Raw genomic sequence first — 54,470 nt, forward strand, 5'->3', positions numbered from 1 at the left:
TCACCGCGTTGGCCGCGCGCGGCACGGTGAACTCCACCCGCTGCCCGGAGGTCAGCTGGACGGCCTGCCGCCCTGACGCCTCCGAGGCGAGCGTGCCCTGGGTGTAGTCAGGCCCGATCTTCGTGCCGTTGGTGGTGGCCGACTCGGCCTCGACCGAGGTGAAGGGCAGGGTGGCCCCCGCGGTCGCGGTCGCGGTCGCGTGCGCGGCGGGTGCCACCGCGACGAGCATCCCGGCGGCGAGGGCGACGACCGCCCCGATGGCCGGCATGCGCCTGACATATCTGACGGTGCTGGTGTGCATGAGCTGTTCCCTTCGTGGTGGGGGTGCTCGGGACAGCGGTGCGCCGCGGCTCAGGCGCCCAGCCAGACCGCGGTGTCCTGCGGCAGCCGGCCCGACTCGTCCAAGGGGCCGCTGGTGAGCAGGAGTTCGGAGTGCGCGGGCAGATCGGCGGGGGTGGCGGAGAAGTTGACCGCGCAGATCGCGCCGCCCGCCCGGGAGAAGGCGAGGACGCCGTCGGGGGCGGGCAGCCAGGTGAGTGGACCGGTGCCGAGGCGGGGGCGCAGGGCGATGGCCTCGCGGTAGAGGGTGAGCATGGAGCCGGGGTCGCGCTCCTGGAGGTCGGCCGCGTACGAAGGCCAGTCGTCCGGCTGCGGCAGCCAGGTCTCGCCCCGGGAGCCGAAGCCCGCGTACGGCATACCGGCGGCCCACGGCAGCGGCACCCGGCAGCCGTCCCGGCCGGGGTCGGCGCCGCCCGAGCGGTGGTACATCGGATCCTGGATGCGCTCGACCGGGATCTCCGCCTCCGGCAGCCCCAACTCCTCCCCCTGGTACAGGTACACCGACCCGGGCAGCGCGAGGGACAGCAGGGCGGCGGCCCGCGCCCTGCGGGTGCCGAGCGCCGGATCGGTCGGGGTGCCGAAGGCCTTGGTGGCGAAGTCGAAGGCGGTGTCCGCGCGGCCGTAGCGGGTGACCGTGCGGGTGATGTCGTGGTTGCACAGCACCCAGGTGGCGGGGGCACCGACCGGGGCGTGTTCGGCGAGGGTGGTGTCGATGGCGGCGCGCAGCCGTCCGGGGTGCCAAGGGCAGGACAGGAAGGAGAAGTTGAAGGCGGTGTGGAGCTCGTCGGGGCGCAGATAGCGGGCGAAGCGCTCGGCGTCGGGGAGCCAGACCTCGCCGACGAAGACACCGCCGTAGGCATCGGCGACGGCGCGCCAGGAGCGGTAGATGTCGTGGAGTTCGTCGCGGTCGACGAACGGGTGCGGCTCCGGGTGGGTGGCGAGGTCCGGGAGGTCCGGGTCCTTGGCGAGCAGGGCCGCGGAGTCGATGCGGACACCGGCGACCCCCCGGTCGAACCAGAAGCGGAGGATGTCCTCATGCTCCTGGCGGACCGCCGGGTGGGCCCAGTTGAGGTCGGGCTGTTCGGGGGTGAACAGGTGCAGGTACCAGTCGCCGTCGGGCAGCCGGGTCCACACCGGTTCGGTGGTGCCGGCGAACTGCGACGGCCAGTCGTTCGGCGGGAGTTCACCATGGGCGCCGCGTCCCGGCCGGAAGTGGAACAGGTCCCGCTCGGGGCTGCCGGGTCCGGCGGCGAGGGCGGCACGGAACCACGGGTGCTGGTCGGACACGTGGTTGGGGACGATGTCGATGAGGGTGCGGATGCCCAGGGAGCGGGCCTCGTCGATGAGTTTCTCCGCCTCGGCGAGGGTGCCGAACGCCGGGTCGATGGCGCGGTAGTCGGCGACGTCGTAGCCGCCGTCCTTCATCGGTGACCGGTACCAGGGGTTGAACCACAGTGCGTCCACGCCGAGTTCGGCCAGGTAGGGCAGCCGGGAGCGGACGCCCGCGAGGTCCCCGGTGCCGTCGCCGTCGCCGTCGGCGAAGCTGCGGACGTAGACCTGGTAGATGACGGCGGAGCGCCACCACGCGTGGTCGCTGAAGGCATGGGTGGGCTGTCCCACTGGGCTTTGCCTCTCTGTAGACGGGCGGTCGGCGGGCTGACGGTCGGCGGGCGGTCGGCGGGCGGGCGGGCGGCGTCAGCCCTTGGTGCTGCCCGCGCTGATCCCGGCGATGATGTGCCGCTGGAAGACGAGGAACAGCGCCACCATGGGGATGCCCGCGATCACCATCGCGGCGAGGAGCACGGTGAGCTGGATGTTCTGCGACAGCTGGACCAGGGCCACGCTGATCGGCTGTTTGTCGGTGTCGGAGAAGACCATCAACGGCCACAGGAAGTCCTGCCAGACGGCGACCAGCGCGAAGATGGACACGACGCCGAGCACCGGGCGGGACATGGGCAGCACGACGGACCACAGGGTGCGCAGCTTCCCGGCGCCGTCGATCTCGGCGGCCTCCAGCACATCGCGGGGCAACTGGTCGAAGAACCGCTTGAGCAGATAGAGGTTGAAGGCGTTGGCGACCGCCGGGAGCCAGATGGCGAGGGGGTCGTTGAGCAGGCTGGTGTGCAGCAGCGGCAGATCGGCGACGGTGAGGTACTTGGGCACCACGAGCGCCTGGGCCGGCACCATGAGGGTGGCGAGGATGCCGCCGAGGATCACCTTGCCGAAGGCCGGCCGCAGCTTGGACAGGGCGTAGGCGGCGGCCGTGCAGAACACCAGCTGGAGGGCCCAGGCACCGGCCGCCTGGACCACGGTGTTCCACAGGTGCTGCGGGAGCTGCATCAGGTCCCAGGCGTCGGCGTAGGCACCGGTGTGCCAGTGCTCCGGTACGAGCGTCGGCGGGGTCCTGGCCACCTCGTCGGGGGACTTCATCGCGCCGGTGACCATCCAGTACACCGGGAAGAGGAAGGCGAGCGCGAAGAGGACGACGACGGCGGTGAACACCGTCCAGTAGATCGCCCTGCCGCGTGGGCGGGCGAGGGTGGCCGGGGAGATCAGGGTGCGGGCGGCGGTCATGCGGTGTCCCCCTCGCTCCGGGTGAGCCGCAGATAGACGGCGGAGAAGGCGCCGAGCAGCAGCAGGAGCATGACGCTGAGGGCGCAGGCGCCGCCGAAGTCGTTGTAGAGGAAGGCGTATTTGTAGATGAGGTAGAGCACGGTGACGGTGGCGCTCTCGGGGCCGCCGCCGGTGATGACGAACGGTTCGGTGAACACCTGCATGGTGGAGATGATCTGAAGGAGCATCAGCATCATGATCACGAAGCGGGTCTGCGGGATCGTGACATGGCGGACGCGCTGGAGGAGGTTCGCGCCGTCGAGTTCGGCGGCCTCGTACAGCTCGCCGGGGATGGACTGGAGGGCGGCCAGATAGATGAGGACGGTGCCGCCCATGTTGGCCCAGGTCGCCACGATCACCAGGGAGACGAGCGCGGTGTCGGTGCCGTTGGACCAGTTGGAGGTGGGCAGGTGGACGAAGCGCAGCGCCTCGTTGGCGAGTCCGGCCCCGGGGTCGTAGAACCACTTCCACAGCAGGGCGCTGACCACCGGCGGGATCATCACCGGGAGGTAGACCACGACCCTGAAGAAGGCCTTGGCGTGCCGGAGTTCATTGAGCACGAGGGCCAGCAGGAAGGGGACGGCGAAGCCGATGAGCAGGGCGAGCAGCGTGAAGAAGAGGGTGTTGCGCCAGGCTGCGGCGAAGTCCGGGTCGTGCCAGACGCGGGTGAAGTTGGCGGTGCCGACCCACTGGGGCGGGGAGCCGGGGGTGTACTTCTGGAAGGCGATCACGACGGCGCGGATCGCCGGGTACCAGGAGAACAGGACGAAGCAGAGCAGGCCGCCGAGGAGGAAGGCGTAGGCGCGGGCCTGGTCGATCAGGCGGCGCCGGCCCCGGTCCCCTGCCGGGGCCGGCGCCTGGACCGGGGGGACGGTGGCCGCCGTCGGCCGCCGCTCGGCCGTCTTCGTCATGGCGGTCAGCTCCGGGCCAGAATGCTGTCGATCTTCCCGGACGCGTCCTTCAGGAGCCCGTCGATGTCGGCGTCCTTCTTGGTGAGGACGGCGGAGACGGTGCCGTCCAGGACGGAGTAGATCTGCTGCGCGTCCGGCGGCTCGATCTTCATCCGGAGCTTGGCGTTGCCGTCGAGGAAGCTCTGGTAGTTCTGCACCGGCACGTTGGCGTTGGCCTTCTTGATCTTCTGGTCCTCGGCGTCGGCGGCGCCGGTGAACAGGCGCGGCTCGGGCAGTCCGACGGGGGCGTTGTTCCGCTTCGCGCGGGCGTAGTCACCGAGGAAGCCCTTGCCCGGGGTCAGGTACATGTGCTCCAGCCACTTGAGACCGGCGCGGATCTGGGCGGGCGAGTCGTGCTTGTTGAACATGTAGCCGTCGCCGCCGATCAGGGTGCCCTGTCCGCCGGGCATGGGGCCGATGGCGATGTCGTCGTAGCTGGCGCCCTTCTCCTTGACGAGGATCGGGATGTTGTCGGGGGCGGCGAGGTACATGCCGAGCTTGCCCGCGCCCATCATCTGCTGCGCGTCGTTGATGACGAGGAGCTGCTTGCTGCCCATGGAGTTGTCCCGCCAGCGCATGTCGTGCAGGTTCTGCAGGACGGCGCGGCCCGCGGGGGTGTCGACGGTCGCCTTCTTGCCGTCGGCGCTGACCACGTCGCCGCCCTGCGAGTACAGCTCGGCGGTGAAGTGCCAGCCGCCCTGGTTCTGGGCGCTGTAGTCGGCGTACCCGACGGTGCCGCCCCCGAGGGCGGCGATCTTCTTGGCGTCGGCGCGGACCTCGTCCCAGGTCGTGGGCGGCTGGTCGGGGTCGAGACCGGCCCGCTGGAACAGGGCGCGGTTGTAGATCAGCCCCATGCTGTATCCGGTGCGCGGTATGCCGTAGACCTTCCCGTTCACCGTGTAGATGTCCCGCAGCTGCTTCTGGAGGGTGCCGTAGCTCTTCAACTCCTTGAGGTACGGCGTGAGATCGGCGGCCTGGTTGATGTCCACGACATGCCCGGCGTCGGTGAAGTACGTGTAGAACACGTCCTCCATCTGGCCACCGGCGAGCTTGGCGTCGAAGGTCTTGGGGTCCTCGCAGGGGAAGGCGTCATGGGTGACGACGTCGATGTCCGGGTTCTGCCGCTCGAAGGAGGCGACGTCCGCGTCGAAGAACTTCCGGTCGGTTCTGGAGCTCTTCGGTGGCTCGCAGTTGACGGTGATGCGTGTCTTGCCGCTCGCCGAACCGCCCTCGCCCGAACCGCAGGCGGTGGCGGCGAGGGCGAGGGAGGAGCAGACGCCGATCGCGACGAAGGTGCGGCGGAACCCGGTGCTTGTCATTCGATGGACCCCTCGGTGGCACTCATGGCGGGAGCTGCGGGCGCGGCACACTCAAGCACCGCCGACAAGGGTCCGCAAGATGTCGCGCGACTTCTGTAATTATTTGACAGCCACGCGGATGTACCGGCCAGGCACCGGGGCCTCAGTCGTGCGGCGCCTGCCCGGTCGATCCGCGCACCACCAGCTCGGGTTCGAACAGAAGCTCCTCGGGGGGTACGGCGGTGCCGCCGATCTGCGCGTTCAGCAGTTCCACGGCCGCGCGCCCCATGGCCTCGATGGGCTGGCGGACGGTGGTGAGCGGGGGCTCGGTGCAGTTCATGAACGCCGAGTCGTCGTAGCCGACGACGGAGATCCGGCCCGGGACGTCGTGGCCCTTGCGCCGGGCGGCCCGGATCGCGCCGAGGGCGAGGGGGTCGCTGGCGCAGATGATGCCGGTGACGCCCCGGTCGATCAGCCGTGCGGCGGCGGCGTGGCCGCCCTCGATGGAGAAGATGGCCCGCGCGACCCGCTCTTCCGGCAGGCCGCCGGTCAGGGCGTGCGCGGCGGCCAGTTTGCGAGCGGAGGGCATGTGGTCGCCGGGGCCGAGCACCAGCCCGATGCGCTCATGACCGAGCGAGGCGAGGTGCCGCCAGGCCTGTTCGACGGCGACCGCGTCGTCACAGGACACGCCCGGAAAGCCGAGGTGCTCGATGGCCGCGTTGACCAGGACGACGGGGATGTTGCGGTCGGCGAGCCGCCGGTAGTGGTCGTGCGGGGCGTCGGCCTGGGCGTAGAGACCACCGGCGAAGACGACGCCGGACACCTGTTGCTGGAGCAGCAGTTCGACGTAGTCCGCCTCCGAGACGCCGCCCTTCGTCTGGGTGCACAGCACAGGGGTGAGCCCGAGCTGGGCGAGCGCACCGCCGATGACCTCGGCGAATGCGGGGAAGATGGGATTCTGCAGCTCCGGCAGCACCAGGCCGACGAGCCGGGCGCGTTCACCGCGCAGCTGGGTGGGCCGCTCGTAGCCCAGGACGTCGAGGGCCGTCAGCACCGCCTGCCGGGTGGCGTCGGAGACCCCGGGCCTGCCGTTGAGCACCCGGCTGACCGTGGCCTCGCTGACTCCGACCTTCTTCGCCACTTCCGCAAGTCGTCGCGTCATGCGCGCAAGAATAGCGCGGCCCACGTAAGTGGCTTGCGTAAAGTTGCAGGAGACTGACGAGGCGCGCGGCGACCGACCGGGGCGGTGGAGCGGGGCCCTGACGGGCGGTCACCAGTTGGCGACGGCTACGGGGTCGACCTCGCAGTGCGCGATCTCCTCGACGCGCCCACTGCCGATGACGGAAACCCGGTAGGTCGTCCTGCCCTTCGCGGGTACCGACACCTGATCGCCCGCGCTTATGACGACGAGGCCGCGCCCGTTCTTGAAGGTCATCTTCACGAAGAAGACAGCCTCGCGTCCGTTCGGGTTCCTGACCTCGACGACCGCGTACGGATCCGCCATGCTCGCGCACCGCACGAGCGCCGCGGTGCCGTTCTTGAGGGGCCGGGGAGTGGCCGAGGGGGACGCCGTAGGGGTGGGCGTAGGGGTGAATGTGTGGGTGGCCGTACGGGTGGGCCGTGGCCGGGACGCGCCACTTCCCGACGGCCCCGACGAACTGTCGTGGTCCTGGCGGGAGTTGCTGCAACCGCCCCCGTCATCTCCGTGCCGGCTCCCCTGAGCATGGCCCGAGGAGAACCCCGTCAGTGCCAGCACGACCATCGCCGACACCGCTGTGACCTTGAGTCCCCGCCCCTGTGTATACATCCGGCCACCCTATCCACAGCCGTCACGGACCCTTCCGGGAGCCGCTCAGCGCGGTACGGCCTCCAGCACGTCGCTCCCCAGCGCCGTCAGATCGGGCAGACTGACGGCGTATCGGACGTATCGGCCCTGCCGTCCGGCCGTGAGCAGTCCCGCGCGACGCAGGACCGCGAGGTGGCGGGAGACTTCCGGGGCCGAGAGCTCCCAGGCGTGGGCCAGTTCACCGGTTCAGCAGTTCGTTCTTCAGGCGCAGGTCGTCGGCGGGTTGGACGGCGACGCCCGCCCAGGCGGCGTCGAAGAAGGCGTCGGCGCACCTACCCCGGCAGCGCCACCGCGCTGGTCGGCGAAGTGCCGTTGATCGCAGGGGTGTTGAGCCGGGATGATGGCGGATCGGCGGAGCGGTGACGGTGTCTCCCCCATGAGGACGCGAGGAGCGGCAGCAATGACAAGGGCTCGTGGAACGGTCTCGGTCGTGGTCGTGGGCATCGCGCTGCTGGCCGCGGGGTGCGGCGGCGGTGACGACACGAAGGCGGCGCCGTCCTCGGCCGACGCGCCGACCGCTGCCGCCGCCACTCCCACCGTCGCGGCGCACCCCGTCGCGACGGCCGCCTACGATCTTCAGGCGTACTGCGCCAAAGGCGGCCCCCGCACGCTTCTGACGGGACAGCCGGCGTACCGGGGCAAGGGGCCGCACCCCGTGCTGCTCGCCACCACGAGCCCGACGCCCCTGTCCGTCAACGAGACCCCGCTCCCCTCACCGGGCGAGACGGCGACCGCCCCGGCCCACGACACGTACCACCCCGATCCGGCGAAGGCGCAGCTGGTCGCCTGCGTCGTCAACACGGGCAAGGGCAAGCCGGTGACGACCTGCCGCTACGCCGACGACTACGTCCGCTCCTTCCGGCAGGGCCGGTACGACGTCACGGTGTACGAGGCGAGGACCGGCCGCAGGCTCGGCACCACGAGGGTGCTGGGCGACGACCGGTTCCAGTGCCTGGCCCAGGAGACGTTCTTGCAGGCGGAGCCCAAGTCGAAGACGGAGTGGCTGGATCCGTCCCTCCCGGCGTTCCGCAAGGCCCTCGCCCCCTGGGTGGACGCGGCGAAGTCGTAGGCACCCGCGCCTGATCGCGGATCTGCCTCGCACACCCGTGACCGACCACGGGACGTGAGCCGACGGGTGCGGGAGGCGCCCCGGTTCACATGCCGTCGTCGCCGTCGGCGAAAGCGGTGCGGGCGGCGCTCAGCAGCCGGGCGCAGCGCCGGGTCATGGCCTCGGCCGACTCGGCGGGGTGGTTGATCCACCAGCGGACCAGCGCGGTGCACAGACCGCGCCACGCGTGGGCGAGGGCGTCGGCGTCGAGCGGGTCGCCGGTCCCGGCGGCGTGCAGCAGCTCGGCGGTGCCGGTCGCGGCGAGGTCGTCGATGGCGTCACGGTAATGGGCCGCGCGGTGGGCGGCTTCGCTGCCGGGTGGCAACGAGGGGTCGTAGAGGACGAACCATGCCTCGCGCTCCCCGTCGAGAGCCGTGAACAGCGCGCGCAGCACACGCAGCGGCGTGCCCGGCGCGCCGCTGTCGTGGTCGGCCATCGCGGCGCGGATCGCGCCGAGCAGCCGGTCGCCGACCGGGGCGAGGCAGGCGAGGTAGAGGTCCTGTTTGCCGCCGAAGTACTGGTGCACGAGCGGCTTGGTGACGCCGACCCGGGCGGCGACGGCGGCCACGGTGGTGGCCTCGTACCCGTGTCGGCCGAACTCCTCGGTGGCCGCGGCCAGGACCTGCCGTTCGCGCGTGGCCCTCGGTACGCCCTTGGTACCGGCCCTGGAGGAGAGCGTTGTCATGGGACCAGATCTTACCCTAGGGTAATTTACCGCTGGGTAAATTCCCGTCCCCCGGACCCCGTTGGAGCGCGCCCATGCCCGCCGCCACGACCGACCCCCACACCTCCCGCACCCGCTCCTGGTGGGGCTGGGGCTATGCCGACGCCCACCCCGACGACGCCGAGTGCGTCGCGACCGGGGCCCTGTTGCCCGGTACCCTCCCCCGCCCGCTGCCGATCCCCGAAGTCGCCGACCTGCCCATCGGCCGCCCCGCCGCGACGCCCCCGGCGTCCCTGGCCCACCTGGTCACGGCCGATCCGGCGGCGCGCGCCGCGCACGCCATGGGCAAGGCGTACCGCGATGTCATCCGGGCCCTGCGCGGCCGGCCCGGCCGGATCCCCGATCTCGTCGCCCGTCCGACCCGCGACCAGGACGTGGCGGACCTGCTGGACTGGGCCGGCGAGCACGGCGTGGCCGTCATCCCCTTCGGCGGCGGCTCCTCGGTGGTCGGCGGTGTGGAGTACCGCGGCGACGCCCATCACGCCGTACTCTCCCTCGACCTGACTTCAATGGGCCGCGTCCTGGAGATCGACACGGCCGCCCGCTCGGCCCGCATCCAGGCCGGGGCCCTCGGCCCGGCGCTGGAGGCTCAGTTGCGGCCGCACGGACTGACCCTGCGCCACTTCCCGCAGAGCTTCGAGTTCTCCACCCTCGGGGGCTGGCTGGCCACCCGGGCGGGCGGCCACTACGCCACCGGCCACACCCACATCGACGACTTCGCGCAGTCCCTGCGGGTGATCACGCCCGCCGGGACCGGCACCTCCTGGCGACTGCCCGCATCCGGCGCCGGGCCATCGCCCGACCGGTTCTTCCTCGGCTCCGAGGGCACGCTCGGCGTCATCACCGAGGCATGGATGCGGCTGCGGGAACGCCCCCGGCACAAGGCCTCCGCGTCCGTGGCCTTCGCCGACTTCCACCGCGCGCTGGAGGCGGTGCGGGCCATCGCCCAGTCCGATCTCGCCCCGGCCAACTGCCGTCTGCTCGACCCGGGCGAGGCCCTGCTGTCCGGCGCCTCCCAGGACGGCTCCGCCGTGCTGGTCCTGGGCTTCGAGTCCGCCACCGCCCCCGTCGACGCCCGCCTCGCGGCCGCCGTGGACCTGGCCCGCGCCCACGGCGGTCGGGGCGCGGCGGCCCCGGCGGACCTTCCGATCTCCCACGGCGGTCGGGGCGCGGCGGCCCCGGCGGACCGCGACGCCCCGCCGGACGCGGCGGTGGGCGCCTGGCGCTCGGCGTTCCTGCGGATGCCCTATCTGCGCGACGGCCTGGCCCGTATGGGCGCCGTCGTCGAGACGTTCGAGACCGCCGCCACCTGGGGCGCGATTCCCGCCCTGATCGACGCCGTCCGCACCGAGGTCGGCGCCGCCGCCGCGCGGGCCACCGGGCACCCGGCCACCATCAACTGCCGCCTCACCCACGTCTATCCCGACGGCGCCGCCCCCTACTTCACCGTGGCCGTCGCCGGCCGGCCCGGCGACGAGGTCGAGGTCTGGGACGACATCAAAGCGGTCGCGGCCGAGGTCCTGCACCGCCATCGCGCCACCATCACCCACCACCACGCCGTCGGCCGCGACCACCGACCCGGCTACGACCGCCAGCGCCCGGACCCCTTCGCGCTGGCGCTGCGCGCCGCCAAGGACGCCCTGGACCCCCACCGCATCCTCAATCCGGGCGTTCTGCTCGACTGACCGGACGGCCTCGGTGTCCACGGGGGTCGGCCCCGCCGGGCATGGCACGACCCGGCAGCCGCCGCCCACGACGGGAGGGTACGAGTGCCACGGCCCGGCCCCCTCACCACCGGCCCTGCGCTTCCTGGTCGACCTGGGCACGGCGCGGCCCGGGCTCCCGCACACCGCGGAGTGACCGGCGATCAGCCCTCGCGCGGCGGGCGTTGATCCGCCGGCAACCGCTTCGTGATCCGGTCGAACAGGTCCGTCAGAGGCTCGCCGATGTCCTGTCCGAACTCGGTGAGTCCGTAGGTGACTTGGGGCGGCGTCGTCGGCTCGACCTCCCGCCAGATCAGCCCGTCGCTGAGGAGCGCCCGCAAGGTCTGGGCGAGCATCTTCTCGCTGATGCCCTGGATGCTGTCACGCAGCTCGTAGAACCGAAGGTCGTTGCTCCGCAAGGAGATCAGCACCCAGATGCCCCACCTGCTGGTGACGTGGTCGACCATGTCGCGCGCAGGGCAGTCGGTGTGAAACACCTCATACCGCTTGCCCACCTCGGCCTGCTTCAGCTGCGCGCCTTCCACCATGTCCGGAGCTTACCTCTGGGTATGTTCTTACGGAAAGTAAGCCCGCCTCCTAGCGTCAACCGCCTTAGCGCACAACGGACTAGGAGCTGAACATGATCGTGGTGACCGGGGCCACCGGAAACGTGGGCCGGACCTTGACGCAGGCCCTGGCCGAGGCGGGCGAGCAGGTGACGGCGGTGTCGCGGCACGCGGCGGCGGTGCCGAGCGGGGTCCGGCACGTAGAGGCCGACCTGGCCCGGCCGCAGGATCTCGCCGCCGTGCTGGACGGGGCGAAGGCGCTGTTCCTCCTGCTCTCCGGGGACCTGCACGCCCCCGAGGCCAGGCCGGCCGACATCATCGACCTGGCCGCGGCGAGCGGGGTCCGCCGGGTCGTCCTGCTGTCCTCGCAGGGCGTGGCGACCAGGCCGCACGGCCCGACGCGGATCGCGATGCGCGCGCTGGAGGACGCGTTGCGGGCGTCCGGCCCGGACTGGGCCGTCCTGCGACCGGGCGGCTTCGCCTCCAACGCCTTCGCCTGGGCGGAGTCCGTACGCACGCAAGGGGTGGTCGCCGCGCCCTTCGGTGACATCGGGGTGCCGGTGGTCGACCCGGCGGACATCGCCGAGGTCGCGGCGGCCTGCCTGCTGGAGGACCGGCACACCGGCGGGATCTTCGAGCTGACCGGGCCCGAGGTGATCACGCCACGTCAGCAGACGGAAGCCCTCGCGACCGCGCTCGGCTCGCCGGTGCGGTTCCACGAACTCACCCGCGCGGAGGCCAGGGCCGCGATGACCCGGTTCGTGCCGCCGGAGCTGGCCGACGACACCCTGGACATCATCGGCGCCCCGAACTCCGCCGAGCTGCGGATCAGTCCGGACGTGGAACGAGTCCTGGGCCGCGCCCCGAGGCCCTTCGGCGACTGGGTCGCCCGTCACGTCGCCGCCTTCCGCTGAGGCAGGGGCCGGGGCACGACGCGGCTGACGCGAACTGGCTCACGGCACCGTCCGCCGACTGAATCCGGCGCCAGGGGATATCCGCAAAGCAGGTCATCCCCTGGGAGGAAGCATGACATTGGTGAAGGCGGGCGTCGTGGTCCTCGACTGCGCCGAACCCGAGAAACTGGCCGTGTTCTACAAGGAGTTCCTGGAGGGGGAGCAGACGGACGCCTCGGCCAACCTCGTGGAGGTCCGCGGCGCCGACGGCATACGGCTGGCGTTCCGCCGTGATGTGAACGCCGTCTCCCCCAGCTGGCCCCGCCCGGAGAACTCCCTCCAGTCCCATCTGGTCTTCCTCGTCCAGGACTTGGACGCGGCCGAGCGGCGGCTGGTGGGGCTCGGCGGCCGACCGATCGAGACGAGGGACCCGGCAGGGCCGTACGAGGAACGCGGCTACACCGACCCGGCCGGTCACTCCTTCACCCTGCGCCTGGTGCCCATCACGGCACCCAAGCAGGGCTGAACCCCGACGCCCGCGCGCTCCCGTACACGCCCCGCGCGCGGGCGACACCGCTGACGGCGCAACGTCGGGTCGTACGAGCCCGAAGCACCGTTGCGAGCACCGCCACGGGAAAAACCCCACCGCACCATCACCCATCGGCGCTATCTTCCCCATGCTCACCCACGCCCGTCATACCGGGCACCGAACCGGGTCATCTTGGGAGGCGCCCTGTGAAGAGGTTCTTCGGACCGGTGAAGATGGCGGAGCCGACGGTCTCCGACGCCGAGTTCGAGCTGTTCGGCGGACCACTGCGCTATGACCTGGGCTGGTCCCAGCACGAGCACGCGGGGCTCGACCTCACCATGATGTCCGCGCTGCGCTCGATGCCCGCACTCGTCGGCGCCACCCTGCGCATGGCGTGGCAGGCCGACCGGCGGGCGCTGCTCGCCGTGGCGGTCGGCGAGATCGGGCAGGGCGTCGCCGCCGCCGTGAGTCTGCTCGCCGTCAACGCGGTCATGCACGCCCTGCTCGCCGGAGACGGCAGCGCCGCCCAGCGCCTGCACGCGCTGTTACCCGGTCTGCTGGCGGCCGCCGCCATCGCCGTCGTCAACTCCGCCCTCTCCGCCTGGTCCACCTCCCGCGCGGGACGCCTGGAACCGAAGGTCGAGCGGATCGCCATCACCCGGTATCTGGCCGCCGCCGTCGGCGTCGAGCTGGAAGCCATCGACGACCCCGACTTCCGGCGGCTCGTCGATGTCGCCGAGCACGGCCCCAGCGCCGCCCGCCGGATGATCGGTGCCTGCGTCGCCGCGCTGAACGGACTCATCTCCCTGGTCACCACCGCCGGTGTGCTCACCGTGCTGCACCCGGTCCTGCTGCCCATGCTGATCCTCATCGCGGCCCCGCGCGGATGGGGCGCCATGCGCGTGGCCCAGGAGCGATACGTATCGGTGATGAGCTGGATCGAGCATGTCCGCGCCGGCCGCCTCATCGGCAATCTACTCACCGAGCGCACCGCCGCCCAGGAGGTCCGCCTGCACGGCGTCGGCGCCTTCCTCCTCAGCCGCTACCAGCGCATGGCCGAGAGCGCCGAGGCGGAACAGGAGCGCCTCGCCGCCGGCAAAGCCCTGACCGAATGGGTCGCCTCCGCGCTGTCGGGCCTGGCCGTGGCCGCCACCTACGGGACCATGTTCTGGCTGATCACGGCCGGTCAGATGAGCCTCGCCCTGGCCGGCACCGCCGTGATCGCGGTGCGGACCGGATCGGCGAGTCTGGGCGCGCTGGTCATGAACGTCAACCAGTTGCACGAGGAATCGCTCTACGTCCGCGACCACGGCCGGTTCCTGACCCAGGCGGCGCGGCGCGTCATCCCCTCGGGCGGCGACCCGGTACCCGAGCGGGTCGAGGAGGTCGTCCTCGACCGCGTCACCTACCGCTACCCCGACCGTGACACGGCCGCCCTGGACCAGGTGTCGCTGACCCTGCCGATGGGCTCGGTCACCGCCGTGGTGGGCGAGAACGGCTCCGGCAAGAGCACGCTGATGAAGATCCTCTCGGGCCTGCTGCTGCCCCAGAGCGGCGCCCTGCGCTGGGGCCGGGCGGACGTCACCGGGCTCGACCGCGCACAGGTCTTCGAACGCGTCTCCCTGCTCACCCAGGACTTCCAGCGCTGGCCGGTGACCGCGGCGATGAACATCCGTCTTGGCCGGCCCGCCCACGCCGTCACTCCGGAGGGCCTGCGAGCATCGGTCGACTACGCCGGCGCGGGCCCCGTCATCGCCAAACTCCCCGACGGCCTGCGCAGCCTGCTGGCCCGTATGTTCCGCGGCGCCATCGAACTGTCCGGCGGCGAATGGCAGAAAGTGGGCCTGGCCCGCACCCACTGGCGCAGCTCGACCGCGCAGGCGGACGGTGTCCTCATCGTCGACGAGCCCACCTCCGCGCTCGACCCCGAGGCCGAGATCGAGGCCTTCGACCGCATCCGCCGCCTCGCCGCCCCGAACCGGGCCGTCGTCCTGGTCACCCATCGCATGTCCGGGGTCCGCCACGCCGACCGCATCTACGTCCTCAACGCGGGGCGCCTCGTCGAACAGGGCACGCACGACGAACTCATCGCCGCACAGGGTCGGTACGCCGCCATGTTCGACGCCCAGGCCGCCCAGTACGCGCCCGCACCCGGCCTCGGCATCCCGGACCCCACCGCACCCACCGTCGCGGACCCCGCGTGACCCGTCCGAGCCCCGCCAGGTCCGTCCGGCCGTACACCTGGACGCGCCGTACGCCCGGACGCGCCGTACGCCCGGACGCGCCGTACGCCCGGTCGGACGTCCCGGCGTGCGCGCCGTACGGGGCGGGCACAGGATTCGGTGGGTGATCCTGCCGACGGCGAAGGGCTGGCTGCCGCGTGAGTGATGCGACGTCCCACGGGTCCACCGGACCACCGCCCGGACACACCGGGCTGCCGAAGTCCGTCGTGGAGCTGCCCCGACAGGTACGGGAAGAACTGACCCGGCGGCTGCGCCGTAACAAGCGGGCCTTCCGCGAGGACGACATCCAGATCGTCGAGGGCCCCCTGCTCCGGCGCGCGGTCGGCGCCTCCGCGCTGGGCAACTGCATGGAGTGGTTCGACTTCGGCATCTACAGCTATCTGGCCGCGATCATCGGCAAGGTGTTCTTCCCGTCGGCCTCGCCGACCGCCCAGCTGATCTCCTCGTTCGCGACGTTCGCCGCCGCCTTCGTGGTGCGACCGCTCGGGGGGCTCGTCTTCGGGCCGCTCGGGGACCGGATCGGCCGGCAGAAGGTGCTGGCCACCACCATGATCATGATGGCTGCCGGTACCTTCTCCATCGGCCTGATCCCCGGCTTCACGACCATCGGCGTCGCGGCTCCGGTGCTGCTGCTGATCGCCCGGATGGTGCAGGGCTTCTCGACCGGGGGCGAGTACGGCGGAGCCTCCACGTTCGTCTCGGAGTACGCGCCGGACCGCCGCCGCGGCTTCCTCTCCAGCTGGCTCGACTTCGGCACCTTCGTCGGCTACGCGCTCGGCTCCGCCCTGGTCACCGTGCTGAACCTGACCCTGAGCGATGCCGCGATGCTCTCCTGGGGCTGGCGGGTGCCGTTCCTGATCGCCGGTCCGCTCGGCGCGATCGGCCTCTACATCCGGCTCAGACTGGAGGAGTCCCCGGCCTTCCAGCAGCAGCTGGACGAGCATGAGAAGAGCCTCGCCCAGGCGTCGGTGGGCGGCGAGTTCAAGGACATCATCGGCAGGCACTGGCGTGAGCTGCTGCTGTGCATGGGCATCGTGCTGCTCTACAACGTCACCAACTACATGGTGACCGGGTTCATGCCCACGTATCTGACCGAGGACCTGCACCACTCCCCCGCCTTCGCCGACCTGCTGGTCCTCATCGGCATGCTGTGGATCGTGCTGCTGATCACGTTCATCGGCCGGCTCAGCGACCGGGTCGGCAGGCGCCCGGTCTACGCCGTGAGCGCCGCCGCCATGATCGTCCTCGCGGTCCCGTCGTTCCTGCTGCTCATGAGCGGGGGGACCTGGCTGCCGCTGCTCGGGATGCTGGTCCTCGCCACCCTGCTGGCGTGCTTCGCGGCGCCCAGCGCGGCCACCCTGCCCGCCCTGTTCCCCACGGCGGTGCGCTATGCCGCCATGGGTATCGGCTTCAACGTCGCGGTGGCCGCGTTCGGGGGCACGACGCCGCTGGTCACCGAGGCGCTGGTCAAGCTCACCGGCGACAATCTGGCGCCCGCCTACTACCTGATGCTCGCCGGCGCCATCGGACTGATCACGGTGCGGTTCCTCCCGGAGACCGCCCAGATGCCGCTGAACGGATCGCGCCCGATGGTCGGCTCCCGGCAGGAGGAACAGGAACTGATCAGCACCTCACAGGACCTGTACCTGTTGGCGGAGGGCGGTCCGCGCGCCGTCTAGGGCCGGTGCGCGCACGCGCCTCGGATTCTCAGGACTGGGGTCGTCTGCCGTGATTGGCGGGGTGGTTGCGGCGCGCCTTCTTCTTGCGGCGTCTCTTCGAGGACATGCGAACCTCCAGGGGTGGAAATACCGGTTCGGCGGAGCACGCGCGAGCGCTGACCGTCAGTCCTCCTCGCGCTCCGTCTCCGCCTGCTCCTCCCGCACATCCCGCCGGTCCTCACGGGTGCGCTCGGCGAGTTCCGCCTCGTCGGGCCGGCGCGGCATACCGCGGCCGTGACCGGTGTCCGGGTCTCCCTCGACCTGCTCGTTGGACTTGTGGTGATGGTGCGACATGGGATCCTCCTCGGACGAGTACCCCGGGGTTGTGCCACGCCCGGACGTGATCGCACGACGGCTCCTGGGCGGCGCGAGGCGGCGATCCACGAGGGCGTTGTTCCGAGGGTCCGTACTCACTGAACCCCGCCGGGCCCGCCGCCGCAAACGGAGGGGAGCGCCGACGCCGTCCCAGGCACCGGGTGCCACCACTCGGCTGCCGGTGCGGTTCATTCGGTCCGGGAGCGCCGCTGCCGCTGGTACTCGTCCCAGTCGGCCGGCGGATACGTCGCCTGGGGGGCGGCGAGGGCCACATCGACCGCGATGGAGATCTCGGCGTCGAAGAAGCCGAGGTCCCGGATCAACTCCATCGCCTGTACGGTCGCTTCGCCGAGCGGACGGGCCATGCGATCCGCACCGGACGGGAAACCCACCGGGTACATCCGCGCCGTCCCGAGCTCGTGCTCGGCCCGCTCGTCCATGCCGAGGGCGGAGAAGCCGGCGGCCAGGGCGACCCGGGTGAGCGCCTGGGACATGGCCCCGGACATGAGCGTGACGCCGTACAGCGTCTGCGTGGGACCGCCGGCCGTGCCGTCCGCGCGCGATGTGCGGTCGCACCGCTGCTCCAGGCGTTTCCGGTCGGCCTCCAGCAGCGCGTGCGCCTCCTCCAGCGCACGGCCGAAACGCGTCAGTTCGGTCAGGTCAAGGGACATCTCGTTTCCTTCCCGTCAACTGCACCGACTCTATGGGTGGTTGCGGTGCGCGCGGGAGCCGTCACGCATAGTCGGCCTGATGTGGTCACCGGGACGCCCGCCCCGGCGCCCGGACCTGTGCGAGATACCGATCGTCGAGCCGCTCCTGGGCGCGGTTCCCAGCCGAGCGAGCGGCCCGTTCGTCTGCCACCCTGAACGTAGCTGACGACGGGCGACGCCGGCCTCCTCCGGAACGGGAGGGTTGCCATGACCACTGCGGGCGCGGGGCGGAGCGGCGACGTACCGGCGGCGCCGCAGGCCAGGATCCTCCTGGACGCCGACGAGACGATCACGGAGTGGAGCCCGGAGGCGGAGCGGCTGCTGGGGCACCGGTCCCAGGAGATGGTGGGCCGGCCGCTGTCGTCGCTCCTCGTCCGACCGGAACCCGCTGAGGGCGCGGGCCCCCCGCACGCCCCGCCGGGCTGCGGCGGCTGCCGGGTACGCCTGCGCGACCGGACCGGGCTGCCCGTGGAGGTCGAATGGTGGATGTGCCCCCACCCGGCCGCCGAGGGCCCGGCGACATGGGCCGTCTTCCTCACCGCCACGCGCGGCGAGTACCCGTGCGAGTTCGACCGGGCGATCCTCGACGCGCTGCTGACCGAGTCGCCGGTCGGGCTGCACGTCCTCGACACCGACCTGCGCCTGATGCGTTTCAACGTCGCCTCGCCGGGGATGCGGGGCGTTCCCGCCGAGGGCGTGGTCGGCAGACCGGCCCGCGAGGTCGCGCCGACCGTGGTGACCGACACGGCCGAGCGGCTGATGCGGGAGGTCCTGAGCACGGGCGAGCCCGTCATCGACTTCGTCCAGCCCGGCTGTCCGCCCGCCGACCCCCACGGCGAACACATGTTCTCCCTGTCGGCCTTCCGGTTGTGCAACCCCGCGGGAGAACCCCTCGGCGTGGCGACCCTGGCCATCGACATCACCGAGCGCCACCGGTACCGGGCCCGTCTCGAACTCCTCAACGACGCCAGCACGCGCATCGGTACGACCCTCGACCTGGCACGTACCGCGGCGGAGCTGGCCGAGACCGCGGTGGGCCGGGTGGCCGACGCCATCAGCGTGGACGTGCTGGACTCCGTGCACCGGGGCGAGGCACCCGAGCCCGGCCCGGTACCCCCCGAAATGACCTTCCGGCGCACCGCGTTCCGCACGACCGGCGCCGCGGGGCTCCAGCCCGCCTACGCCGTCGACGAGAAGGCCTCGTACCGCTTTCCCACCCCGCTCACCCAGTGCCTGGCCGATCTGCGGCCCCGGCTGATCCGCAAGGTCGACGACGGCGAATGGCTGGCGCACGATCAGCTCCGCGCCGACCGGGTGCGCGCCGGGCGGGTGCACTCGATGATGGTCGTGCCGCTGGCCGCGCGCGGGGTCGTGCTCGGCGTGGCCTGCTTCTACCGTTCGGTGACCTCCGCGCCGTTCGACGACGGCGATCTGACCATCGCCGGAGAGCTCGCCGCGTACACCGCCCTGGGCCTGGACAACGCCCGCCGCTACACGCGCGAGCACACCGCCGCCCTCGTCCTCCAGAACAGCCTGCTGCCGGGCCGGCTGCCCGCCCAGAACGCCGTCGAGGCGGCGTTCAGTTATCTGCCGGGGCACGCGGGCGGCCCGTGGTACGACGTCATCCCGCTGTCCGGCGCGCGGACCGCGCTGGTGGTCGGCGACATGGCGGGGCACGGCATGCGCGCCGTGGCCGGCATGGGCCGGCTGCGCGCCGCGATCCACAGCCTGGCCGCCCTGGACCTGGCCCCCGACGAGGTTCTGGCCCACCTGGGCGACCTGATGCTCGAACTCGCCGCGGAGGGCCACCCGGCCACCGCCAACGACCCGCTGGAGGCCCATCCCACCACCGCCACCTGCGCCTACGCGGTGTACGACCCGGTGAACCGGCGGCTGGTCGTGGCCCGTGCCGGACATCCCGCGCCGCTGCTCGCCCTCCCCGACGGGCATGTGGCGCCCGCCGACGCGCCGTCCGGACCGCCGCTGGGCGAAGACGGACAGTCCTTCGAGACCTGGGAGACGGAACTGCCGGAGGGCAGCCTGATCGCCCTCTACACCGAGGGGCTCGTCGGCGGGTCGCCGCCGGACAGCGCGGACGCCGCACGGCTGCGCCGCGTCCTCGCCCAGCAGCACACGTCCGTACGGGAGGCGTGCGACGCGGTGATCTACGCGCAGCTGTCCGGACGGACCGAGGAGAACGTCGTACTCCTCCTCGCCCGGACCCGCGCCCTGCACGACGACCAGGTGGCCTCCTGGACCTTCCCCAGCGATCCGGCGATCGTGGCCACCGCCCGCACCCTGGCCGAACGGCAGCTCGCCAGTTGGGGGCTGTCCGATCTCGTGTTCACGACGGAGATGATCGTCAGCGAGCTGGTCACCAACGCCATCCGGTACGCGCCTGGCACCATCCAGGTACGGCTGATCCGGGACCGCTCGCTGATCTGCGAGGTCACCGACTGCAACAGCGCGGCCCCGCATGTGCGGCACCCCCGGACCACCGACGAAGGCGGCCGCGGACTGCTCCTGGTCGCCCAGCTCACCGACCGCTGGGGCACCCGCCGCACCCGCCGCGGCAAGACCATCTGGACCGAACAGACACTGCCCCCGCCCGAGGCCGGCGCCCCGCCTGCCGCTCCGGACACCGGACAGACCTCCTAGTCGAGCGCGGCGAAGCCCGTGCAGAGCAGGCGGATGCTTCGGGTGAACTTCTCGTCGTCGCCCACCCGAGGGATCAAGTCGCCCATGACCAGGGGGAATCGCTCGCACAGGTCGGCGTACCGCTCGGCGGTGACGGCCGGTTGGGCGGTCGGCTGGTTCTGCTCCTGGAGCACGAAGCCGGTGACATGGCTGAGCAGGGTGTCGGCGGCGATCCCGCAGTGGCCGGTGGGCAGTCCGCCGTCGAGCAGGGTCCGCAGCAGGCGTTCCATCAGGGAGAACGCGCCGGTGCTGAGCATGCCGGGGCTCTCGGCGAGGAGCTGGGCGCCCCCGGGGTGCTCCTTGATCTCCGCGCGCAGGGCGGTGGCCTGGGCCTCGACGCGGTCCTGCCAGCCGGCGGCGGGCGGAAGGGCGGCCAGGGCGTCGGTACCCGCGTCATAGGCGCGGCGGCAGACCCGGTCGGCCATCAGGGCGAGCAGTTCCTCTTTGCCGCGCACGTGGTAGTAGAGGCTGCCGGCGTGGGCGTCGAGGCGGTCGGCGACCTGGCGCATGGACAGGTTCTGATACCCGACCTCGGCGAAGACGGCCATACCCGCGTCGACGATGCGCTCCTTGGTGAGCTTCATGAGTCCACCGTACAGCGTTTTCCAACACCGTTCGAAAGTTGTGTTAGCTTTGCGCCGTCAGATTTTCGAACGGCGTTTGAAACGTCGAAGTCCGGGGGGAAGTGGCAGACATGGGGGCGATCGTCTTCAACGTGACCACGGCCGCGCTGATGGTCATGATGGTCAACTGCGGTCTCGGGGTGGTCGGCCGGGACACCCTGCGCGGGCGGCCGGTCCCCTGGGCGGCAGCCGCCCTGACCGCGGTCGCCGTGGGCGGCGTCCTGCTCCAACTGGCCTGGTCCGGCGCCATGGACGCGCTGGACGCGGACCCCGCCAGGTCCGGCTGGTGGCGCGAGTTCACCTCGGTGTTCCTGCAGAACGGCGGCCTCCTCGGCGCCCTGTGGAACCTCGTGACCCTCGCCGTCGTCGCCGCGCTCGCCCAGTGGTACTGGGGCGGCACGCTGACCCTCGGCTTCTTCCTCGCGGGCATCGTGCTGCCCGGCCGGCTCGACACCCTGCTCGGCTTCGGCGACGGCCCCAGCACCGACCCGCGCAACTTCGCCGGCAGCTCCGGCGCCACCTACTTCCTCGGCGCCACCCTCGCCCTGGCCTTCCTCACCCGCACCCGCCTCCCCAAGGAACTCGCCCTGGCGATCGGCGTCCCGGCGCTGGGCCTGGCGATGTGGCTCGCCCAGGACAACGGCCACGGCCTGGTCTCCGTCTACGGATTCGCCCTCGCCGGAGCCGCCTGGGCGGCCCGCACCCGGTGGTCGGCGTAGCCGGGGTTCAGATGCCCGCAGGCGCGCACCGCGGGCAACCAAGTCCTCACCTTGAGGCGAGTCGCGCCCCACTCACCGGTTCGCGGCCCCCTTCCCCCCTTCCGGCGGATCGGCGGCCAGCAACCTGGCGGTGAAGTCGGCCAGTTGAGCCCGCATCCGCTCCCTCGGTACGCGCTCCTCCGCGGCCAGGTGCTCGACCAGATCGGCCCGCGTCGCGGCGAGCAGGGCGTGGGCGGTGAAGTCGCCGTCGGCCAGGCCGGGGATCTGCTCCAGGACGGCTCGGAGCAGGCCGTGCCACCGCTGGTAGTGCTCCGCCCGGTACGGGCTGCCGCTCCCGCCGTCCTCCAGGGCCAGCGCGAGGCGCCGGTTGTCGAGTTTGAAGCACAGGACGGCATCGAGCAGCGCGGGTACGCGATCTCGCGGTGAGGCCGTCGGACCCAGCGGTGGTGGGCCGGACTCGACGGCCTCCCTGACCGGTTCGAGCCGTACCTCGTACAGCGCGCGGAGCAGCCCGGCGCGATCGCCGAACGCCCGGAAGATCGTGCCCTTGCCGACACCGGCCGCCGCCGCGACATCGGCCATCGTGACGTCCTCGGGACTGCCGCTGCGAGTGAAGAGGTCATCAGCGGCCGCCAGCACGGCCTCCCGGTTACGGGCGGCGTCCTTGCGGGACTTGCGCTCCGTCATGCCACTCCTTCATCCATGCCGTTCCTCCAGGTCCGGTCCGCTCCGCCATGCCCGGTCCGCCCCTCCGCTTGCAAAGCGGACCCGTGGTCCGTATCTTCAAAACGGACCCACAGTCCGGATTCTATGAGCTGGAGGACATCCATGTCCGCACCGACCTCCCCGGCGGATCTGTACCGCCACAGCCTGCGACTACTGCTCGACAAGAACATCCCCGCCTGGGTGGCGCTCTGGGCCGAGGACGGCCTCATGGAGTTCCCCTTCGCCCCCGACGGCCGGCCCCGGCGCCTGGAGGGCAAGGAGGCCATCGCCGCCTACATGCGCCCCTATCCCGACCACATCGATCTGCACGACTTCCCCGACCTGCGGATCCATCAGACGACCGAGCCGGGGACGATCGTGGTCGAGATGCGCGGCGTCGGCCGCATGGTGGAGACCGACGCCCCCTTCGACATGACGTACATCGCCGTCGTGACCGTTCGGGACGGGCGGTTCACCGCATATCGCGACTACTGGAACCCCCTCGCCGTCCGGCAGCCCGGCACCGACTTCAGCGGGAGCGGCCGATGACCACCGCGGGCACCATCCTGGTCATCGGTGCCACCGGCACCACCGGCAGCCGAACCACCGCGCAGCTGACGGCCGCCGGCCATCGCGTCAAAGCCGCCGGTCGCCGGGCCACCCCGGTCGCGGGCGCCGAGCCGGTCGCCTTCGACTGGTACGACCCCGCCACCCACGCGGCCGCCCTCGCCGGAGTCGACCGCGTCTACCTCATACCGCCCCTGGGAGAGCCCGACCCCGCGGCGGTCATGCTGCCGTTCCTCCAGCGGGCCCGTGCCGCGGGTGTGCGCCGAGCGGTGCTGCTGAGTTCCTCGGCGATCCCCGAGGGCGGCCCGGCGGTGGGTCTGGTGCATCAGGCGCTGCCCGGCCTGTTCGACCAATGGGCGGTTCTACGGCCCTCTTGGTTCATGCAGAACTTCACCGGCGCGCACGCGCACGCGCTCAGCATCCGCGACGAAGGCACCATCTGGACCGCCACGGGGTCCGGCCGCGTCGGCTTCATCGACGCCGAGGACATCGCGGCCGTGGCCGTCCGCGCCCTGACCGACGAACAGGCCCCCGACGCCGATCTCGTCCTCACCGGCCCCGAAGCACTCGGCTACGACGACATCGCCATGACCCTCACCGAGGTCACCGGTCGGCCGGTGGTCCACCGCCGCCTGTCCTACGAGCAGCTGCGCGACCGGCTCGCGGCGCACCTGCCGGTGGAGTTCGCCGCGATCCTGGCCGGCATGGACCGTGCCATCGCCGAAGGAGCGGAGGACCGCGTCACCGACACCGTCCGACGCCTGACCGGCCGGCCTCCGCGCAGCTTCCGGGACCTGGTCGAGAGACGGACGCGACGCGGGGAGCCATCCGCACCGGAGGTCAGCGGGACGGCTACGCCGCCGGGTTCAGGGCGGCGCGAGTGAGGGACGTCGCGGTCGCCACGACGCTGGTGATGGCGTCCTCCGGGTCCAGGCCGCACAGGTCGGTGAGGTTGAAGAGCGCCTCGGCGCTGACCACCACGGCGAGGCCGCGCTTCAGCTGCTCCAGCACGGCGGGGTCGAGCGCCTCGGCCCACGGGGCCAGCGCGTGGTCGATCAGCCCGAAGCGCAGGCCGGGACGGGCGGACCGTTCGGGGTGGGCGATGGTTCCGGCGATCATGGCGCGGACCACGCCCTGCCGGGCCAGTACGTGGCGCAGCAGGAACTCGGTCGCGGCGGCGACGCGTTCCACCGGATCGGTGGAGTGCTCGACCCCGGCGAGCGCCTCGCCCGGACCGGGGAGCTGGCCGCCGATGGCCTCCTGGAGGAGGCTGACCAGATCGGGGAAGTAACGGTAGGCCGTGGCCTCGGAGACGAGGGCCGCCGCGGCGATCTCGGTCATCGTCACTTCGCGCCCGGTGCGGCTCAGTTCGGCCGCGGCCTGCACGATCGCCCGCCGGGTACGCAGCTTCTGGTTCGTGCGGCCGGTCATGCCGGAAGCCGGTGAGGTCTGCGGGGAGGACATGGATCCACCTTTCGGTCCGCGGCGGGGAGGCGTCATTCCTGCGATCAAGACGCGATCGGCACGCGATCGGCACCCGATCAAGACTTGCATCATACGATGAGACCAGCCTATTTTCATGCGAGGTAACTCTCATGAAGGAGTCTGGCCATGAACAACGTCGCGATCATCCCCCCTGACGGCGGCGAGGTGATCGAGTTGGGACCGGCGAGAGTACGCATCCTGGAGGACGGCGGTACGACCGCGCACCGCCTCGGAATCGGGGAGATCACCCTCGCCCCGCACAGCCCCGGCCCGCCCCAGCACCGCCACGCCGAACACGACGAGGGCTTCTACGTGGTCTCCGGTACGGCCCGCTTCACCGTGGGCCACGACGAGCACGAGGCGCCCCCCGGAACGCTGGTGATGGTCCCGCCGGGCGTACCGCACACCTTCGCCAACCCGGGCGACGAACCGCTGGTGATGATCAACACCTTCACGCCCGACCTGTATGTGCAGTACTTCCGGGACCTGCGCGACGCGACGGCGCGGGACGGGCAGCTGACAGGTCCGGCCACGGTACGGGTCATGGCGCGCTACGCGACCACACCGGCCACGGAGTACGACTGAGCCACATTCGTGCGGGGACGCCGACCGGGCATCCCCGCACGAGCGAGGTCGGCCTCAGGCCGCGGACGGCGCGTTCACCACGTTCTCGGCGAAGTCGCCGATGGCCCCGAGCGTGCGCCCCAGTTGTTCGATGTGCGGGAAGTGCCCGGCCTCGGGGATGGGCGTGAAGTGGCCGTCGGGGAAGGACTTGGCGTAGCCGCGACCGTAGGTCGTGGAGGCGATGCCGTCCTGCTCGCCCCAGACGACGAGCACCGGCACGCCGACCCGGTGCAGGCGACCGCGCAGCTTCGGGTCGTACGAGAACTCCTCGCCCCCGTAGACCGCCAGGGTCCGCTGGTTGGCGGCCCCCTGCGCCCGCTGTTCGTCGCTGAAGGAGGAGAAGTCGGGGCGGAAGGCCGGGTTGGCGAACGACAGTTGAGCGAGCTCGGCCGGGGCCAGGGTGCGGGCGTCGATGACCGCGTTCTGCTTCTGCACCGCGTGGATGCCCACCGCGTTGAGCAGGGTGAGACTGCCTATGCGGCCCCTGGTGTCCCGCAGGGCCATCTCGGAGGCGATCCAGCCGCCGATCGAACTGCCGATCACCATGACCTCGTTCAGACCGAGGATGTCGAGCAGGTCCAGATAGGCGACGGCGAGATCGGCCGGGGAGTCGACCCGGTCCGGGCGGGGCGTTCCCTGGAAACCCGGGTGGGTCGGAACGACGGTGTACGCGTGCTCGGTCAACGCCTCGGCCAGCCCGGTCATCGTCCGAGGGCCCGCACCGCCGTGCAGCAGCAGGAACCCCCTGCCCTCGGAACTGCTTCCGCGCTCTTCGATGGTCACAGAGAGGCCGCCGGGGAGGTCGACGGTACGGGTGTTGCCGGTGGAGACAGGGGAGGTCATCGGTGCGCCCTTCGTGAGAACTGACTCTCACGAATATAGGTTGGTCGCATTGTTCATGCAAGTGAACTCTCATAATGAGAGTGTGACGCCACGCCTCAGGGCTCCATGGATGGGTGCGAGCGGACGCCAGGCAGGCGCCCAGCGGTCCTACGCCCGGTCCGCCGACTGGCTCTGCGCCAGGCCCGCGAGTGCCGCGAGCACATGTTCGCGGGCCGTCGCGTCGAGGGAGTCGAGGGAGTCGTCGATGAGGTGGCGGTAGAAGGACTTCTCCGCGGCGTAGGCGCGCTTGCCCGTCGGGGTCAGGGCGAGGACGACGGTGCGCCGGTCGGTGGGGTGGCGGCGGCGTTCCAGGTAGCCGTCGCGTTCGAGGCGGTCCGCGAGGCTGGTCAGGGTCGACGGGGTGAGTCGCAGGCTGCGGCGTATCGCGAGGATCGGGCTCTCGCCGTTGAGGCCGAGCAGCTGGATGACCATCCGGGCGCGCAGGTCCAGGGACGACGTAGGGCGGGCGCGGTGCTCCGCCTCGATCACATGGACGAGGCGCATCAACGCCTCGATCTCGCGGTCGGTCGTCCCTGAATCGTGCTCGGCCATGAGGTGATCCTACTTAGACACGGCCGAGGATCCGGTCGATCGCGGGGCTGCCGAACAGCCCGCCCGGGTCGAGTTCCGTCCGCAGCGCGATGAAGTCGTCCCAGCGGGGGTAGAGCCCGCGCAGTTCCGCCGCCTCCAGGGTGTGCCACTTGCCCCAGTGCGGCCGGCCGCCCACCGCGACGCACGCCCGCTGCGCCTCCCGCCACGCGGCGTCCACGTCGATGCCGGGCGACTGGACGGCGGCGCCGACCCAGGTCGAGGTCCTGCCGTACGAGGGGTGCAGCCAGGCCGACTCCGCCGGGGCGATCCGGGTCTCGCACGGGAAGGCCACGGGGACCTTGGCGTTCTCCATGGCGGACATCAAGTGCCGTACACAGTCCGGGCCTTGGGCCTGCTCCACGGCGAACTCGAACGCGTCGTGCCGTACGAACAGCGGCCGCAGGAAGACCTTGTCGTAGGCGTCGACGGTGGTCTCGGGCCGGATGCCGCGGGCGAAGGCACGGCTCAGCGCGGGCACGAGGCGTGGCGCCCTGCGCGCCACCGTCCCCATGGCGTCGAGGCCGTAGTTGACCTTCACCACGTCACGGAACCACTCCCCCAGCGCCGACGGCTTGTCGACCGGGTCGCCGGTGCGCTCGGCGGTCCACATCAGCACCTGGTCGATGTACGGCATGAAGTAGAGCCCGATGTGGTCGACCGCCGGTGGGTCCGCGAGCAGGGTGAACGCCTCCTCGCGGCTGACGATGGCGTCCGACCTGCGCAGGTTGTACGCCGGCACCGTCTGGAGCGTGACCGAGACGATGATCCCGAGGGCGCCGAGGGAGACCCGGGCCGCGTCGAAGAGGTCGCCGTCCGCCGCGCCGCACCGCACCACGCCGCCACCGGCGAGCATCAGCTCCATCTCGACCACCTGAGAGGCGAACGCCGGTGCGGCCAGCCCGGTCCCGTGGGTCCCGGTGGAGAGGGCGCCCGCTATCGACTGGTGGTCGATGTCGCCCATGTTGGCGAAGGCGAGCCCGTGCCGGTTCAGCACCGCGCGGATCTCGCGCAGGGTGGCCCCGCCCTCGACCTTCACCCGGGCGGACGCCGTGTCGATGTCGAGCACCTTGCCGAGGTGGCGCAGGGAGACCTGGGTCTCCGGCGCCACGGCCACATCGTTGTACGAGTGGCCGCTGCCGACGACCCGCAGCCGGGCACCGTCGGCCGCGGTCTCCTTGAGCACCCGGCGCAGCCCGTCGAGGTCGGCCGGCGCGACGACCCGCCGGGGGCGGACGCTGTGGCGTTTCGAGAAGTTCGTCCACGTGCCGTCTGCGGAGATCTCGGCACCTGCGGCACGACGGAAACCCATTCAGATATTCCTTATCTCGTAAGGTCCCTTGTACGTAACTTCCGATATGAATACGATCCGCGTCACAGCACACGGCGTCAAGACGCCGACAGGGAGGTTCTGATGGGCGTCACGATCGTCAATCCGACCAGCTACGAGGCGGCACCCCGATCGGTCCCACGCGTCACGGTCCCGAGCCTCGACGGGCTGACCGTGGGCTTCCTCAGCAACAGCAAGATGAACGCCGACAAGGTGCTCGAAGGCGTGGCCACGGCGCTGGTCGGGCGGTTCGGCATCACGCCACGGCTGTACGCGAAGCGGGTGCCCTCGATCGCCGCGACCGATGAACTGCTCGACCGGGTCGCGGCCGAGTGCGACGCCGTCGTCGTGGCGATGCTCGACTGCGGCTCGTGCGCGTCGTGGGCGGTGGCGGACATGGCCGCGCTCGCCGGGCGCGCGCTGCCGGTGTGCGGCATGGCGTCCACCCAGTTCGAGGGTTTCTCCCGCCAGGTCCTCGCCCTCCAGGGCGCCGACGCGCTCGGGCTCTCCGTCGTCGCCCACCCGGTCGGCGGGATCGCTCCGCGGGAAGCCTTCGAGCGGGTCACCCCCGCCGCGGTCGACTCCGTCGTCTCCGCACTGACCACCGAGATCACCGAGGAGAGCGCGGCGTGACCGCCACCGGACCGACCGACCTCATCGACCTCGCCGACAGCCACGACGAGGACTCCGCCGCCGAGCAACTGCACCGGTGGGGCTGGACCGACGGGCTGCCCGTCGTCGTACCGACCCCGCGGCGGGTGGACGCCTTCCTCGCGGCCGCGACCCGCGACCCCGGCGCGTCCCTCGGACCGATCGCGCCGCGCGGCGCGGAGCTGACGCTGCGCGGGCTGGCCGCCAACGCCGTGATGGCCGGCTGCCTTCCCGCGTACATGCCCGTCCTCGAGGCCGCGGTCCTCGCGCTGCGGCAGCCCGACTTCAACCTCTACGGCATGCAGATGACGACGCATCCGTGCGCGCTGATGGTCGTCGTACAGGGCCCGCTGGCGGGCGAGTTGGGCATCGCGAGCGGTGCCGGGTGCATGGGTGCCGGGTTCCGCGCCAACGGCACCATCGGCCGTGCCGTACGTCTCGTCGCGATGAACATCGGCGGCGCCCGGCCCGGTGAGGGCGAGGTCGCCGGGGACATCGACCGGGCCACGCAGGGGACGCCGGCCAAGTGGTCGTTCTGCTTCGCCGAGAACCAGGGCGACAGCCCCTGGCCGTCGTACGCCGCGCGACTGCCCTGGCCCGACGGCTGGGAGCCCACGGACGACCTGGTGACGGTGGCGGCCGTCGAGGGGCCGCACAACATCAACGACCATCAGTCCTCGACCGGCGAGAACCTGCTGATGACGATCGCGGCGACGATGTCCGTGCCGGGCGCGAACACGGTGTACCGGGGCGGCGACCAGTTCCTCGCGCTGGGGCCCGAGCACGCGCGGGTCCTCGCCGACTCGGGCCTGTCGCGGCGCGATGTGCAGCAATACCTCTTCGAGCACGCCCGCGTCGACGCGACCCGCGTCGGCGGGGAGAAGCTGGAGGAGGCGAGCCTGTGGGGCGGATACCGGCTCAGGCTCGACGAGTGGGGGCATCGGGTGCCGATCGCGCGGGCGCCGGAGGACATCCAGATCATCGTCGCGGGCGGCACCGGCAAGCACTCCACCTGGATGCCGACCTTCGGCGCGACATGGAGCCAGACCGTGCGGCTGCCGCGTACGCAGGGCGCCGGGTTCACCGTGGCGCCGCTGAACGAGACGGCGAGTTGGGCGAACGACCTGGAGTCGGAGTGAGCGCCGCATGAGCGTCTGGGCCAACGTCACCGCCGGGCCGGCCCTGCCCACGGACACCGTCGACGCGGTGGTCGTCGGGGGCGGACCGGCCGGCTGGACGGCCGCCATCTATCTGGCGCGGGCGTGCGCCGACACCGTCGTGCTCGCGGGTACGGCGCCCGGCGGGCAGCTCATGGACACCGGGATCGTGGAGAACTTCCCGGGCTTCCCCGAGGGGATCGACGGCCCGGAGCTGATGGCGCGGATGCGTGAGCAGGCCGAGCGGGCCGGGGCGAGGGTCCTGGCCCTGGACGCCGAGACGATCCGGTACGCAGCCGAAGGACCGTCCCCGGCGGCGCAGTGCACGGCGCCCGGCAAGGCCCCGGGCGGGGCGCCGGGCGGGGTCGTGCACGAGGTCGTCACCGCCGAGGGCACCGTGCGCACCCGTGCGATCGTCCTGGCCACCGGATCGGCACCGCGCCGCCTCGGTCTGCCGGGCGAGATCCGGCCGGGCGGGGAGGCCGGAGCGGGTGGCGGAGACCGAACCGGTGGCGGGGCGGCGCCGGGTGGCGGGCTCGGTGTCGCCTACTGCGCCGTGTGCGAGGCGCCGCTTTTCAAGGGCCGTGATGTCGCGGTCGTCGGCGGCGGCGACAGCGCGATGGAGGAGGTGCTCGCCCTCTCCCGGCATGCCCGGCGGGTGCATCTGCTCCACCGAGGCGACACGTTCCGGGCAACTCCCGTACTGCTCGACCGGGTTCGCGCGCTGCCCCATGTGGAGATCGGCACCGGACGGGTCGTACGCGCGTTGCGGCGGGACGCCGACGGCCGACTGGTCGGTCTGAGCGTCGAACACACCGCGACCGGCACGGCCGACGTCCTCGCGGTCCAGGGCCTGTTCGTCGCGATCGGACACGAACCGCGCACTCAACTCGCCACCGGGTTCCTGCCGTTGACCGCCACCGGCCATCTGCACTCCACCGGCCCCGGCGGGGCCACCCGGCTGCCCGGGGTCTTCGTCGCCGGTGATGTCGCCGACGACCGCTTCCGGCAGGCCGTCACCGCGGCCGGCGCGGGGTGTGCCGCCGCCCTGGAGATCACGCGTTACCTGGAGGACGTCCATGTCTGAACAGCCCACGCATGACCGGCCGACCGGCCCACTGAGCGGCGTACGCGTCATCGATCTGTCGCGGGTGGTGATGGGGCCGTTCGCGACGCAGATACTCGCCGACCAGGGCGCCGACGTCGTGATGATCGAGGCCGCGGGCGGCGACACCAACCGGGTGATGGGCCCGGGACCCGTACCGCAGTTCTCCGGTATCGCGCTCAATCTGCTGCGCAACAAGCGCTCGGTCTGCCTCGACCTCAAGGACACCGAGCAGGCTGCGGTGGTCCGCGATCTCATCGCCGAGGCCGATGTCGTGGTGGCCACGATGCTGCCCGGCACGCTGCGCAGGCTCGGCCTCGACCATGAGTCGGTGCGCGCCCTCAACGCCGAGATCGTCTACTGCCAGGCGCAGGGATGGCCGCTCGGGTCCGGGGCCGAGGACTGCCCGGCGTACGACGACATCATCCAGGCGGCCGTCGGGGTCGGCGACATGATGAACCGTGTGACGGGCGAACCGGCGCTGTTGCCGACGATCTTCGCCGACAAGGTCTGCGGCCTGGCGCTCGCGCAGGCGGTGACCGCCGCCCTCTTCCACAAGTCCCGCACCGGGCAAGGACAGTTGGTGGAAGTGCCGATGGTGCAGGCGATGACCGCGTTCATGCTGGCCGAGCACGGCGCGGGCGCGATACCCGAGCCGCCGACAGCACAGGGCGACCGGCCGGCCACCGGCTATCCGAGGGTGCTGACGCCCGAGCGCCGGCCGCAGCGGACCGCCGACGGCTGGATCCAGATCCTGCCGTACCACCCGAGTCACTTCCTCGCGATCTTCCAGGACGCCGGGGAGACCCAGCTGCTCGACGATCCGCGCTTCGCCGACCTCGCCTCGGCGATCAGACACGCGCCCGAGCTGTACCCGATCATGCGGGAGGTCGTCGGGCGGCGCACGACGCGGGAGTGGCTGGAGTTCTGCCGGGGCGCCGGCATCCCGGCCGTGCGGATGGCGACCCTTCAGGACCTTGTCGACGCTCTGCCGTCGGCCGAGCACCCGGTCGCGGGTGCGTACCGGACGCTGCCCCCGACCGCCAACTTCTCGCGTACGCCCGCGCGGGTACGCCGCCCCGCGCCCGCCGTCGGCGAGCACACCGGGCAGGCGCTGGGCGGCGGCTCGGTGTGGAGCGACCGTCCGGCACGGGACGACGAAAGGGCCTCCGCATGAGCCGTGTTCGACTGACCGCGACCGAACTCACCGCGTCGGAGCGGGAATTGCGGCAGGAGGTCCGCGACTGGCTGGACGAGCGGCTGCCCGAGGGCAGTTACCCGGTGGGTCTGGGCATGGCCGGGGCGTTCGACCCGGGGTTCTCGCGCGATCTGGGTGCCCGGGGCTGGCTCGGCATGGCCCTGCCGAAGGAGTACGGCGGGGGCGGCCGTACGGCGGTCGAGCGGCTCGTGGTGGTGGAGGAACTGCTGGCCCGCGGGGCGCCGGTCGGCTTCCACTGGGTGGCCGACCGGCAGTCCGGGCCGAGCATCGCGCTGCACGGCACCGAGGAGCAGAAGCACGAGTTCCTGCCGCGCATCGCCGCCGGGGAGCTGTCCTTCGCGATCGGCATGTCCGAGCCGGACTCCGGTTCCGACCTGGCCTCGATCACGTCCAAGGCGGTGCCGGTGGACGGCGGTTGGGTCATCAACGGCAGCAAGATCTGGACCTCGGGCGCCCATCTCGCCGACTACGTCCTGGGGTTGTTCCGGACCGGCGAGGACAAGCACGCCGGTCTGACGCAGTTCATCATCGAGCGGCCGACCGAGGGCCTGACGATCTCGCCGATCCCGTTCATCGACGGCGAGGCGCACTTCTGCCTGCTGGCCTTCGAGGACGTGTTCGTGCCCGATACCCGGCGGCTCGGCGAGGTCGGCTGGGGCTGGATGCAGAACCAGGGGGAACTGGTCCTGGAACGCGGTGGCGTCGACCGGTGGATGTCGGCGCTGCCGGTGCTCGAACGGTGGGTGCGCCGCGAGCTGGACACGGACTCCAGCGGGCTCAAGAGCGACCTCGCGGGCATCACCACCCGCTGCTGGGCCTTCCACGGCATGTCGCTCGCGGTCGCCCGGATGGTGGACGCCGGTGAACTCCCCAAGACCGAGGCCGCGTTGGTCAAGGACATGGCCACCCGGTTCGAGCAGGAGTGCGTGGAGATCGTCGTACGGCATCTCGGGCGGATGCCCGATCCGTCGTCCCGGGACCCGTTCGAGGCGCTGCTCGCCACCGCCGTGCTGCACAAGCCGTCCTGGACCATCCGGGGCGGCACGACCGAGATCCTGCACAACCTGATCGCGAAGGAGCTCAGCCGATGAGCGACGCCGCCCACCGCGCGGACCGCGATGTGGAGGAGCTGGTCAACCGGCTCTTCGCGGACAAGGCCGGCCATGACTCGGTGCTGCGTGCGGAGAGTTCGCCGTTGCTCCGCGATCTGTGGGACACCGTCGCGGGCCCCGGCCTGCCCGGGATCGGGATCGAGGAGGCCGCGGGCGGGTCGGGCGGGACGCTCGCCGACGTGATCACGCTGCTCACCGCCGCCGGGCGGCACGCCGTACCGCTGCCGTTGCTGGAGCACCACCTGGCGCTCTGGCTGGTCACGGCCTCGGGCGGGCGGGTCGAGGGCGGCGCCCCGTGGACGGTCGCGCCGCCGCCCGTGTCGCTGGGCGTCGACGGCAGGACGGTCACCGGCACCCTGCGCGATGTCGCCTGGGGCGGTGCGGCGGAGCGCGTCGTGGCACTGGCCGGGACCGGCGCGGGAGCGAAGGTGCTGGTCCTCGATCCGGCCGACGCCGAGATCACGGCCGGGCGGGACATCGCGGGCCAGCCCCGCGATGTACTGGCCTTCGACGGCGCCAGGGCCGAGGTGCTGCCGGGCACCGTCACGGCGGAGCAACTCGCCCAACAGGGAGCGGTGTTGCGGGCCGCGCAGATGGCCGGTGCGATGGCCGCCGTGTACGAGCTGACACAGCGATACACCGCCGAGCGTGAGCAGTTCGGCCGGCCGATCGGCACGTTCCAGTCGGTGCGGACGCATCTGGTGTTCCTCGCCCAGATGGCGGTGATGACGCAGGTGAGCGTCGACCGTGCGGCGGCCGCCCTCGCCGCCGGGCGTGACGCCTCCTTCGCCGCGTACGCCGCCAAGCTGCTGGCCGACCAGAACGCCGCCGTCAGCATCCGGTCGGGGCACCAGGCGCACGGCGCGATCGGCATGACCCGCGAGTACCCCTTGCAGGACCACACCCGGCGGCTCAACGCCTGGCGCGGTGACTGGGGTACCGAGCGGGCGCTGTCCGACCGGATCGGTGCCGCGGTGGCGGGCGCGCGGCGCGTCGCGACGGTCGCCATGGACGAGGGGACGCTGTCCGTATGAGTGAGAGAGACGGGGGCGAGGCACCACGGAAGGTCCGGCAGCCGGGCAAGGTGACCCTGCAACGCGACGGCCATGTCGCCGTCGTGGAGCTGCACGACCCGCCGGCGAACTTCTTCGACCGCGACCTCCTCGCGGCCATCGCCGACGCCGGTGAGCGGGCCACCGCCGAGGATGCGCGGGCGATCGTACTGTGCTCGGAGGGCCGGCACTTCTGTGCGGGCGCGCGGCTGGCCGATGCCACCGGTGGGCTCGACCCGCGCGCGTCCGCCGCGGCCGTCTACGAACAGGCCGCCCGTATCTTCCGGTTGGAGATTCCGGTGGTCGCGGCGGTGCAGGGTGCGGCCGTGGGCGGTGGGCTCGGGCTCGCCTGCGCCGCCGACTTCCGTGTCGCCGGGCCGAAGTCCCGGTTCGAGGCCAACTTCTCCCGGCTCGGCTTCTCTTGCGGCTTCGCGCTCAGCCTGACCCTGCCGAGGATCGTCGGACGGACCCGCGCCGAGCTGATGCTGTACACCGGTCGTGCGCTGCGCGGTGCGGAGGCGTACGCCGCGGGGCTGGCCGACCGGTTCACCGGACTCGGCGAGGAACGGGCCGCCGCCGTCGGACTCGCCCGTGAACTCGCGGGCGCCGCCCCGCTGGCGGTGCGCTCGATGCGCGCCACGATGCGCGCCGATCTGCTCGACCGGCTGACGGCGGCGCTCGCGCACGAGTTGGACGAGCAGGAGCGGCTGTGGCGCACCGAGGACGCCGAGGCGGGCATCACGGCGTCCCTGGAGCGTCGCGATCCCGTGTTCCGCGGACGCTGAGCCTCCCGGACGCGCCCCACCCTTTGGCCACCGTCTTCAGGACATCACCCTCAGGAGGACCAGATGACCCAGCGTGTTGTGATCAGCGGGCTCGCCGACGGCATGGGCCGCCGGACCGCCCTGCTGCTCGCCGACCGGCGGGTGTCGATCGCCGGGTTCGACGTCGACGGAGCCGGGCTCACGTCGCTGCGGGCGGAACTCGACACGAAGGGCGTCGAGCACCATCTGGTGTGCCTCGACATCCGTGACCGCGCGGGGGTGCGGGCGTTCCGTGACGACGTCCTGGCGAAGTGGGGGTACGTCGACACGGTGATGTCCAATGTCGGCGTGCCGTTCTTCGGGCCGTTCGAGGAGGTGGATCTCGACGCGGCGCTGCGCGCCTTCGAGATCAATGTGATCGGTGCCGCGGCCCTGTTCCAGTCCTTCCTGCCGGGCATGCGCGAACGCCGCCGGGGCAAGCTGGTCGCGGTCGCCTCACTGGTCGGGCGGATCCCGTTCCCGTTCGAGTCGGTCTACTCCTCGACCAAGTTCGCCGTCGAAGGGATGGTGCAGTCGCTCAGGTTCGAGGTCGAGCCGTACGGCATCCAGGTCGCCCTCATCGAACCGGCCCAGGTCGCGACCGGCTTCGCCCAAAAGGCCCTCAAGCTGCCGGAGCAGACCTCCCCTTACTACGAGCGGGCGATGCGCTTCATCAAACGCGACAACGAACTGGTCCGCCGAGCCCCCACCCCCGAGCAGGCGGCGAAGAAGATCGCCGCCGTCGTCCTCGCCGACAAGCCGAAGCTCTTCCATCAGATCGACCCGATGAGCTCGCTGTTCTTCTTCCTCAACCAGCATCTGCCGACGAAGGTCCGGGACGCGATCCTGCTCCACCACATGGGGATCAGGGAACGTTGAACCTCCGGAGCAGGTCGGTCGAGACGGACCAGAGGCGTTCGGCGGCGGCGGGATCGAGCGCCCATGCCTTGACCCCGTGCGGATGCCGGGCGAGGTCGGCGTCGTCCGGCACGGTGTAGGCCTCTTGCGCGTCGTCGAGGTAGTGGCCACCGGTGTGGGCGAACTCGGGGGCGACGGCCGCGACGACGGTGGTGGCGGCCCCCTGCTCGATCGTCTTGTAGGTGAAGACCCCGGCGGCCTCGGCCGCGTCGAGCGACTTTTGCTGCTCCGGTGTGAAGTTCCGCTGGAGTCCTGTGGCGACGCCGCCGGGGTTCACCGCGTTGGCGACGATGCCGTCGGACGCCCAGCGGCGGGTCGCCTCGACGGCGAGGAGCGAGTTCGCCGTCTTCGACTGGGCGTAGGCGGTCTGCGGATCGTAGGCGCGGCGCTCGAAGTGGAGGTCCTCGAAGTCGATGCCGGAGCGCATGTGCGCCGTCGAACTGACCGAGACGATCCGCGCTCCGTCGCGGTCGGCCGCCCCCAGGGCCAGGGCGTCATGGAGGCCGGTGGCCAGGGCGAAGTGGCCGAGATGGTTGGTCGCGAACTGCAACTCCCAGCCCTCGTCCGTGCGTTCGAGACCGCCGGTGACCACGCCGGCGTTGTTGATCAGGAGGTGCAGCGGGCCGCGCCACGCGTCCACGAAGCGCGTGACGGAGGCCTGGTCGGCCAGGTCGAGGCGGACGACCCGGGGCGGGATCCCGCCGGTCGACCTGGCGATCGCCCCCGCGACGGCTTCCCCCGACGCCGTGTTCCGGACGGCCAGCGTCACTTCCGCCCCGGCGGCGGTCAACGCCCGAGCCGTCTCGGCCCCCAGCCCGGAGGAAGCTCCCGTCACGATCGCGCGGACACCGGCCAGGTCGACGCCGCGCAGCACCTCGTCCGCGGTGGTGGCGGCGGTGAAGGGGGTGGAGATGAGGGGGTGAGCGGCCATGACGGCGACTATACAAACCAGTCGTGAGGAAGTGGCGCGGGCGGCGCGCGTCTCCAGGACCGTGTGATCGAGGTGCACGAAACCCGTCCCTGCCGGGCACCCGCATCCCATGACGTCATCGTGGAGCAGGCCGAGCCGTTCGCACTCCGGGCGCGCGTCCCGTCATCGTGGCCGCGTGGCCCGGGCCGGGTGTGCGCTGGTGTCGCTCCTCGCGTTGACGGCCTGCGGCCACGGCGGTGACCGGACGGCGCCGGGGGCCATGCCCGGCGAACGCGGAGGGACGTTTCAGAGGGCCGCCCTCGCGGACGGCAGCCGACTCGTCATCACCACGCAGGGCGGCGTGCGGGTCGTCGGGACGGACGAGGGCAGTGTGTCGGTGGGCGGCGCGACCCTCGCCCGCTGGGACGGGGACGGCGGCACCCACACCCTCGACCTGCCCTGCGCCGAGGGCGATGACCGGGCCAGGGACAACTGCGGCGGGATGCCGCTCGTTCGCGTGCCCAGCGATGTCACCCTCACCGTGCGGGCCCGCGACGCCGGGATCGATGTGAGCGATGTGCGGGGCGAGTTGAACCTGAGCACGGTCAACGGCGATGTCACCGTGCAGGATTCGGGCACGAAGGGGGCCCGCCCGCACCTTGTCACCCGCAACGGTTCCGTCCGGGCGACCGGCCTGGCGGCGCGCGACGTGGGGGCCGAGACGGTCAACGGTGACGTCGACCTGCTGTGCACGACCTCGCCCGACGCGCTCGACGGCGTGACCCGGAACGGCTCCGTGCGCGTGACCCTCCCGGCGAGCGCGCCGCCGTACGCGACCGACGCGAGCACCGTCAACGGCCGCTCCACCGTGGACATTCCGGCCGCCGACCCCGCCGACCACCGGCATCGGCTGACGCTGCGCACCGTCAACGGCGACACCGAGGCGCACCGGGGCTGACCCGCACGGCCGCCATCAGCCGTCGGCGCTCACGCGGGACGCCGCCCGGGACAACGGCTTCGTGCCTCATCACCCGGCTTGGACTCAATAGCCAGCAGCCCCCAGCCCTCGTCCGTCAGGACCGGAACGCCCGTGCCTGCCTTGACGAACCCCTCACGGATACCGCATGCCACGCCCAATCGGTGTGGAGCAGAGCGGACCACCTTCGCTTCGAGCCCCATCAGGTCGAGGGGTTCGGCCATCTCGGCATCCACCAGCTCCGCCAAGTTCTCCCTGGCCGCCTCGGCAAGGCGCTCCAGCCCTTGCAGGCGCCGTGTGGCATCAGCAGCTTCGCGCTGAAGCGCTTCAGTCTCGCGCCTCAGCTTCTCCAGCCCCTCAGGTTCGTCCATGCCATGTGCGGCTTGGCCGATCGCTCGGTGGCCTCCTCGGCCTCGGCCCTGGAGAAGCCGCGACGCAGCACCCTGCGGGCCGCTGTGGCATCAGTGACCTCGATCAGGTCTTCCACTTCGGCGATCTGCTGGTCGAGCAGCTCATCGCCGAGGGTTTGCGAGCGAACCCCTGCGTCTCATGGTTCCCGAGCCAGAGCCGGCCCACCCTGGCCTCGGCCGAGGTCATCGACGACCACGTGATCGAGTTCCGGGGGGTGCTTGAAATCGAGTACAACACCCCGCGTCCGGTCATCCCCGCGCTCGACAGAGTCCTCTGGGACTCCGAGCTGACGCACATAGCCCGGCTCGTCTGGATCCATCTACACGACCGTCCCTCCGGTCAGCGCAAGGGCGCCATCTAGCGCACGATCAAGGTCCTCACCGAGCACAGCCCGGTCTGCGGGTAGGACGGCGTATGGATTGCCGTTGCCTCGGCGGGGAGAGGCCGATGAGCATCTTCGGCGCCGTGCTCGTGGGCTACGGCCCGGAGCAGATCGAACACATAGAGGTCACGACAAGCCCGACGCGGGTCCATGAGGGAGCTGCACGGCGAGGACAAGGACAACGCGCTGACCGCCTTCTGAGGGGACGTCGAGCGCTTCAACGGCGGCGAAAACGAAGCCATGAGCGCCCCCCATTACCTTCTCGGTGGTCCCGCAATGGGGCTCCCGGCCTTCGGGCCCGGCATGGCTTCCCCCCTTGTTAACCACGATCCGGGGGGGGTCACCGGCCCTGGAGGCACTGACAGACCGCTGATCAGGGGCACGGCCACCGACCCCTCGCAGGTCGGGAGGCTCTTCGTCATGTGGATGTGGCGACCAGTGCCGGAGGACGGCCGGGTGGAGCACGGCCGAAGGACGCAAGTGATCAAAACCAGCGACATCGACGTCTTCCTCGGTCTGGACGTCGGCAAGGGCGAACACCACCCCACCGCCGTCACCCCGGCCGGAAAGAAGGCGTTCGACAAACGCCTGCCCAACACCGAGCCCAGACTCAGGGAGTTGTCCGCGAGGCTCCAGGCCAAGCACGGCACGGTGCTCGTCGTCGACCAGCCGTCCTCGATCGGAGCCCTGCCGCTCGCGGTCGCCCGGGACATGGGCTGCCCGGCCGCCCACCTGCCAGGGCTGACGACACGGCGGATCACCGACCTCTACCCCGGCGAGGCCAAGACCGACACGAGAGACGCGTTCATCACTGCCGACGCGGCCCGCGCGATGCCTCACACCCTGCGCTCGGTCGACCTCGAAGACGAGACGATCGCCGAACTGGAGATGATCGTCGGGTTCGGCGACGACCTGACCGGCGAGGCCACCCGGACCACGAGCCGGCTCCACGGCCTGCCGGCCCAGATCCACCCACCCCTGGAGAGAATCCCGGGCCCGCGGTTGCAGCACCCGGCCGTCCCGACCCTGCTGGAACGGTTCGGATCCCCCGCCCGGATACGCAAGGCCGGCCGGCGCCGCCTGGTCACGCCGCTGCGACCGAAGGCGCCACGCATGGCCGAGCGCCTGCTCGAGGACATCTTCACCCCGCTGGGCGAACAGACCGTGATGGCCCCCCGAACCGAGACCGCCGCGCTGATCGTCCCGAGCCTGGCCGCCTCGCTCCAGACCGTCCTCGACCAGCGCAAACTCCTGGCCGGGCGGATCGAGGAACTGCTGGAGCCCCCCTCTTTCCCAGGTCCTGATCTCGATGCCGGGAGTCGGCATCAGGACCGGAGCCAGGATCCTCATCGACGTCGGCGACGGCAGCTTCCCCTCCGCCGCCCACCTCGCCGCCTACGCCGGGCTCGCCCTGGCGCCCAAGCCCTCCTCTGCCTCGCCGGACGACGAGCCGACGTCCTCTTCGCGATGCTCCGCGACGGCACCTTCCACGAACCCCGACCCGCCCGAACAGCCTGACCCGAACACCATGCTGCGAGAGCTCACAAGACGGGCTGATCTGCGATGTTTTGGTATTCGTCCACGAGCCGGAAGAAGGCGTCAAGCGGAGGTTCGCCAGGCAGGTTTTCCATGATCGCAGCGTCCCACCCGGTCGCCATCGACCATCCACGAGTCCTGCTGAGCCAAGAGGCAAACCCTCCACTTCCACGGTGGAACTCGAACACCTCATCGACATCGTGGACCTGAAGAGCGAGGTGGTAGCCGAACATCATCACCGCCAGTTCCTGCAACGAGCCGTTTCGCACCCATGCGTTCGGCCGCTGCCGAACGGCATCCAGCAGGTCATAGACGTCCCGCCACTCATCAACAGCGCGCACCTTCATCCCTCCGCCTGGCACCACCACCGCATCCCCCTCTCCAACCGACACCACGAGCAAGCTAACCCGCCTCCTTGACGAACTGCATAGGGGCACCCCCCTCTAGTCGCGTCTCCGTGTGGCGGCGCAGGAGCCAGAACTGATGAAGCTGCCGAACGCCTGACGGGCAGAAGCCTCAAGGACTTGAGGCAATCAGCCCCACGGGGTTGGTCCCGTCGGCACGCAACCAGAAGTCCTCTCCGGCCTGATCGGCTTCGGCGGCGCCCTTGTGGGTGGTGCCGCGTCCTTCGGCGACGTGTGGCTCACGCCGTCCCACCAGCGGAAGCAAGCCCGGGAGTCTCATCTCCGGGAGATCGGCCAGGCCGCAGCGGACGAGGCGCTGAACGAGCTGATCGCGCTCGCAGAGTTCCTGGGATCGGTCAGGGGTGAAGTCGCCACGATGCGCACGGACGAGAGCGCCGCGTACCTGGACACCGTGTTCGGCCGCATGGAGAGGGTTCAGAGGGTCGTGGCCCGCATCCCGGACCGGGAACTCCGTGACCGAGTGAAGTCCCTCCTCCTTGTCATGAGACAGTTCAGGGCCGCCGGGGTCCGGCACTTCTTCGCGGTGCCCCCCGTCACCACACGCGTGTATCGCGGGTCAGCAGAGGCTCAGGCCCTTGTTCAACACCTCGGAGATGTCGATCTTCACACCGCTGCCCAAGCTTTTGTCGTCCGCCCAGATCGGCGTGATCGCCGGATAGCCGGCGTCCTTGGCCGTGCCGTTCACCGCATAGCGCGGACCTCCAGGCGGCTCGAACGTGACTGCCCCGCCCTCGCACTTCAAGATGCCTGCACTGACCGTGAACGGCCACTCCTTGAACCGCGAGGCCGTCACCGGCAGGGCTCCGCTCGGGCCCTTCGCCTCAGAACTGCTGCGCTGCGAGGGTGAAGAACCCAGCGCGGTCCGGTCACCCGTCACCACGTGCACGTGAGGGGGGGAGCCGACCGTGGCCCGAACCTTATCCGCAGAGGACGAGCAGCGGCGCCGTCAGTTCCATGCCGACGGTGTCAGCCGCAACGAGATCGCCCGTCAGACGGGTTGTTCCGTCGGCACCACCACGAACCACGCTGCGGGATCAGCGTCAGCGGGCCAAGGAGGCCAAGGACCTACCGCGGCGGCCATGCAGGCCCTGAACAGGGCTCTGAAGCTCTCCCAGTTCGATGCCGGGGACAAGGTCCGGGAGAACGCCCGCGAGCTCCTGGTGACCCTACCGCTACGCCAGGGCCACCGCCAACCTCACGCTGACCCGGGCGGATACGTCCCGCCGGATCGTGCAGTGGCTGGACGACGTGCCCCCGTACGGCCGTGTGCGATCTCAGTTCGTCATCGTGGATCCCAGCGGCCAGCTTCAAGCCGCAGCTCCACCAGGACGGCATGCGCCTGGAGTCCCATCTCCTGGCGAACCGACAGCTGATGATCCACCGCTCCTGCCACGAGCTGCTCAAGGAGATGAACTCCAACACCTGGGGCCCAAAGGCCGCCCTCGACGGACACGACGCGCCCCTGAAGCAGCCGCGCGAGCCGCCTGACACCCGACAGCACAACAGGGGTGATCCGATGCCTCTGCCCGCTGGTGGGGAGATGGCCTGGCTGCCTTCCGAGCTGGCCCCGGTGGCCAAGAAGCTCACGGAGTGGAGCTCCTGGTACAGCGGCGACGGCGACGACCTGGTGTCGGACTACAGCTTGGCCGGCCATCGTCTCGGAGTCCCCGATGCGGTACCGCGGTACGGACTCCTCCAGCAGCAGCGAGAAGCGGTTCCCCGCCCTGAACAGAACACGGGAGCGCTTCATCCGGGCGTCAACGGCCTCGGCGGGATCCTTCCTGATCGTTCGACGGCGACGGATCGGCGTGGCCGACAGGGCCCGTGTGCTGCCGGAGATGGCCAGACCCGGTGACGACCTCCTCACCAACGGCCGGGGCCTCGTCCTGATCGACGCCCTGGCGGAGCGCTGGGGAACGGATCTGCACCGCCGGGGCAAGCAGGTGTGGGCCGAGCTGGTCTGCGAGCCGACCTCATGACCGAGGAGTACGAGAAGGCTCACCGGCGACCACGAATTCCCGTACGAGGACAAGACCGTGGCCTACTCCGCGGAGCACGGCGTGACCCTGCTGTGGCACCCTCCGGAATTCGCCTTGGACGACGTGCTCACCGAGCCCGGTCATCCTTGTGGCACTCCGGCGTCGGTGCCGCTGAGGGCATAGAAGGCCCCCGACCGTCCATACGGTCGGGGGTCTTTGCTTGGTCCTGCCGTCAGTCCTGCCGTGCGAGGGGTTTCATGTCTGAGACTCGACTCTTTGCGAAGGCTCGTTCGCGCAGGTCGGACGGCCGTGGTGGAAGTGATTGCAAGGTAGGCGTTGGAACCATCTACCGATCGGCTGGATTCCGCCGCTTCAAGCGTCATCACCCCGCCGATCGGCTCGTACACGCGTTTGACCGCACGGGTTCGGGTCACACGGATCGGGCGGCCTTCGCCCGCTGCCGGGCGCGGTGTCGGCGGGATCGTTCGGGACCGAGGGACAAGGGGTTGGTCGTGATGACCGTGGCGACGCAGGGTGGTGGCGGAGGCGGCTCCAGTGGCCTCTACGACGTGCTGGAACTCATTCTCGACCGCGGGCTGGTGATCGACGCGTTCGTGCGGGTCTCCCTCGTCGGTATCGAGATCCTCAAGGTCGACATCCGTGTCGTGGTCGCCAGCGTCGACACGTATCTGCGCTTCGCCGAGGCGTGCAACCGTCTGGATCTGGAATCGGGGCCGCGGAAGCCGGCCGGGCTCACCGAACTCCCCGGACAGCTCAAGGGATCCGGTGGGCGCGGCATGGCCAAGGGGGTCCTGTCCGGGGCCGCGGAGGCGATGTCGGACGCCTTCCACCAGGCGCGGGACGAGGGCCGGGGGCGGCGGGGCGAGAGGTCCCGGCGCTGATGACACGTGCGGCTGGCTGCCGTACCGCGGATCAGATGTGGAAGAGCGAACCCACGAACTCCGTCAGCATCCGCTCCTTCAGCCGGGGCGGCAGCGCGTCCAGCAGGGCCAGTACCGGCGCTGTCCGGGAGGGCAGGCCCTGTGCGCCGTCCAGCCCGGCGAAGGCCAGGAATCCCGCCACGTCCTCCGGAGTGAGGGTGTCGGCATCGAGTGCGGCGGCCAGTTCGGCGAGCGCGGGGTCCACGGTCAACGGCTCGCACGCGCGCGCCGCCGTCAGTGACTCGGCCAGGTCCGCCAGCAGTGGTTCGACCCGGTCACTGGTCGCCGGTGTCAGTGTCAGGTGCAGGTTCGGTGGGAGGCCCGCGCAGGACAGCTGCGGTTGGAGGTACCAGCCGCGCTCCCGCATCTCGTCCGCCAGGTGCAGCACCAGCCCCAGATCGGGCGCGCCCGCGGGGCCGTGCACGGTGAACGCGATCAGGCTGCCCGCCGGATCGCCGAGCACCCGGACGCCGTCCAACGCCCGCAGGCCGGGCAGCAGTTGGTCGGCGGCCAGCGCCACGCGGCGGGCCAGGGCGGTGTATCCGTCGTGGCCGAGGTGGTTGAGCACCGCCCATGCCTGCGCCAGCAGCCCGCCGGACCTGGTGCCCTGCACGGTGGGGTTGACCACCGGATAGCCGGGCCAGTCCGCGTACGCGAAGTACTGGTGGCGGCGCAGTCCGGCGTCCCGGTACAGGACGACCGAGGCACCCTTGTGGGCGTAGCCGTACTTGTGCAGGTCCACCGAGATCGAGGTGACGCCCGGGACCGAGAGACCGAACGGCTCGATGGGGAGGCCCGCGCGGGCGAGGAACGGCAGGAACCAGCCGCCGATGCACGCGTCGACGTGGCACAGCACGCCCCGTGCCGCGGCGGCCGCCGCGATCTCGGCCACGGGGTCGAGCACCCCGTGCGCGTACGACGGGGCCGACGCGACCACCAGGGCGGTCCGTTCGGTGACCGCGTTCGCGACGGCCGGCGCGTCGGCGCGGAACGTGAGCGGGTCGACCGGGACCACCACCGGCTCCAGCCCGAGGTAGTGGGCCGCCTTGTGGAAGGCCGCGTGGGCCGTCGACGGCAGCACCAGCTGCGGCCGGGTCACCCCGCGCACGGCACGGGCGTGGTCCCGGGCGGCCTTGACGGCGAGCAGGATCGACTCGGTGCCGCCACTGGTGAAGCTGCCCTGCGCGCCGGGCACTCCCAGGATCGCGGAGACCGCGCCCACCACGTCGTTCTCCAGCCGGGCCACGCTCGGGAAGACCGTCGGGTCCAGGCCGTTGACCGTGGCGAACACGCCGTACGCCGCTTCGGTCAGCTCGTCCACGCCGGGCAGCCCCGCGTCGTAGACGTACGCGAACGTCCGGCCGCCCCGGGTCGGCGCGTCCGCCGTGCGCAAGTCCCGCAGCTCGGCCAGCAGTTGCTCGGCGGGGCGCCCCGGGGGCAGCGCGGAGGCGGGGCGTACGGCGGAGACGGTCGGCTCGGCTGCGGACTCACAAGGCACGGTCGGCTCCTGTCTGTCTCGGGCACGAGGACCGCTTCCCTGCGCGAAAGGGCGGGAGAAGCGCGGCGCAGCGTCAGAGGTATCGCCAATTCCCGCTCCGCACAAGGCGGTCGACACGGTGACGTCTGGCGGAGCCGGGGCGCGCTCACTTTCCGCCGAGGTCCTCCAGCACCTCCCGGGCCGCCCGTGCGCCGGAGGCGAGGGCGCCCTGGACGGAACCCGTCCCCCGGTGGTCCCCGCAGACGTAACGCCCCTGCCCGGCACGGCACGTCCGGGTCAGCGGCCAGGGCGGCGGCATGGCGGGCAGCGCGTCCTCGATGGTGCGCGCGACCAGCAGGTCCCAGCCGGTGGTGTCGGTGCCGTACATCTCGGACAGGGCCGCGGCCACGGCCGACCGTACGGGCTCGGAGTCGTGGCCCGGCACCGAGGTGGCGACGAGGGCGCTGCCGCGCGGCGCGTACTCGGGCGCGACATCGCTGAGGACACAGGTGTTCAGCACACGGCGACGGGTGTCGACCAGCAGGACGGGCTGCCGGAGGGGGGAGCGCGGGGCCACGTGGTAGTACGTGGTGACCGTGCGCTGGGCGGGCACGTCCAGGCCGGGCAGCATCCGTGCGGCGGCACCGGCGCCGGTCGCCAGCACCACGGCGCGCGCCGGCAGTTCCGTACCGTCCGCCGTGAGCACGCCCCGGTCGGCGAGCCCCGAGACGGGGGTGCCGAGCCGTACGGTGCCCTCGGGCAGGGCCGCGGCCAGGGCGCGGGGGACGGACTGTACGCCGAAGGCCGGCAGGCACAGGGCGCCGCGCAGCATGCTGCGCCACACGAGGTGGAAGACCCGGCTGGACGTCTCCAGCGCCTCCTCCAGGAAGACCCCGGAGAGGAACGGCCGGAAGAAGTCCTCCACGAACGGTTCGGAGAAGCCCGCGTCGGCCAGTGCGGTGCGGGTGGTGTACTCGGGTGCGCGCTTGATGGTCCGGGCCGGGGCGAGCGCGTCGCGGGCGCCGAGCGCGGCCAGCGCCACCAGGTCGCGCGGCCGGGCGAACCGCCCGGCGAGCAGCGGGACGTGTGCTCTTCCGATCTGGCGAGCAGCGGGGCCACCGCGTCGGGGCGGCGGCGCGGGTCGGCCAGCAGCACGCGCCGGTCACCGGTGTGCACCAGGACGCCCGGCAGGAAGGGGCGCGGGTCGACGAACCGCGCGGGCAGGCGGCGGCGCAGCTGCGGGTAGGCGGGGTTGACGACCTGGAAGCCCCGGTCCACCGTGAAGCCGTCGACGCGGTCCGTCCGCATCCGGCCGCCCACCGCGTCGTCCGCTTCCAGCACGGTGACACCGAGCCCGGCGGCGGCCAGGTCGCGGGCGCACGCCAGCCCGGCGACCCCGGCGCCCACCACCACGACGTCGGCGCCCATGGATCCGTCCACCACGGCCATCACCTCTCCTCGCTCCTCAAGGGCCCCTCGCAAAGTGGCGCGGTCGCACGGCACCGGGCCCGCTCCCCCGCCGCCACCGGACCCGGACGGCCCCGCGAGCGCGCGCCTGAACGCCGACGGCCAGGCATCCGATGTCTGCCCGGGCGCCGTACGTCCTTCTCGGGTACTTCCCCGTTCGGCCGCCGCCGGGGATGCGCCCGCACCCGAACGGGTGACTAGCGGCGGCCCGGCGCGTCCGCCGACCGGCCGCCCGGGCGAAAACGTCCGAGAGTTGCGGACGCGGGCCCCGAGCGGAAGAGAGCGCCCGCCCCCAGCCCGGCCCGCACCCGCACCCGCACGCCCCCTCGCCGCAGGAAAGGCATCCCGCCCATGACCACCCCGCACTGGATCTTCGGCGACCAGCTCGGCCCGCACTTCCTCACGCCGGACGGGGCGGACGGGCCCGGCCACCGGGCTCCCGTGGTGATGATCGAGGCCAGGTCGGTGTTCCGGCGGCGCCGCTTCCACCGGGCCAAGGCACACCTGGTGCTCTCCGCGATGCGGCACCGCGCGGCGGAACTGGGCGAGCGGGTGACCTACGTACGGGCCGAGACCTATCGCGAGGGCCTGCGCCGGGCGGTGGGGGACGCGCCGGTCACGGTGTGCCACCCCACCTCGTACGCGGCGCTCCGGCTGGTGCGCTCCCTCGACGGGGTCCGATTGCTGCCCGCCCGCGGCTTCCTGGTGGCGCGCGAGGAGTTCGCCGCCTGGGCCGAGGAGCGCGGTGAACGGCGGCTGCTCCAGGAGGACTTCTACCGCTGGGTGCGTCAGGAGCACGACCTGCTGATGGAGGGCGATCACCCGGCGGGCGGCCGGTTCAACCACGATCACGCCAACCGCGAGCCCCCGCCGGGCGGCGCCCGGGAACTCGACGTACCGGGTCCGTACCGTCCGCGCGAGGACGACATCGACGCGGAGGTACGCGACGAACTCGACCGGTGGGAGCGCGAGGACGGTGTGCGCTTCGTCGGCCGGGACGGGCCCCGCCGCTTCCCCGCCACGCGACGGGAGGCGCTGTCGGCCCTGCGGCGTTTCGTGGCACACCGGTTGGCGTCCTTCGGGCCGTACGAGGACGCGATGCTCACCGGCGACCCGGTGATGAGCCACAGCCTGCTGTCGTCCTCGCTGAACCTGGGGCTGCTGCACCCGGCGGAGTGCGTGGCGGAGGCCGAGCGGGCCTGGCGGGCGGGGGCCGTACCGGTGAACAGCGCGGAGGGCTTCGTACGGCAGGTCGCGGGCTGGCGGGAGTACGTCTGGCAGCTGTACTGGCACTGCGGGGAGGACTACCGGCACGGGAACGCGCTCGGTCATACGGCGGAACTGCCGGACTACTTCGCCGAGTTGGACGCGGACGCGGTCACCGCGCGCTGTCTGGCCACCGTACTCGCCCAGGTGCGCGACACCGGGTGGACGCATCACATTCCCCGGCTGATGGTGCTGGGCGGTCACGCGCTCCAGCGCGGCTGGGGCCCGGGCGCGGTGACGGACTGGTTCCACCGCTGTTTCGTCGACGGCTACGACTGGGTGATGGTGCCGAACGTGGTGGGCATGTCCCAGTACGCGGACGGCGGCAGGATGACCACCAAGCCGTACACCTCGGGCGGCGCCTACATCCACCGCATGAGCGACCTGTGCGACGGCTGCGCCTACCGGCCCACCGAGCGCACCGGTCCGCGCGCCTGCCCCTACACCGCCGGGTACTGGGCCTTCCTGCACCGGCACCGGCGGTTGCTCTCCGGCAACGCCCGGATGGGGCGCGCGGTGCGGGGCCTGGACCGGCTCGGCGACCTCGACGAGTTGCTGCGGCAGGAGCGGCGGCGGGCGGGCGAGACGCCGTGACGTGGCCGTCGTACGAGCGGTCAGGCGAGGCGGGTCAGCGGCGGGCATTCCCAGGTCGCGTCGATCACCGCCGGACTCGGCCGGTACATACGCAGGGCCACGAACCAGGTGCCGTCCGCCGCGGTGGGCAGCCAGTTGGCCTCCTTGTCCTCATCGGGCCGCTCGCTCTGGAGGTGCAGGGTCAGTCCGCCGTCCGCGTCCCGGCGCAGGCCGGCGCTGCGGTCGCCCACCGAGTAGCGGTCGGCCGGGTTCGCGATGAGGTTCATGTCCTCCCCGTAGGCGGTCAGTGACCAGAAGGCGTCCACCGGGGGCAACGCGTCGGCGGGGAACCGCAGTTCGTACCGGCCGCCGGAATCGAGCTGATCGCCGTTCGCGTCCTCGAAGTTGAGCAAGTAGACCGCTTCGGCGGGGTCGTTGGCGGCGACGCCGATCAGCGACTGATCGGCGGCACGTTTGAGGAAGTCGTCGCCGAAGCGCCCCATCTCCGGCGGCGGATAGCGCCAGCCGTGGACGAGTTCGGCCCAATCGCCGCTGAGGAGCTGCTGCTTGAGCAGGGGCACGCCGAGCGCGGCGGCCCGGACCAGGCTTCGTCTGACGGCCTCGGGCTGGGCCTCCACGTCGAGGCCGGGGCCGATGCCGATCTGGGCGAACTGCTTCAGGAGGACCCGGTGACGGGACGGCGGAGGGTTCTCGGCCAGCATCAGATTGAGGGTCTTCCAGGGCCCCAGCGGATCCTCCGCCGCCGGGACGGGCACCAGGACGTCACGGCTCTCGGGGACCTTCGGGTCCTTCGCGCCGAACAGGCTGAGCGGGGTGAGCCGGTACTGCTCCTGGAGTTCCCGGACGCGGGGCACGTCGTCCGGGCCGTCGACCAGGGTGCGGCCGAGGACGAGCACCCACGGGCTGGGGGCCTTCTTCAAGCGGCGTACGCCGGCGGGGAGTTTGCCCTTCCAGCCGGGACCGACGAGGGCGAAGCTCCCCGCGTCGGATCCGGTGGTGCGCTGCCCGACGTAGTCGAAGTTGTCGGAGGTGATCCCCACCAGTTCGAAGGTGAAGTACCGGTCGCCCATGTCCGGGTGGGACAGGATCACCGGCTCGTCGCCCAGGTGCACCCAGGCCGTCGAGTACAGGGTGTCGTTGTTGGGGCATCCGCCGTCGCGGTAGGTCGCGTCCAGCAGGCGCTCGGCATGCCAGAAGTGGTTGACGGGCGCGTACGGGATCGTGGCCGGGTTCCGTGGCCGTGTCACCCAGTCGTGCCTCAGCTGGGCGTTGTAGATGTACGGGAACCCGTAGACGAACGCCTGTTGGCCGAGGGTGTAGGCGTACTCACCGCGCCAGTCGCCCATGCGGCCGGTCAGGATCGGTTTCATCGCGTGGCCGAGCGCGGGCACGATCTCCGGCAGGTGGCGGGCGCGGTCGATCGTGGCCTTCGGGTGGAGGGCCGCGTGCCCGGCGGCCCGTGCCACCGTGACGGCCGCGCCGGCCACGTCCTCGGGGATGCGCCGCCAGGCGGGGCTCCGGCTCTGGCTCTGTGATGGTTCGGACATGTCGACACCACTTCGCTCAACCGCATGAAGTACCCGGTCACGAGCGCCTTGTCGCTCCTCGCCGACCATTGTGCGCCGCGTCGCCGGGCGCCGCAGCCGGGCGGGAACGGGGCAGGGCGGCGGCCCGGGTTCACCAGGGCGGGTGTTCGTCGCCCCGGGCTTCGAGATGCGGTCAGCCGCGCCTGCTGGATACGCTCGCTGGGCAGCCGGGGAATGGCCCAGGGCCGTGGCGCGGCAGCAGCCACCCACCCCGTGCGCGGAATCGAGGATTCGCGCGGAGACAAGGATTTCCGCGATCCCGTCCTCGGCAGTGTTCACGCCTCCACGGGAGGAAGGTTGCCATGAGGTTCACCGGCATGCGTACAGCGAAGGCCGCCGCGGCGACTCTGGTCGCCGTACCGCTCGCGCTCGGAGGTATGGCGCAGCAGGCGCAGGCACGGGCCGCGTCGCCCGGCCCGTCGGGGACATTCGGTCCCGGATGTCCGGCGGTCTCCCAGAAGATCGACACGGTCAAGGACAAGGTCACCGAGGCCGCCGCCGCGTATCCGCAGCTCAGCCAGCTGGTCTCGGCCGCGGTCAGGGCGCGGCTGAACGGCACACTCGACAGCAAGTCCCACATCACCGTCTTCGCCCCCAGTGACCAGGCGTTCCAGAAGGTGTCCGCGTCGCAGCTCACCTCGCTGCTCAAGAACCAGGGGCAGCTGAAGAAGGTGCTGACCTACCACGTCGTGGACAAGCAGATCACGCCGGACGAACTCTCCCACGGCTCCTTCACGACCGTGGAGGGCGGCAAGCTGACCACGTCGGGCTCGGGCAGCGACTTCAAGGTCAACGGGAAGGCGAGCGTCGTCTGCGGCAACATCAAGGCCGCGAACGCCACCATCTACGTCATCGACGCGGTTCTCCAGCCCCCGGCGTCCTGACTCACGGCCGGCGGTTTCTGCGCGGGGCGACCCGGGCTGACTCGGGAACGGGGGTTCCCTCGCGCAGTTTCCCGCCCGCGGCCAGGGCCTTCTCGTGCCAGTCGCCGTATCGGTCGGCGAGGGCGACGGCGGTGACACCGTGCAGCAGCACGCTCAGGCCGACGGTGACCGCCACGACTCTCGCCATCAACTCGACTCCCTGGACGTGCTCTTCCTCCAGGAGCAGCAGCCCGAGCACGACGGATGCCAGACCACGGGGTCCGAACCATCCGATGTAGGCGACCGTGGGACGGCGCAGCCCACTCCCGGCGAGCGCGAGCGCCACGGGCAACATACGGACCACGGTGAGGCTGAGCACGGCGTAGCCGACGATGCGCCAGCTCAGGTGCTCCAGCGTCGGGCCGAGCAGTACGGCGCCGAAGACCAGCAGGCTGAGTGAGGCGAGGAGTTCGCCGAGGTGCTCGGTGAAACCGGCGACGGGGTCGGGGGCGTCCGGCGAAGGGCCGTGGCTCTCCTGGGAGCCGGGGCTCTCCTGGGGTTCGGTGCCCGGGAGCCTGCGTTCGGCGGTCGGGAACCGGCGCAGTGCCGAACCGAAGGCGAAGCCGCCGATCCAGGCGCCGATGAAGCCACTGCCGTTCACCACGAGCGCCAGCGCGTACGCGGCGGTGGCGACGGCCGGGACGAACAGCTGCGCCCACTCCCCCGAGACCCACCCCCGTGTCCGCGCCGCTCGCAACAGCCGACCGCCGACGGCGCCGACCAGGAATCCCAGCACCGAACTGAGCACCAGCGCACGCCAGAAGACACCCGAGGCTCCCTCCCGCGCGGCGGACGTGCCGGGGATGACGGCGAGGAAGAGCACGAAGAACGGCAGCACCATGCCGTCGTTCAGGCCGCTCTCCACATTGAGGCCGTGCCGGACGAGCGCCGGGACCCGTGGACTGGACATGGCGGTCTTGCCAAGGGCCGCGTCCGTGGGGGCGAGGACCGCGCCGACCAGGGCGAGTTCCCACAGGGTCAGCCCGGGCAGCAGGGGCCACGCGAGCAGCCACCCCGCCCCGATGCTCAGCGGCAGACCGACACACAGGAGCCGGGCCGGCAGAAAGCCGTCGGTCCGCAGATCCCGTCTGCGGACCGTCATGGCGTCGGTGAACAGCACCAGGGTGAGCGCCGCTTCGAGCAGTGCGATGACCGGCTCGGAGTGGTGCCTCAGGTCGACGAGGTCGAGCGCCACGGGACCGAGCAGGATCCCGCAGCCGACGAACACCATCGCCGATGACACGGGGGACGACGCCAGCCGCCGTGAGCAGAGCGCGTACGCGGCCGTGATGCCCGCCACCGCCGCACCGGCCCACGCTTCGCCGCTCATCGCCCTTCGCCGCTCATCGCCGTGGCCTTCCGTCGGCACACTTCGCCCGGCCGCGCTGAAGCAGGTTCCCGCTGGTCCGGGCCCTGCCGGTCCGCGCGGATCCATCCTCCTCCGGTTGTCCGGCCGTCGCAGCCGGAGGGCGGCGCGGCACGGGCCGCGCCTGGCCCGGCGGGGCCGTCCGGCCGTCCGGCCATCCGGCCATCCGGCCTTCCGCGAGGGTCCTCCGTCAGTCCTCGACGGTGCCGGCGGCCGTGCCGCCGCGCAGCCCCACCGAGGCGAGGACGGCGCCCACGACGCACAGCACGGCCGTGACCAGTACGGCGGTGTGCACACCGTTCATGAAGGCGTTGCCGCTGCCCTCCACGACGGCGGCCCGCAGCCGGGCGGGCATGTCGCCGGTGACCGGCGCGATGCCCATCGCCACGGCGTCCCTCGCGCCCTCGAAACCGTGCGCCGCGGCCGTCGGCACCCCGGCATCGCTCAGCTCACCGAAGAGCGTGGCGCCCACGCGGCCGCTGATCAGCGAGACCAGTACGGACGTGCCGAGGGCCCCGCCGATCTGCAACGCGGTGGACTGGAGGCCGCTCGCCACCCCGCCGTCGCGGACGGGCACATTGCCGACGATCGCGTCGGAGGAGGCCGACATGACCATGCCGACGCCGAGGCCGATCAGGATGAACGGCGGCCACATGGCCGGGTACGAGGCGTGCGTGTCCCAGGTCAGCATCCACAGGGACGCCACCGCCTCCAGCAGCATGCCCGCCGGCATGGAGAGGCGCGCGCCGAACCGCTCGGTCAGCGCCGCACCGAGCGGCGCCGCGACCACGGAGGCCAGGCTCAGCGGCAGGGTGCGCACGCCGACCTCCACCGGGCTCAGGCCCCGGACGTTCTGGAGATACAGCATCAGGAAGAAGATGACACCGAGCAGGACGAAGAAGTTGATCGCGGTGACGAGGGCACCGATGGTCAGCGCCGGGCTGCGGAACAGCCGCATGGGCAGCAGCGGGTGCCGCACTCGGGTCTCGTACCAGCCGAAGAGCACCAGCAGGGCCAGTCCGGCGGCCAGGGAGCCCAGGGTTCCCGCCGAGGTCCAGCCCCAGGTCTCGCCCTTGACCACGCCGAAGACCAGGGCGACCAGGCCGAGCGCCAGCAGGAACACGCCCGGGATGTCGAAGCGGTGGCGTCCGGTGGAGTCCTTGCTCTGCGGCAGCACGAGCGCGCTGAAGACGAGGGTCGCGAGGCCGATGGGCGCGTTGATGTAGAAGACGGACTCCCAGCTGACGTGCTCGACCAGCAGGCCGCCGACGATCGGTCCGAGCGCGGTGGAGCAGGAGGCCACCATGGCCCACAGGCCCACCGCCATGCCGAACTGCCGCGGCGGGAAGACGGCGCGCAGCAGGCCGAGGGTGTTGGGGATCAGCAGCGCGGCGCAGAGTCCCTGGAGCGCGCGGAAGGTGATCACGCCCTCGACGGAGCCGATCAGCCCGATCAGGACCGAGGCCACGACGAACCCTCCGACACCGCTCATGTAGTACGTGCGCCGCCCGAACCGGTCGCCCAGTTTGCCGCCCAGGATCAGGGCGGCGGCCATCGCGATGAGGTAGGCGTTGGTGACCCACTGGAGGTCGGCGGTGGTCGCGTGCAGGGAACGGCCTATCTCGGGGTTCGCGATCGAGACCACGGATCCGTCGAGGTTGACCATGAAGAGACCGATCGCCACGGCGATCAGCGTCAGCCATGGGTTGGAGCGCGGGCCCCGTTCGGTGCGCGGGCGCGTGGGTGCGGGCAGGGTCGAGTGGTCCACGGGGGTGGAGGGCATGGGGGCGGAGGGCATGGGGGTGCCTTTGTCTGTGGTGGTGGGACGGCGGTGGTGGGACGGCGGTGGGCTGACCCGGCGCGGTCGATGTGCGGGACGCGCACGGACCGGGACCGGGCCCGCGCACCGAACGTCGGTGCCGGTGCCGGTGCCGGAAGGTCAGTCGGCGGAGTGGAAACGCCGGGTCAAGGCCACCAGCGCGCCACAGGCCGAGCCGAGGGCGTCCTGTTCCCCGTCGGTGAGGGTCTCCAGCAGACGCGTCATGTGGGCTTCCTTCAGCGCCCGTGCCTCGGCCAGCCGCTCCATGGCCACGGACGTGGGGTGCAGATGAGCGACCCGTTTGTCGACGGCGTCCCGCCTGCGCTCCAGCAGGCCCAGCTCGGTGAGCTGGGCGACGAGGGCGCTGACGTTGTTCGGCTTCATCAGCAGGGCGTCCGCCGCGTCACGGACCGTGATGCCCGCGTGCTCCTCCACGAGCCGCAGCAGGGCCAGTTGCCCCTCCGGCAGCGGCGGATGCGGGAAATCCAGGGCCATCCGCCGCTCCAGCGCCCTGTTCAGGGTGGGCAGCATCGCCACGAGGACCGAGGCCACGTGGTCGTTCTGGCTGCCGGTGGCGCCGGAGTCGCTGGAGTCGCTGGAGTCGAGCACCCGCCGACCAT

Annotated in this window: 53 protein-coding genes and 3 pseudogenes (1 of these 56 cut by a window edge); 26 read left to right on the plus strand and 30 right to left on the minus strand. The window is 71.5% G+C overall.

Annotation, left to right across the window (positions count from 1 at the left end):
* The 8 genes and pseudogenes from ACLF5H_RS30970 to ACLF5H_RS31005 all read right to left on the minus strand — a co-directional run.
* Window positions 1–301 carry the 5' end (the start) of a discoidin domain-containing protein gene (locus ACLF5H_RS30970; protein ID WP_421679309.1) on the minus strand. It extends 1,889 nt beyond the left edge of the window, so the window shows 301 of its 2,190 coding nt (coding positions 1–301); the start codon lies at window positions 299–301; its stop codon lies beyond the left edge, outside the window.
* A 50-nt stretch (window positions 302–351) separates the two neighbouring features.
* Entirely contained in the window at window positions 352–1,959 is a 1,608-nt protein-coding gene (locus tag ACLF5H_RS30975; protein WP_421679310.1) for a glycoside hydrolase family 13 protein, read from the minus strand.
* A 75-nt stretch (window positions 1,960–2,034) separates the two neighbouring features.
* The gene (locus ACLF5H_RS30980; protein WP_421679311.1) at window positions 2,035–2,913 is read right to left on the minus strand and encodes a carbohydrate ABC transporter permease; all 879 of its coding nucleotides are present in this window, start codon (window positions 2,911–2,913) and stop codon (window positions 2,035–2,037) included.
* Window positions 2,910–3,863, minus strand: a complete 954-nt coding sequence (locus ACLF5H_RS30985) for a carbohydrate ABC transporter permease (protein ID WP_421679312.1) — start codon at window positions 3,861–3,863, stop codon at window positions 2,910–2,912. Before ACLF5H_RS30985 ends, ACLF5H_RS30980 begins: the two co-directional genes overlap by 4 nt.
* 5 nt (window positions 3,864–3,868) lie before the next feature.
* Window positions 3,869–5,221, minus strand: a complete 1,353-nt coding sequence (locus tag ACLF5H_RS30990) for an ABC transporter substrate-binding protein (RefSeq protein ID WP_421679313.1) — start codon at window positions 5,219–5,221, stop codon at window positions 3,869–3,871.
* A 142-nt stretch (window positions 5,222–5,363) separates the two neighbouring features.
* Window positions 5,364–6,362 (minus strand): LacI family DNA-binding transcriptional regulator, encoded by a 999-nt coding sequence (locus tag ACLF5H_RS30995; protein ID WP_421679314.1) that lies wholly within the window; start codon window positions 6,360–6,362, stop codon window positions 5,364–5,366.
* A 108-nt stretch (window positions 6,363–6,470) separates the two neighbouring features.
* Window positions 6,471–6,704: a hypothetical protein gene (locus tag ACLF5H_RS31000; protein ID WP_421679315.1), complete on the minus strand. Its 234-nt coding sequence runs from the start codon at window positions 6,702–6,704 to the stop codon at window positions 6,471–6,473.
* Window positions 6,705–7,052: 348 nt separating this feature from the next.
* Window positions 7,053–7,226, minus strand: a pseudogene (locus ACLF5H_RS31005) (ArsR/SmtB family transcription factor); the annotation flags it as partial.
* A gap of 220 nt (window positions 7,227–7,446) precedes the next feature.
* Between ACLF5H_RS31005 and ACLF5H_RS31010 the strand changes: the two are divergent.
* On the plus strand, window positions 7,447–8,115 hold the full coding sequence (locus ACLF5H_RS31010) for a hypothetical protein (protein WP_421679316.1): 669 nt from the start codon (window positions 7,447–7,449) through the stop codon (window positions 8,113–8,115).
* 85 nt (window positions 8,116–8,200) lie between these two features.
* Here ACLF5H_RS31010 and ACLF5H_RS31015 read toward each other — a convergent pair whose 3' ends face one another.
* Window positions 8,201–8,839, minus strand: coding sequence for a TetR/AcrR family transcriptional regulator (locus ACLF5H_RS31015; protein WP_421679317.1), 639 nt, complete (start codon window positions 8,837–8,839; stop codon window positions 8,201–8,203).
* A 74-nt stretch (window positions 8,840–8,913) separates the two neighbouring features.
* Between ACLF5H_RS31015 and ACLF5H_RS31020 the strand changes: the two genes are divergently transcribed.
* On the plus strand, window positions 8,914–10,563 hold the full coding sequence (locus ACLF5H_RS31020) for an FAD-binding oxidoreductase (RefSeq protein ID WP_421679318.1): 1,650 nt from the start codon (window positions 8,914–8,916) through the stop codon (window positions 10,561–10,563).
* A gap of 182 nt (window positions 10,564–10,745) precedes the next feature.
* On the opposite strand, the gene ACLF5H_RS31025 is transcribed toward ACLF5H_RS31020, so the two are convergent.
* A complete protein-coding gene (locus tag ACLF5H_RS31025; protein ID WP_421679319.1) occupies window positions 10,746–11,129 on the minus strand; it encodes a winged helix-turn-helix transcriptional regulator in 384 nt (127 codons plus the stop codon).
* A 92-nt stretch (window positions 11,130–11,221) separates the two neighbouring features.
* On the opposite strand from ACLF5H_RS31025, the gene ACLF5H_RS31030 reads away from it, so the two are divergent.
* From ACLF5H_RS31030 to ACLF5H_RS31045, 4 genes are all read left to right on the plus strand, one after another.
* Window positions 11,222–12,061, plus strand: coding sequence for an SDR family oxidoreductase (locus ACLF5H_RS31030; protein ID WP_421679320.1), 840 nt, complete (start codon window positions 11,222–11,224; stop codon window positions 12,059–12,061).
* 112 nt (window positions 12,062–12,173) lie between these two features.
* Entirely contained in the window at window positions 12,174–12,566 is a 393-nt protein-coding gene (locus ACLF5H_RS31035; protein ID WP_421679321.1) for a VOC family protein, read from the plus strand.
* Window positions 12,567–12,775: 209 nt separating this feature from the next.
* Window positions 12,776–14,773, plus strand: coding sequence for an ATP-binding cassette domain-containing protein (locus tag ACLF5H_RS31040; RefSeq protein WP_421679322.1), 1,998 nt, complete (start codon window positions 12,776–12,778; stop codon window positions 14,771–14,773).
* 230 nt (window positions 14,774–15,003) lie between these two features.
* Window positions 15,004–16,491: an MFS transporter gene (locus tag ACLF5H_RS31045; RefSeq protein ID WP_421679417.1), complete on the plus strand. Its 1,488-nt coding sequence runs from the start codon at window positions 15,004–15,006 to the stop codon at window positions 16,489–16,491.
* 162 nt (window positions 16,492–16,653) lie between these two features.
* Here the strand turns inward: ACLF5H_RS31045 and ACLF5H_RS31050 are convergent, their stop codons facing one another.
* Together ACLF5H_RS31050 and ACLF5H_RS31055 are read right to left on the minus strand one after the other, a co-directional pair.
* Complete coding sequence (locus tag ACLF5H_RS31050; RefSeq protein ID WP_421679323.1) at window positions 16,654–16,824, minus strand: hypothetical protein; 171 nt, start codon at window positions 16,822–16,824, stop codon at window positions 16,654–16,656.
* A gap of 209 nt (window positions 16,825–17,033) precedes the next feature.
* Window positions 17,034–17,516: a hypothetical protein gene (locus tag ACLF5H_RS31055; RefSeq protein ID WP_421679324.1), complete on the minus strand. Its 483-nt coding sequence runs from the start codon at window positions 17,514–17,516 to the stop codon at window positions 17,034–17,036.
* Between the two features lie 246 nt (window positions 17,517–17,762).
* Between ACLF5H_RS31055 and ACLF5H_RS31060 the strand changes: the two genes are divergently transcribed.
* Window positions 17,763–20,213 carry a SpoIIE family protein phosphatase gene (locus ACLF5H_RS31060; protein ID WP_421679325.1) on the plus strand — a complete coding sequence of 817 codons (2,451 nt, stop codon included), beginning with the start codon at window positions 17,763–17,765 and terminating at the stop codon, window positions 20,211–20,213.
* Here ACLF5H_RS31060 and ACLF5H_RS31065 read toward each other — a convergent pair.
* Window positions 20,210–20,836, minus strand: coding sequence for a TetR/AcrR family transcriptional regulator (locus tag ACLF5H_RS31065; RefSeq protein ID WP_421679326.1), 627 nt, complete (start codon window positions 20,834–20,836; stop codon window positions 20,210–20,212). The two genes, ACLF5H_RS31060 and ACLF5H_RS31065, sit on opposite strands and share 4 nt — an antisense overlap.
* A gap of 110 nt (window positions 20,837–20,946) precedes the next feature.
* Here ACLF5H_RS31065 and ACLF5H_RS31070 point away from each other — a divergent pair, with 110 nt between their 5' ends.
* Window positions 20,947–21,594: a hypothetical protein gene (locus ACLF5H_RS31070; RefSeq protein WP_421679327.1), complete on the plus strand. Its 648-nt coding sequence runs from the start codon at window positions 20,947–20,949 to the stop codon at window positions 21,592–21,594.
* A 72-nt stretch (window positions 21,595–21,666) separates the two neighbouring features.
* Here the strand turns inward: ACLF5H_RS31070 and ACLF5H_RS31075 are convergent, their stop codons facing one another.
* Window positions 21,667–22,281, minus strand: coding sequence for a TetR/AcrR family transcriptional regulator (locus ACLF5H_RS31075; RefSeq protein WP_421679328.1), 615 nt, complete (start codon window positions 22,279–22,281; stop codon window positions 21,667–21,669).
* 141 nt (window positions 22,282–22,422) lie between these two features.
* Here ACLF5H_RS31075 and ACLF5H_RS31080 point away from each other — a divergent pair, with 141 nt between their 5' ends.
* Both ACLF5H_RS31080 and ACLF5H_RS31085 read left to right on the plus strand, forming a co-directional pair.
* Window positions 22,423–22,848, plus strand: a complete 426-nt coding sequence (locus ACLF5H_RS31080) for a nuclear transport factor 2 family protein (protein ID WP_421679329.1) — start codon at window positions 22,423–22,425, stop codon at window positions 22,846–22,848.
* Entirely contained in the window at window positions 22,845–23,750 is a 906-nt protein-coding gene (locus ACLF5H_RS31085) for an NAD(P)H-binding protein (protein WP_421679330.1), read from the plus strand. Before ACLF5H_RS31080 ends, ACLF5H_RS31085 begins: the two co-directional genes overlap by 4 nt.
* On the opposite strand, the gene ACLF5H_RS31090 is transcribed toward ACLF5H_RS31085, so the two are convergent.
* Entirely contained in the window at window positions 23,719–24,330 is a 612-nt protein-coding gene (locus ACLF5H_RS31090; RefSeq protein ID WP_421679331.1) for a TetR/AcrR family transcriptional regulator, read from the minus strand. The two genes, ACLF5H_RS31085 and ACLF5H_RS31090, sit on opposite strands and share 32 nt — an antisense overlap.
* Before the next feature lie 147 nt (window positions 24,331–24,477).
* Between ACLF5H_RS31090 and ACLF5H_RS31095 the strand changes: the two genes are divergently transcribed.
* Window positions 24,478–24,936, plus strand: coding sequence for a cupin domain-containing protein (locus tag ACLF5H_RS31095; RefSeq protein WP_421679332.1), 459 nt, complete (start codon window positions 24,478–24,480; stop codon window positions 24,934–24,936).
* A 54-nt stretch (window positions 24,937–24,990) separates the two neighbouring features.
* On the opposite strand, the gene ACLF5H_RS31100 is transcribed toward ACLF5H_RS31095, so the two are convergent.
* From ACLF5H_RS31100 to ACLF5H_RS31110, 3 genes are all read right to left on the minus strand, one after another.
* The gene (locus ACLF5H_RS31100) at window positions 24,991–25,818 is read right to left on the minus strand and encodes an alpha/beta fold hydrolase (RefSeq protein ID WP_421679333.1); all 828 of its coding nucleotides are present in this window, start codon (window positions 25,816–25,818) and stop codon (window positions 24,991–24,993) included.
* Window positions 25,819–25,965: 147 nt separating this feature from the next.
* Window positions 25,966–26,409: a MarR family winged helix-turn-helix transcriptional regulator gene (locus ACLF5H_RS31105; protein WP_421679334.1), complete on the minus strand. Its 444-nt coding sequence runs from the start codon at window positions 26,407–26,409 to the stop codon at window positions 25,966–25,968.
* A 13-nt stretch (window positions 26,410–26,422) separates the two neighbouring features.
* Window positions 26,423–27,757 carry a D-arabinono-1,4-lactone oxidase gene (locus tag ACLF5H_RS31110; protein WP_421679335.1) on the minus strand — a complete coding sequence of 445 codons (1,335 nt, stop codon included), beginning with the start codon at window positions 27,755–27,757 and terminating at the stop codon, window positions 26,423–26,425.
* Between the two features lie 102 nt (window positions 27,758–27,859).
* On the opposite strand from ACLF5H_RS31110, the gene ACLF5H_RS31115 reads away from it, so the two are divergent.
* From ACLF5H_RS31115 to ACLF5H_RS31150, 8 genes are all read left to right on the plus strand, one after another.
* On the plus strand, window positions 27,860–28,408 hold the full coding sequence (locus ACLF5H_RS31115) for a UGSC family (seleno)protein (RefSeq protein ID WP_421679336.1): 549 nt from the start codon (window positions 27,860–27,862) through the stop codon (window positions 28,406–28,408).
* Entirely contained in the window at window positions 28,405–29,565 is a 1,161-nt protein-coding gene (locus ACLF5H_RS31120) for a hypothetical protein (protein WP_421679337.1), read from the plus strand. The genes ACLF5H_RS31115 and ACLF5H_RS31120 overlap by 4 nt, the downstream gene beginning before the upstream one ends.
* A 7-nt stretch (window positions 29,566–29,572) precedes the next feature.
* A complete protein-coding gene (locus ACLF5H_RS31125; protein WP_421679338.1) occupies window positions 29,573–30,670 on the plus strand; it encodes an NAD(P)/FAD-dependent oxidoreductase in 1,098 nt (365 codons plus the stop codon).
* Window positions 30,663–31,865 carry a CaiB/BaiF CoA transferase family protein gene (locus tag ACLF5H_RS31130; protein ID WP_421679339.1) on the plus strand — a complete coding sequence of 401 codons (1,203 nt, stop codon included), beginning with the start codon at window positions 30,663–30,665 and terminating at the stop codon, window positions 31,863–31,865. Before ACLF5H_RS31125 ends, ACLF5H_RS31130 begins: the two co-directional genes overlap by 8 nt.
* Entirely contained in the window at window positions 31,862–32,998 is a 1,137-nt protein-coding gene (locus ACLF5H_RS31135; RefSeq protein ID WP_421679340.1) for an acyl-CoA dehydrogenase family protein, read from the plus strand. Before ACLF5H_RS31130 ends, ACLF5H_RS31135 begins: the two co-directional genes overlap by 4 nt.
* Window positions 32,995–34,053 carry an acyl-CoA dehydrogenase family protein gene (locus tag ACLF5H_RS31140; protein WP_421679341.1) on the plus strand — a complete coding sequence of 353 codons (1,059 nt, stop codon included), beginning with the start codon at window positions 32,995–32,997 and terminating at the stop codon, window positions 34,051–34,053. The genes ACLF5H_RS31135 and ACLF5H_RS31140 overlap by 4 nt, the downstream gene beginning before the upstream one ends.
* Complete coding sequence (locus ACLF5H_RS31145; protein ID WP_421679342.1) at window positions 34,050–34,856, plus strand: enoyl-CoA hydratase/isomerase family protein; 807 nt, start codon at window positions 34,050–34,052, stop codon at window positions 34,854–34,856. The genes ACLF5H_RS31140 and ACLF5H_RS31145 overlap by 4 nt, the downstream gene beginning before the upstream one ends.
* 63 nt (window positions 34,857–34,919) lie before the next feature.
* Complete coding sequence (locus ACLF5H_RS31150) at window positions 34,920–35,753, plus strand: SDR family NAD(P)-dependent oxidoreductase (RefSeq protein WP_421679343.1); 834 nt, start codon at window positions 34,920–34,922, stop codon at window positions 35,751–35,753.
* Here ACLF5H_RS31150 and ACLF5H_RS31155 read toward each other — a convergent pair.
* On the minus strand, window positions 35,740–36,723 hold the full coding sequence (locus tag ACLF5H_RS31155) for an SDR family NAD(P)-dependent oxidoreductase (protein ID WP_421679344.1): 984 nt from the start codon (window positions 36,721–36,723) through the stop codon (window positions 35,740–35,742). The two genes, ACLF5H_RS31150 and ACLF5H_RS31155, sit on opposite strands and share 14 nt — an antisense overlap.
* 175 nt (window positions 36,724–36,898) lie before the next feature.
* Here ACLF5H_RS31155 and ACLF5H_RS31160 point away from each other — a divergent pair, with 175 nt between their 5' ends.
* Complete coding sequence (locus ACLF5H_RS31160; RefSeq protein WP_421679345.1) at window positions 36,899–37,660, plus strand: DUF4097 family beta strand repeat-containing protein; 762 nt, start codon at window positions 36,899–36,901, stop codon at window positions 37,658–37,660.
* Between the two features lie 29 nt (window positions 37,661–37,689).
* Here ACLF5H_RS31160 and ACLF5H_RS31165 read toward each other — a convergent pair whose 3' ends face one another.
* The gene (locus tag ACLF5H_RS31165; RefSeq protein WP_421679346.1) at window positions 37,690–38,049 is read right to left on the minus strand and encodes a hypothetical protein; all 360 of its coding nucleotides are present in this window, start codon (window positions 38,047–38,049) and stop codon (window positions 37,690–37,692) included.
* Window positions 38,050–38,054: 5 nt separating this feature from the next.
* On the opposite strand from ACLF5H_RS31165, the gene ACLF5H_RS31170 reads away from it, so the two are divergent.
* Window positions 38,055–38,450: a hypothetical protein gene (locus ACLF5H_RS31170; protein ID WP_421679347.1), complete on the plus strand. Its 396-nt coding sequence runs from the start codon at window positions 38,055–38,057 to the stop codon at window positions 38,448–38,450.
* Between the two features lie 501 nt (window positions 38,451–38,951).
* A pseudogene (locus ACLF5H_RS31175) lies at window positions 38,952–39,989 on the plus strand (IS110 family transposase).
* Window positions 39,990–40,012: 23 nt separating this feature from the next.
* Here ACLF5H_RS31175 and ACLF5H_RS31180 read toward each other — a convergent pair.
* The 3 genes from ACLF5H_RS31180 to ACLF5H_RS31190 all read right to left on the minus strand — a co-directional run bounded on the left by ACLF5H_RS31180 (window position 40,013) and on the right by ACLF5H_RS31190 (window position 42,182).
* A complete protein-coding gene (locus ACLF5H_RS31180; RefSeq protein ID WP_421679348.1) occupies window positions 40,013–40,408 on the minus strand; it encodes a hypothetical protein in 396 nt (131 codons plus the stop codon).
* 580 nt (window positions 40,409–40,988) lie between these two features.
* Entirely contained in the window at window positions 40,989–41,318 is a 330-nt protein-coding gene (locus ACLF5H_RS31185; RefSeq protein WP_421679349.1) for a hypothetical protein, read from the minus strand.
* A gap of 396 nt (window positions 41,319–41,714) precedes the next feature.
* Window positions 41,715–42,182, minus strand: a complete 468-nt coding sequence (locus tag ACLF5H_RS31190) for a hypothetical protein (RefSeq protein WP_421679350.1) — start codon at window positions 42,180–42,182, stop codon at window positions 41,715–41,717.
* Window positions 42,183–42,270: 88 nt separating this feature from the next.
* On the opposite strand from ACLF5H_RS31190, the gene ACLF5H_RS31195 reads away from it, so the two are divergent.
* Complete coding sequence (locus ACLF5H_RS31195; RefSeq protein ID WP_421679351.1) at window positions 42,271–42,411, plus strand: hypothetical protein; 141 nt, start codon at window positions 42,271–42,273, stop codon at window positions 42,409–42,411.
* Window positions 42,412–42,926: 515 nt separating this feature from the next.
* Window positions 42,927–43,313 (plus strand): gas vesicle protein GvpJ, encoded by a 387-nt coding sequence (gene gvpJ, locus ACLF5H_RS31200; RefSeq protein ID WP_421679352.1) that lies wholly within the window; start codon window positions 42,927–42,929, stop codon window positions 43,311–43,313.
* 31 nt (window positions 43,314–43,344) lie between these two features.
* Here gvpJ and ACLF5H_RS31205 read toward each other — a convergent pair whose 3' ends face one another.
* From ACLF5H_RS31205 to ACLF5H_RS31215, 3 genes and pseudogenes are all read right to left on the minus strand, one after another.
* Window positions 43,345–44,850 (minus strand): pyridoxal phosphate-dependent decarboxylase family protein, encoded by a 1,506-nt coding sequence (locus tag ACLF5H_RS31205; RefSeq protein WP_421679353.1) that lies wholly within the window; start codon window positions 44,848–44,850, stop codon window positions 43,345–43,347.
* Between the two features lie 145 nt (window positions 44,851–44,995).
* Entirely contained in the window at window positions 44,996–45,871 is an 876-nt protein-coding gene (locus ACLF5H_RS31210; RefSeq protein ID WP_421679354.1) for an FAD-dependent oxidoreductase, read from the minus strand.
* Between the two features lie 242 nt (window positions 45,872–46,113).
* Window positions 46,114–46,278, minus strand: a pseudogene (locus ACLF5H_RS31215) (FAD-dependent oxidoreductase); the annotation flags it as partial.
* Window positions 46,279–46,647: 369 nt separating this feature from the next.
* Here ACLF5H_RS31215 and ACLF5H_RS31220 point away from each other — a divergent pair.
* Entirely contained in the window at window positions 46,648–48,156 is a 1,509-nt protein-coding gene (locus ACLF5H_RS31220) for a cryptochrome/photolyase family protein (RefSeq protein WP_421679355.1), read from the plus strand.
* Between the two features lie 20 nt (window positions 48,157–48,176).
* Here ACLF5H_RS31220 and ACLF5H_RS31225 read toward each other — a convergent pair whose 3' ends face one another.
* Window positions 48,177–49,703, minus strand: a complete 1,527-nt coding sequence (locus ACLF5H_RS31225; protein ID WP_421679356.1) for a DUF1254 domain-containing protein — start codon at window positions 49,701–49,703, stop codon at window positions 48,177–48,179.
* 356 nt (window positions 49,704–50,059) lie between these two features.
* Between ACLF5H_RS31225 and ACLF5H_RS31230 the strand changes: the two genes are divergently transcribed.
* Window positions 50,060–50,626 carry a fasciclin domain-containing protein gene (locus ACLF5H_RS31230; RefSeq protein ID WP_421679357.1) on the plus strand — a complete coding sequence of 189 codons (567 nt, stop codon included), beginning with the start codon at window positions 50,060–50,062 and terminating at the stop codon, window positions 50,624–50,626.
* Between the two features lies 1 nt (window position 50,627).
* On the opposite strand, the gene ACLF5H_RS31235 is transcribed toward ACLF5H_RS31230, so the two are convergent.
* The 3 genes from ACLF5H_RS31235 to ACLF5H_RS31245 form a co-directional block, all read right to left on the minus strand.
* A complete protein-coding gene (locus ACLF5H_RS31235; protein WP_421679358.1) occupies window positions 50,628–51,995 on the minus strand; it encodes a cation:proton antiporter in 1,368 nt (455 codons plus the stop codon).
* Window positions 51,996–52,221: 226 nt separating this feature from the next.
* Window positions 52,222–53,814 (minus strand): MFS transporter, encoded by a 1,593-nt coding sequence (locus tag ACLF5H_RS31240; protein WP_421679359.1) that lies wholly within the window; start codon window positions 53,812–53,814, stop codon window positions 52,222–52,224.
* 156 nt (window positions 53,815–53,970) lie between these two features.
* Entirely contained in the window at window positions 53,971–54,381 is a 411-nt protein-coding gene (locus tag ACLF5H_RS31245) for a MarR family winged helix-turn-helix transcriptional regulator (protein WP_421679418.1), read from the minus strand.
* Window positions 54,382–54,470 lie beyond the last annotated feature (89 nt).

Origin of the sequence: Streptomyces sp. LaBMicrA B280, from assembly GCF_049222185.1 — a bacterium.
GTDB classification, from domain to species: domain Bacteria; phylum Actinomycetota; class Actinomycetes; order Streptomycetales; family Streptomycetaceae; genus Streptomyces; species Streptomyces murinus.

Bases quoted from the DNA above. Each gene is read 5' to 3' on its own strand.
- ACLF5H_RS31190 (WP_421679350.1), bottom strand. From the start codon at position 42,182: ATGAAGCGCTCCCGTGTTCTGTTCAGGGCGGGGAACCGCTTCTCGCTG.
- ACLF5H_RS31010 (WP_421679316.1), top strand. From the start codon at position 7,447: ATGACAAGGGCTCGTGGAACGGTCTCGGTCGTGGTCGTGGGCATCGCG.
- ACLF5H_RS31220 (WP_421679355.1), top strand. From the start codon at position 46,648: ATGACCACCCCGCACTGGATCTTCGGCGACCAGCTCGGCCCGCACTTC.
- ACLF5H_RS31135 (WP_421679340.1), top strand. From the start codon at position 31,862: ATGAGCCGTGTTCGACTGACCGCGACCGAACTCACCGCGTCGGAGCGG.
- ACLF5H_RS31110 (WP_421679335.1), bottom strand. From the start codon at position 27,757: ATGGGTTTCCGTCGTGCCGCAGGTGCCGAGATCTCCGCAGACGGCACG.
- ACLF5H_RS31100 (WP_421679333.1), bottom strand. From the start codon at position 25,818: ATGACCTCCCCTGTCTCCACCGGCAACACCCGTACCGTCGACCTCCCC.
- ACLF5H_RS31025 (WP_421679319.1), bottom strand. From the start codon at position 11,129: ATGGTGGAAGGCGCGCAGCTGAAGCAGGCCGAGGTGGGCAAGCGGTAT.
- ACLF5H_RS31030 (WP_421679320.1), top strand. From the start codon at position 11,222: ATGATCGTGGTGACCGGGGCCACCGGAAACGTGGGCCGGACCTTGACG.
- ACLF5H_RS31080 (WP_421679329.1), top strand. From the start codon at position 22,423: ATGTCCGCACCGACCTCCCCGGCGGATCTGTACCGCCACAGCCTGCGA.
- ACLF5H_RS30995 (WP_421679314.1), bottom strand. From the start codon at position 6,362: ATGACGCGACGACTTGCGGAAGTGGCGAAGAAGGTCGGAGTCAGCGAG.
- ACLF5H_RS31020 (WP_421679318.1), top strand. From the start codon at position 8,914: ATGCCCGCCGCCACGACCGACCCCCACACCTCCCGCACCCGCTCCTGG.
- ACLF5H_RS31125 (WP_421679338.1), top strand. From the start codon at position 29,573: ATGAGCGTCTGGGCCAACGTCACCGCCGGGCCGGCCCTGCCCACGGAC.
- ACLF5H_RS31165 (WP_421679346.1), bottom strand. From the start codon at position 38,049: ATGGACGAACCTGAGGGGCTGGAGAAGCTGAGGCGCGAGACTGAAGCG.
- ACLF5H_RS31130 (WP_421679339.1), top strand. From the start codon at position 30,663: ATGTCTGAACAGCCCACGCATGACCGGCCGACCGGCCCACTGAGCGGC.
- ACLF5H_RS31105 (WP_421679334.1), bottom strand. From the start codon at position 26,409: ATGGCCGAGCACGATTCAGGGACGACCGACCGCGAGATCGAGGCGTTG.
- ACLF5H_RS31000 (WP_421679315.1), bottom strand. From the start codon at position 6,704: ATGGCGGATCCGTACGCGGTCGTCGAGGTCAGGAACCCGAACGGACGC.
- ACLF5H_RS31235 (WP_421679358.1), bottom strand. From the start codon at position 51,995: ATGAGCGGCGAAGCGTGGGCCGGTGCGGCGGTGGCGGGCATCACGGCC.
- ACLF5H_RS31085 (WP_421679330.1), top strand. From the start codon at position 22,845: ATGACCACCGCGGGCACCATCCTGGTCATCGGTGCCACCGGCACCACC.
- ACLF5H_RS31095 (WP_421679332.1), top strand. From the start codon at position 24,478: ATGAACAACGTCGCGATCATCCCCCCTGACGGCGGCGAGGTGATCGAG.
- ACLF5H_RS30980 (WP_421679311.1), bottom strand. From the start codon at position 2,913: ATGACCGCCGCCCGCACCCTGATCTCCCCGGCCACCCTCGCCCGCCCA.
- ACLF5H_RS31050 (WP_421679323.1), bottom strand. From the start codon at position 16,824: ATGTCGCACCATCACCACAAGTCCAACGAGCAGGTCGAGGGAGACCCG.
- ACLF5H_RS31145 (WP_421679342.1), top strand. From the start codon at position 34,050: ATGAGTGAGAGAGACGGGGGCGAGGCACCACGGAAGGTCCGGCAGCCG.
- ACLF5H_RS31090 (WP_421679331.1), bottom strand. From the start codon at position 24,330: ATGTCCTCCCCGCAGACCTCACCGGCTTCCGGCATGACCGGCCGCACG.
- ACLF5H_RS31150 (WP_421679343.1), top strand. From the start codon at position 34,920: ATGACCCAGCGTGTTGTGATCAGCGGGCTCGCCGACGGCATGGGCCGC.
- ACLF5H_RS31225 (WP_421679356.1), bottom strand. From the start codon at position 49,703: ATGTCCGAACCATCACAGAGCCAGAGCCGGAGCCCCGCCTGGCGGCGC.
- ACLF5H_RS31015 (WP_421679317.1), bottom strand. From the start codon at position 8,839: ATGACAACGCTCTCCTCCAGGGCCGGTACCAAGGGCGTACCGAGGGCC.
- gvpJ (WP_421679352.1), top strand. From the start codon at position 42,927: ATGACCGTGGCGACGCAGGGTGGTGGCGGAGGCGGCTCCAGTGGCCTC.
- ACLF5H_RS31230 (WP_421679357.1), top strand. From the start codon at position 50,060: ATGCGTACAGCGAAGGCCGCCGCGGCGACTCTGGTCGCCGTACCGCTC.
- ACLF5H_RS31060 (WP_421679325.1), top strand. From the start codon at position 17,763: ATGACCACTGCGGGCGCGGGGCGGAGCGGCGACGTACCGGCGGCGCCG.
- ACLF5H_RS31070 (WP_421679327.1), top strand. From the start codon at position 20,947: ATGGGGGCGATCGTCTTCAACGTGACCACGGCCGCGCTGATGGTCATG.
- ACLF5H_RS31065 (WP_421679326.1), bottom strand. From the start codon at position 20,836: ATGAAGCTCACCAAGGAGCGCATCGTCGACGCGGGTATGGCCGTCTTC.
- ACLF5H_RS30985 (WP_421679312.1), bottom strand. From the start codon at position 3,863: ATGACGAAGACGGCCGAGCGGCGGCCGACGGCGGCCACCGTCCCCCCG.
- ACLF5H_RS31055 (WP_421679324.1), bottom strand. From the start codon at position 17,516: ATGTCCCTTGACCTGACCGAACTGACGCGTTTCGGCCGTGCGCTGGAG.
- ACLF5H_RS31140 (WP_421679341.1), top strand. From the start codon at position 32,995: ATGAGCGACGCCGCCCACCGCGCGGACCGCGATGTGGAGGAGCTGGTC.
- ACLF5H_RS31115 (WP_421679336.1), top strand. From the start codon at position 27,860: ATGGGCGTCACGATCGTCAATCCGACCAGCTACGAGGCGGCACCCCGA.
- ACLF5H_RS31155 (WP_421679344.1), bottom strand. From the start codon at position 36,723: ATGGCCGCTCACCCCCTCATCTCCACCCCCTTCACCGCCGCCACCACC.
- ACLF5H_RS31245 (WP_421679418.1), bottom strand. From the start codon at position 54,381: ATGCTGCCCACCCTGAACAGGGCGCTGGAGCGGCGGATGGCCCTGGAT.
- ACLF5H_RS31240 (WP_421679359.1), bottom strand. From the start codon at position 53,814: ATGCCCTCCACCCCCGTGGACCACTCGACCCTGCCCGCACCCACGCGC.
- ACLF5H_RS31075 (WP_421679328.1), bottom strand. From the start codon at position 22,281: ATGACGGAGCGCAAGTCCCGCAAGGACGCCGCCCGTAACCGGGAGGCC.
- ACLF5H_RS31035 (WP_421679321.1), top strand. From the start codon at position 12,174: ATGACATTGGTGAAGGCGGGCGTCGTGGTCCTCGACTGCGCCGAACCC.
- ACLF5H_RS30990 (WP_421679313.1), bottom strand. From the start codon at position 5,221: ATGACAAGCACCGGGTTCCGCCGCACCTTCGTCGCGATCGGCGTCTGC.
- ACLF5H_RS31195 (WP_421679351.1), top strand. From the start codon at position 42,271: ATGGCCAGACCCGGTGACGACCTCCTCACCAACGGCCGGGGCCTCGTC.